Source organism: Gottschalkia purinilytica (genome assembly GCF_001190785.1).
In the GTDB taxonomy this organism is placed as follows: Bacteria; Bacillota; Clostridia; order Tissierellales; family Gottschalkiaceae; genus Gottschalkia_A; species Gottschalkia_A purinilytica.
On the sequence record NZ_LGSS01000001.1, the window covers coordinates 288358 to 346028 of the forward strand.

The 57671-nt window shown below is 28.5% G+C and carries 58 protein-coding genes and 2 riboswitches (2 of these 60 only partly in view); of the genes, 7 read left to right on the plus strand and 51 right to left on the minus strand.

Features of this window, described 5'->3' with window-relative positions; all coding sequences use genetic code 11:
- From CLPU_RS01415 to CLPU_RS01535, 24 genes are all read right to left on the minus strand, one after another.
- A protein-coding gene (locus CLPU_RS01415) for an ABC transporter ATP-binding protein (protein WP_200898445.1) crosses the window boundary here: on the minus strand, window positions 1–1059 show its 5' portion. It extends 450 nt beyond the left edge of the window; only the first 1059 of its 1509 coding nucleotides appear in the window; the start codon lies at window positions 1057–1059; its stop codon lies beyond the left edge, outside the window.
- A 103-nt stretch (window positions 1060–1162) separates the two neighbouring features.
- Complete coding sequence (locus CLPU_RS01420; protein WP_050353849.1) at window positions 1163–2230, minus strand: BMP family lipoprotein; 1068 nt, start codon at window positions 2228–2230, stop codon at window positions 1163–1165.
- 453 nt (window positions 2231–2683) lie between these two features.
- Window positions 2684–3847, minus strand: a complete 1164-nt coding sequence (gene grdD / locus CLPU_RS01425) for a glycine/sarcosine/betaine reductase complex component C subunit alpha (protein WP_050353850.1) — start codon at window positions 3845–3847, stop codon at window positions 2684–2686.
- Window positions 3848–3858: 11 nt separating this feature from the next.
- The gene (grdC, locus tag CLPU_RS01430) at window positions 3859–5397 is read right to left on the minus strand and encodes a glycine/sarcosine/betaine reductase complex component C subunit beta (RefSeq protein ID WP_050353851.1); all 1539 of its coding nucleotides are present in this window, start codon (window positions 5395–5397) and stop codon (window positions 3859–3861) included.
- A gap of 245 nt (window positions 5398–5642) precedes the next feature.
- Window positions 5643–6953 (minus strand): glycine reductase complex selenoprotein B, encoded by a 1311-nt coding sequence (gene grdB / locus CLPU_RS01440; protein WP_082154016.1) that lies wholly within the window; start codon window positions 6951–6953, stop codon window positions 5643–5645.
- A gap of 36 nt (window positions 6954–6989) precedes the next feature.
- Window positions 6990–7466, minus strand: coding sequence for a glycine/sarcosine/betaine reductase complex selenoprotein A (gene grdA, locus CLPU_RS01445; RefSeq protein WP_082154017.1), 477 nt, complete (start codon window positions 7464–7466; stop codon window positions 6990–6992).
- Between the two features lie 42 nt (window positions 7467–7508).
- Window positions 7509–8795, minus strand: a complete 1287-nt coding sequence (locus CLPU_RS01450) for a glycine/sarcosine/betaine reductase component B subunit (RefSeq protein WP_050353855.1) — start codon at window positions 8793–8795, stop codon at window positions 7509–7511.
- A 99-nt stretch (window positions 8796–8894) separates the two neighbouring features.
- Window positions 8895–9212: a thioredoxin TrxA gene (gene trxA / locus CLPU_RS01455; RefSeq protein WP_050353856.1), complete on the minus strand. Its 318-nt coding sequence runs from the start codon at window positions 9210–9212 to the stop codon at window positions 8895–8897.
- An 18-nt stretch (window positions 9213–9230) separates the two neighbouring features.
- Window positions 9231–10175 (minus strand): thioredoxin-disulfide reductase, encoded by a 945-nt coding sequence (gene trxB / locus CLPU_RS01460; protein WP_050353857.1) that lies wholly within the window; start codon window positions 10173–10175, stop codon window positions 9231–9233.
- A gap of 222 nt (window positions 10176–10397) precedes the next feature.
- Window positions 10398–10778, minus strand: a complete 381-nt coding sequence (locus CLPU_RS01465) for a GrdX family protein (RefSeq protein ID WP_097677521.1) — start codon at window positions 10776–10778, stop codon at window positions 10398–10400.
- 73 nt (window positions 10779–10851) lie between these two features.
- Window positions 10852–10926: riboswitch (glycine riboswitch) on the minus strand.
- 1 nt (window position 10927) lies between these two features.
- A riboswitch (glycine riboswitch) is annotated at window positions 10928–11028 on the minus strand.
- A 289-nt stretch (window positions 11029–11317) separates the two neighbouring features.
- Window positions 11318–12922, minus strand: a complete 1605-nt coding sequence (locus tag CLPU_RS01470) for a Na/Pi cotransporter family protein (RefSeq protein ID WP_050353858.1) — start codon at window positions 12920–12922, stop codon at window positions 11318–11320.
- A 186-nt stretch (window positions 12923–13108) separates the two neighbouring features.
- A complete protein-coding gene (trmL, locus tag CLPU_RS01475) occupies window positions 13109–13576 on the minus strand; it encodes a tRNA (uridine(34)/cytosine(34)/5-carboxymethylaminomethyluridine(34)-2'-O)-methyltransferase TrmL (RefSeq protein ID WP_200898432.1) in 468 nt (155 codons plus the stop codon).
- A gap of 84 nt (window positions 13577–13660) precedes the next feature.
- Window positions 13661–14155, minus strand: a complete 495-nt coding sequence (locus CLPU_RS01480) for a hypothetical protein (RefSeq protein WP_050353860.1) — start codon at window positions 14153–14155, stop codon at window positions 13661–13663.
- Between the two features lie 85 nt (window positions 14156–14240).
- Window positions 14241–15065 carry a Cof-type HAD-IIB family hydrolase gene (locus CLPU_RS01485; protein WP_050353861.1) on the minus strand — a complete coding sequence of 275 codons (825 nt, stop codon included), beginning with the start codon at window positions 15063–15065 and terminating at the stop codon, window positions 14241–14243.
- Window positions 15066–15081: 16 nt separating this feature from the next.
- Window positions 15082–16140, minus strand: a complete 1059-nt coding sequence (locus CLPU_RS01490; RefSeq protein WP_050353862.1) for a FecCD family ABC transporter permease — start codon at window positions 16138–16140, stop codon at window positions 15082–15084.
- A gap of 86 nt (window positions 16141–16226) precedes the next feature.
- On the minus strand, window positions 16227–17180 hold the full coding sequence (locus CLPU_RS01495; RefSeq protein ID WP_050353863.1) for an ABC transporter substrate-binding protein: 954 nt from the start codon (window positions 17178–17180) through the stop codon (window positions 16227–16229).
- Between the two features lie 82 nt (window positions 17181–17262).
- Window positions 17263–18576 (minus strand): lipase family alpha/beta hydrolase, encoded by a 1314-nt coding sequence (locus tag CLPU_RS01500; protein ID WP_050353864.1) that lies wholly within the window; start codon window positions 18574–18576, stop codon window positions 17263–17265.
- Window positions 18577–18741: 165 nt separating this feature from the next.
- Window positions 18742–20076, minus strand: a complete 1335-nt coding sequence (locus CLPU_RS01505) for a VanW family protein (RefSeq protein WP_050353865.1) — start codon at window positions 20074–20076, stop codon at window positions 18742–18744.
- A 177-nt stretch (window positions 20077–20253) separates the two neighbouring features.
- Window positions 20254–22263, minus strand: a complete 2010-nt coding sequence (locus CLPU_RS01510; protein WP_050353866.1) for a cell division protein FtsA — start codon at window positions 22261–22263, stop codon at window positions 20254–20256.
- Between the two features lie 224 nt (window positions 22264–22487).
- Window positions 22488–23138, minus strand: a complete 651-nt coding sequence (gene nth / locus CLPU_RS01515; RefSeq protein ID WP_050353867.1) for an endonuclease III — start codon at window positions 23136–23138, stop codon at window positions 22488–22490.
- A gap of 36 nt (window positions 23139–23174) precedes the next feature.
- Window positions 23175–23456: a DUF503 domain-containing protein gene (locus CLPU_RS01520; RefSeq protein WP_050353868.1), complete on the minus strand. Its 282-nt coding sequence runs from the start codon at window positions 23454–23456 to the stop codon at window positions 23175–23177.
- A 5-nt stretch (window positions 23457–23461) separates the two neighbouring features.
- Entirely contained in the window at window positions 23462–24589 is a 1128-nt protein-coding gene (queG, locus tag CLPU_RS01525; RefSeq protein WP_050353869.1) for a tRNA epoxyqueuosine(34) reductase QueG, read from the minus strand.
- A gap of 15 nt (window positions 24590–24604) precedes the next feature.
- The gene (lepB, locus tag CLPU_RS01530; RefSeq protein ID WP_050353870.1) at window positions 24605–25147 is read right to left on the minus strand and encodes a signal peptidase I; all 543 of its coding nucleotides are present in this window, start codon (window positions 25145–25147) and stop codon (window positions 24605–24607) included.
- Window positions 25148–25344: 197 nt separating this feature from the next.
- Window positions 25345–26169: a deoxyribonuclease IV gene (locus tag CLPU_RS01535; protein ID WP_200898433.1), complete on the minus strand. Its 825-nt coding sequence runs from the start codon at window positions 26167–26169 to the stop codon at window positions 25345–25347.
- Between the two features lie 148 nt (window positions 26170–26317).
- Here CLPU_RS01535 and CLPU_RS01540 point away from each other — a divergent pair, with 148 nt between their 5' ends.
- The 3 genes from CLPU_RS01540 (at window position 26318) to rodA (CLPU_RS01550) (ending at window position 30198) form a co-directional block, all read left to right on the plus strand.
- Entirely contained in the window at window positions 26318–27733 is a 1416-nt protein-coding gene (locus CLPU_RS01540) for an aminotransferase class V-fold PLP-dependent enzyme (protein WP_050353872.1), read from the plus strand.
- A gap of 130 nt (window positions 27734–27863) precedes the next feature.
- Window positions 27864–28964 (plus strand): rod shape-determining protein RodA, encoded by a 1101-nt coding sequence (gene rodA, locus CLPU_RS01545; protein WP_050353873.1) that lies wholly within the window; start codon window positions 27864–27866, stop codon window positions 28962–28964.
- Window positions 28965–29100: 136 nt separating this feature from the next.
- The gene (rodA, locus tag CLPU_RS01550) at window positions 29101–30198 is read left to right on the plus strand and encodes a rod shape-determining protein RodA (protein ID WP_050353874.1); all 1098 of its coding nucleotides are present in this window, start codon (window positions 29101–29103) and stop codon (window positions 30196–30198) included.
- Window positions 30199–30230: 32 nt separating this feature from the next.
- Here the strand turns inward: rodA (CLPU_RS01550) and CLPU_RS01555 are convergent, their stop codons facing one another.
- From CLPU_RS01555 to CLPU_RS01575, 5 genes are all read right to left on the minus strand, one after another.
- Window positions 30231–30866, minus strand: coding sequence for a GerMN domain-containing protein (locus CLPU_RS01555; protein ID WP_050353875.1), 636 nt, complete (start codon window positions 30864–30866; stop codon window positions 30231–30233).
- A gap of 261 nt (window positions 30867–31127) precedes the next feature.
- Complete coding sequence (locus tag CLPU_RS01560) at window positions 31128–31595, minus strand: NUDIX domain-containing protein (protein WP_050353876.1); 468 nt, start codon at window positions 31593–31595, stop codon at window positions 31128–31130.
- A gap of 91 nt (window positions 31596–31686) precedes the next feature.
- The gene (locus CLPU_RS01565; RefSeq protein ID WP_050353877.1) at window positions 31687–33336 is read right to left on the minus strand and encodes a nucleoside kinase; all 1650 of its coding nucleotides are present in this window, start codon (window positions 33334–33336) and stop codon (window positions 31687–31689) included.
- Between the two features lie 151 nt (window positions 33337–33487).
- Window positions 33488–33919: a CBS domain-containing protein gene (locus CLPU_RS01570; protein WP_200898434.1), complete on the minus strand. Its 432-nt coding sequence runs from the start codon at window positions 33917–33919 to the stop codon at window positions 33488–33490.
- Window positions 33920–34013: 94 nt separating this feature from the next.
- Complete coding sequence (locus CLPU_RS01575) at window positions 34014–34988, minus strand: RluA family pseudouridine synthase (RefSeq protein ID WP_050353878.1); 975 nt, start codon at window positions 34986–34988, stop codon at window positions 34014–34016.
- A gap of 269 nt (window positions 34989–35257) precedes the next feature.
- Here CLPU_RS01575 and CLPU_RS01580 point away from each other — a divergent pair, with 269 nt between their 5' ends.
- Entirely contained in the window at window positions 35258–35764 is a 507-nt protein-coding gene (locus CLPU_RS01580; protein ID WP_050353879.1) for an MltG/YceG/YrrL family protein, read from the plus strand.
- Window positions 35765–35808: 44 nt separating this feature from the next.
- On the opposite strand, the gene CLPU_RS01585 is transcribed toward CLPU_RS01580, so the two are convergent.
- The 4 genes from CLPU_RS01585 to CLPU_RS01600 form a co-directional block, all read right to left on the minus strand.
- Window positions 35809–36357: a DUF6648 family protein gene (locus tag CLPU_RS01585; protein WP_050353880.1), complete on the minus strand. Its 549-nt coding sequence runs from the start codon at window positions 36355–36357 to the stop codon at window positions 35809–35811.
- A gap of 109 nt (window positions 36358–36466) precedes the next feature.
- Window positions 36467–36982, minus strand: a complete 516-nt coding sequence (gene pssA / locus CLPU_RS01590) for a CDP-diacylglycerol--serine O-phosphatidyltransferase (protein ID WP_050353881.1) — start codon at window positions 36980–36982, stop codon at window positions 36467–36469.
- A 121-nt stretch (window positions 36983–37103) separates the two neighbouring features.
- On the minus strand, window positions 37104–37823 hold the full coding sequence (locus CLPU_RS01595) for a pseudouridine synthase (RefSeq protein WP_050353882.1): 720 nt from the start codon (window positions 37821–37823) through the stop codon (window positions 37104–37106).
- A gap of 17 nt (window positions 37824–37840) precedes the next feature.
- Complete coding sequence (locus CLPU_RS01600) at window positions 37841–39196, minus strand: RsmF rRNA methyltransferase first C-terminal domain-containing protein (RefSeq protein WP_050353883.1); 1356 nt, start codon at window positions 39194–39196, stop codon at window positions 37841–37843.
- Between the two features lie 416 nt (window positions 39197–39612).
- Between CLPU_RS01600 and CLPU_RS01605 the strand changes: the two genes are divergently transcribed.
- Entirely contained in the window at window positions 39613–39792 is a 180-nt protein-coding gene (locus tag CLPU_RS01605; RefSeq protein ID WP_050353884.1) for a DUF1540 domain-containing protein, read from the plus strand.
- A gap of 42 nt (window positions 39793–39834) precedes the next feature.
- Here CLPU_RS01605 and mnmL read toward each other — a convergent pair whose 3' ends face one another.
- The 11 genes from mnmL to hisZ form a co-directional block, all read right to left on the minus strand.
- Entirely contained in the window at window positions 39835–40785 is a 951-nt protein-coding gene (gene mnmL, locus CLPU_RS01610; RefSeq protein WP_050353885.1) for a tRNA modification radical SAM protein MnmL/YtqA, read from the minus strand.
- A 147-nt stretch (window positions 40786–40932) separates the two neighbouring features.
- Complete coding sequence (locus CLPU_RS01615) at window positions 40933–41781, minus strand: polysaccharide deacetylase family protein (protein WP_050353886.1); 849 nt, start codon at window positions 41779–41781, stop codon at window positions 40933–40935.
- 392 nt (window positions 41782–42173) lie between these two features.
- Window positions 42174–42800, minus strand: coding sequence for a bifunctional phosphoribosyl-AMP cyclohydrolase/phosphoribosyl-ATP diphosphatase HisIE (gene hisIE, locus CLPU_RS01620; protein ID WP_050353887.1), 627 nt, complete (start codon window positions 42798–42800; stop codon window positions 42174–42176).
- A gap of 4 nt (window positions 42801–42804) precedes the next feature.
- Window positions 42805–43569, minus strand: coding sequence for an imidazole glycerol phosphate synthase subunit HisF (gene hisF / locus CLPU_RS01625; RefSeq protein WP_050353888.1), 765 nt, complete (start codon window positions 43567–43569; stop codon window positions 42805–42807).
- A 3-nt stretch (window positions 43570–43572) separates the two neighbouring features.
- Complete coding sequence (hisA, locus tag CLPU_RS01630; protein WP_050353889.1) at window positions 43573–44280, minus strand: 1-(5-phosphoribosyl)-5-[(5-phosphoribosylamino)methylideneamino]imidazole-4-carboxamide isomerase; 708 nt, start codon at window positions 44278–44280, stop codon at window positions 43573–43575.
- Complete coding sequence (gene hisH / locus CLPU_RS01635; RefSeq protein ID WP_050353890.1) at window positions 44277–44879, minus strand: imidazole glycerol phosphate synthase subunit HisH; 603 nt, start codon at window positions 44877–44879, stop codon at window positions 44277–44279. Before hisH ends, hisA begins: the two co-directional genes overlap by 4 nt.
- Before the next feature lies 1 nt (window position 44880).
- A complete protein-coding gene (hisB, locus tag CLPU_RS01640; RefSeq protein ID WP_050353891.1) occupies window positions 44881–45465 on the minus strand; it encodes an imidazoleglycerol-phosphate dehydratase HisB in 585 nt (194 codons plus the stop codon).
- Window position 45466: 1 nt separating this feature from the next.
- Window positions 45467–46519 (minus strand): histidinol-phosphate transaminase, encoded by a 1053-nt coding sequence (gene hisC, locus CLPU_RS01645; protein ID WP_050353892.1) that lies wholly within the window; start codon window positions 46517–46519, stop codon window positions 45467–45469.
- Window positions 46519–47811 (minus strand): histidinol dehydrogenase, encoded by a 1293-nt coding sequence (gene hisD / locus CLPU_RS01650; protein WP_050353893.1) that lies wholly within the window; start codon window positions 47809–47811, stop codon window positions 46519–46521. Before hisD ends, hisC begins: the two co-directional genes overlap by 1 nt.
- 2 nt (window positions 47812–47813) lie before the next feature.
- The gene (hisG, locus tag CLPU_RS01655) at window positions 47814–48449 is read right to left on the minus strand and encodes an ATP phosphoribosyltransferase (RefSeq protein WP_050353894.1); all 636 of its coding nucleotides are present in this window, start codon (window positions 48447–48449) and stop codon (window positions 47814–47816) included.
- 33 nt (window positions 48450–48482) lie between these two features.
- On the minus strand, window positions 48483–49721 hold the full coding sequence (gene hisZ, locus CLPU_RS01660) for an ATP phosphoribosyltransferase regulatory subunit (RefSeq protein ID WP_050353895.1): 1239 nt from the start codon (window positions 49719–49721) through the stop codon (window positions 48483–48485).
- 364 nt (window positions 49722–50085) lie between these two features.
- Between hisZ and CLPU_RS01665 the strand changes: the two genes are divergently transcribed.
- On the plus strand, window positions 50086–50286 hold the full coding sequence (locus tag CLPU_RS01665; protein ID WP_050353896.1) for a hypothetical protein: 201 nt from the start codon (window positions 50086–50088) through the stop codon (window positions 50284–50286).
- Window positions 50287–50344: 58 nt separating this feature from the next.
- On the opposite strand, the gene CLPU_RS01670 is transcribed toward CLPU_RS01665, so the two are convergent.
- The 7 genes from CLPU_RS01670 to CLPU_RS01700 form a co-directional block, all read right to left on the minus strand.
- Window positions 50345–51079, minus strand: coding sequence for an amino acid ABC transporter ATP-binding protein (locus tag CLPU_RS01670; RefSeq protein WP_050353897.1), 735 nt, complete (start codon window positions 51077–51079; stop codon window positions 50345–50347).
- A gap of 14 nt (window positions 51080–51093) precedes the next feature.
- Window positions 51094–51762: an amino acid ABC transporter permease gene (locus CLPU_RS01675; protein ID WP_050353898.1), complete on the minus strand. Its 669-nt coding sequence runs from the start codon at window positions 51760–51762 to the stop codon at window positions 51094–51096.
- Window positions 51763–51777: 15 nt separating this feature from the next.
- Window positions 51778–52590 (minus strand): transporter substrate-binding domain-containing protein, encoded by an 813-nt coding sequence (locus CLPU_RS01680; protein WP_235436076.1) that lies wholly within the window; start codon window positions 52588–52590, stop codon window positions 51778–51780.
- Window positions 52591–52874: 284 nt separating this feature from the next.
- On the minus strand, window positions 52875–53711 hold the full coding sequence (locus CLPU_RS01685) for a Cof-type HAD-IIB family hydrolase (RefSeq protein ID WP_050353899.1): 837 nt from the start codon (window positions 53709–53711) through the stop codon (window positions 52875–52877).
- A gap of 378 nt (window positions 53712–54089) precedes the next feature.
- Window positions 54090–54452: a hypothetical protein gene (locus CLPU_RS17085; protein ID WP_131701604.1), complete on the minus strand. Its 363-nt coding sequence runs from the start codon at window positions 54450–54452 to the stop codon at window positions 54090–54092.
- Between the two features lie 274 nt (window positions 54453–54726).
- Window positions 54727–55653: a DUF2935 domain-containing protein gene (locus tag CLPU_RS01695; RefSeq protein ID WP_050353901.1), complete on the minus strand. Its 927-nt coding sequence runs from the start codon at window positions 55651–55653 to the stop codon at window positions 54727–54729.
- 429 nt (window positions 55654–56082) lie between these two features.
- The gene (locus tag CLPU_RS01700; RefSeq protein WP_050353902.1) at window positions 56083–56817 is read right to left on the minus strand and encodes an N-acetylmuramoyl-L-alanine amidase family protein; all 735 of its coding nucleotides are present in this window, start codon (window positions 56815–56817) and stop codon (window positions 56083–56085) included.
- Window positions 56818–57147: 330 nt separating this feature from the next.
- Here CLPU_RS01700 and CLPU_RS01705 point away from each other — a divergent pair, with 330 nt between their 5' ends.
- Window positions 57148–57671, plus strand: the 5' portion of a protein-coding gene (locus CLPU_RS01705) for a redoxin domain-containing protein (protein WP_050353903.1). Its footprint extends 91 nt past the window's final position; the window shows 524 of its 615 coding nt (coding positions 1–524); its start codon is at window positions 57148–57150; the stop codon falls past the right edge of the window.

The following is a 57671-nucleotide window of genomic DNA, read 5'->3' on the forward strand; positions in this document are numbered from 1 at the left end:
CAGTATCATATTTTCATATATGCTAAAATCTAAAATCAATCCTCTTTTTTGTCTATCTTCTGGTATAGTTGAAATACCACTTTCTATAATTTCCCTAGGAGTTTTATTGGTTATGTCCTTATTATTAATATATACCTTACCAGAGTCTATTTTCCTTAGTCCTGTTATTGATTCTATAAGTTCACTTTGACCATTTCCATCTACTCCAGCTATACCTAATATTTCTCCCTTTTTAACTTCTAGTGATAATTTATCTAGCGCCTTTATACCTCTGTTATCTCTAACGCTTATATCATCTATTTTTAAGACAGTATTTCCTGCCGATTTTTCTTTCTTTTCAACTGCAAATCTTATTTCTCTTCCTACCATTTTTCCAGCTAATTCTTCTTCAGTCACTTCACTTACCTTTACTGTATCTATATACTTTCCTCTTCTTATAATAGTGCAATAGTCTGCTGATTTCTTTATCTCACGTAATTTATGAGTTATTATTATAATAGATTTTCCTTGACTAGTTAAATTATTTATTATTTCTAAAAAATCTTGTATTTCTTGAGGAGTTAATACTGCTGTAGGTTCATCTAGTATAAGTATATCTGCTCCCCTATATAATGCCTTTAAAATTTCTATTTTTTGTTGCATACCTACACTTATCTCGTGTATTCTTGCATCAGGATCTATATTGAATCCATATCGTTCTGACAATTCTATAACTTTTTTTCTAGCTTCTTGAATATCAAGGTATCCAAAACCTTTAGTAATCTCCATACCTAATATTATGTTTTCAACTACCGTAAAAGGCTCTACTAGCATAAAATGTTGATGTACCATTCCTATTCCTTTTTTTATAGCAATATTGGGACTATCTATATTTATTTTTTCGCCCCTTACATATATTTCTCCAGAAGTTGGTTGATATAATCCATAAAGCACATTCATAAGAGTAGTTTTACCAGCACCATTTTCTCCAAGTAGTGCATGTACTTCTCCTTTATGAAGAGTAAGACTTATATTATCATTTGCAACAAAGTCACCAAATTTTTTAGTGATATTTTTCATTTCTATTACTTTATCTTTAAAATCTATATTATTCAATAGGACACCTCCTACATCAATATCTATAGCCCAGATTCAACAATCTGAGCTATAGATTTATGTTTTATTATTTAAGTGTGTTTAAATAATCTTTATAAGTTTTTTCATCATTTGGAACATTTATTTTTCCATCTACTATATCCTTTTTAAGCTTTTCCACTTCATCTAAAATTTCTTTTGGAACATGCTTATTAGAAGTTGGAGCTATGTCAACTGCATTATGCTCTAATCCATAAACTATAGTTTTTCCACCTTCAAATTTTCCTTCTTTTAAAGCTTTAACTAAATCATAAATTCCCACATCTACTCTTTTCATTGCCGAAGTTATTACATTATCTGGAGCCAAGTAGTTCTGATCTCTATCAACTCCTATAGCATACTTTCCTTGTTCTTTAGCTGATTCTATAACTCCATCTCCAACTCCGCCAGCAGCATGGAACACAATATCTGCTCCCTGTTGATACATAGAGTTTGCTATTGCCTTCCCTTTTGCAGGATTATCAAAGGATTCAGCATATTGTCTTAAAACTTGTACGCCTTTGTTAGTAAGTTTGTTTGCATAAGCAACGCCTGCATGATATCCATAATCAAATCCATCTATTATATTACTTTTGATTCCACCTACAAACCCTACTTTTCCTGTTTGACTCATTTTACCTGCTATGTATCCTACTAAAAATGAAGATTGCTCTGCCTTAAATACTACTCCTACTACATTTTCTGGAGTTTTATCTCCATATGAATAATCTACTATGGCATATTTTTGATCTGGATTCGATTCTGCTGCTTCTCTAAGAGCATCTCCAACTTTATACCCTATACCCCATATTAAATCATTATCTCCATCTAAGAGCGTCTCCAAGTTAGGGATATAGTCTGCATCTTGCTTTGACTCTTGATATGAAGCTTTTATTCCTAATTCTTTTTCTGCTCTTTGAAGCCCTTCCCAAGCTGATTGATTAAAAGATTGGTCATTTACGCCTCCAACATCTGTAACCATGCCAACTCTTACTTGTCCTTTATTCTTTGCTCCTTGCTTTTTATTTTCTTGTTTTTTACCACTAGTACTACACCCTACCCCTAGCGTTAACACTAGCGTCATAATGAGTAATAATGATGTTACTCTCTTAAACATGAAAATCTTCCTCCTTTTTCTCATTCATTCTTCATATACCTTTTATTTTATGAGTTTAACCACTTATACTTAATGATATTCAATAATCCTCATCACTAGACTTAAAATTTACAGTGCCTAAGATACATTGATTTTTTAGTTGTTTAATTATTTACTATTTAGTATATTATTTAATAAACATTTGATTTTATATGAATAAAAAAATAAAGAGCAACAATATTTAATAAATACTGTTGCTCTTTATTTATGAAGAATGATTTTAAAATTTTTACAGTTTTTAGCTCTTTTCTCCTATAAGCTCATATTCTTTAAAATCATATACAACTAATGTTTTTTGAATTATTATTAGCCAATTATACTAAAAATAAAAATATCATTTATCATAATATGTATAAATAAGCTTCTCAAATAAAGAAGACTTCAGAAATTTAATTTCTGAAGTCTTCTAAAAAGTTATTGTACAAATTCTGCTTTAGAAAGAACTTCCGTAGCTTGCTCTATCTTAGCTTCATTTACCATAACTATAGGTCCAGTACATCCCATTCCACTTTCAGCATATATACCGTTTTTCCATAATTCTTTAACAGCGTCTTCTAAATCCATTATATCAACACCTGATATAGAACCTGTAACTACTTCTTTTGGAGGAGCAGTTACTTCTTCTTCTTGACTTGCTGCTTTTTTATTATCTTTTTTAAGACCTTTTAATATATCCGATAGTTTAGCCTTATTAGCTTTCTTAAATTCTTCTGCTGATATATTAGCAACATTTCCTTGTGCTAGTTGTCCTGCATATTGAATAGCATTAGCTATAACTGGAGCTCCTGATGCTCTTGATACTATTAATATAGTTCTGTCATATCCTTCGCCTATTCCAGGACCATATCCATACCCTGTAGCTTCATAGCTTCCTCCAGTTGTATATGAAGAGAACATTTTCATAAGAATGTTTCCAGTTAAAGAGTCTGTTACCATTACGTCTGGTGTTCCTGTTAATAGATCGTTACCTCTCATTACACATCCACCATCTGATCTCATTGACTCAACAAAGTTTATATCATATCCGTTTGATTGTAGTTCTTTAAGTGCTCTTTCAACCGGTCTAGCTCCATCAACATTTAATATACCTACTGTTGGCTTTTCAATACCCATTGCTTTAGCAGTAACTATTCCGTATAAAGCATTTTTAACCATACCTTCAACTCTATGAGCTGATGATGTTCCAGTTGTAGTTGCTATGAACATTTCTTTTCCTTTACCAGGAGTTACAACTCTACCTACAGTTGATACTCCTATAGGGAAGTTATAATGCATAGTTACAATACTTTGAACTTCACCACTATCTAATAAACTTTCCATAACTTTATGTTGTTCTTCTTCTGTATTAGCCTCATAGACTTTTAGGTTTGTATCTGATTTTGGTCCAATTAATACAACTTCTATATTTGGATTACTTTTTTGTGCAAGCTCTGCACCTTTAATTACATTATCTACTCCGTGCTCACTTCCAAGAACTGTAATACCTACCGTAACTTTTTGACCAAATTGACCCGTTTCTATAGCGTCAGCTATATCGCTAAACACCTTTCCTATCATGCTTTTTATATTCTCTGACATTTAAATCACCTCTAATTTCCTAATAGATGTGACGCAAAATCTCTCATTGCTTCCGCAACTAATTTCTTAACTTCTTCTTGTGAAACTCCTTCGTTTCCGTCTACTTTTCCACTATTTTTTTCAACAACTATTGATACCCCGTCAAATAGGTTAGTCATACGTCCTAAGAATAAGCTACCTTTACCAACTATCATAGCTCTATTAATTTCTCCATTTAACATAGCATCTCTACAGAATCCTACATAAGGTACTCCTGATGGAATATGTCCTTGAGTTGGAGCCCACCCTGGTAATCCGTGTTTTTCACCAAATGTAGCAACATCTGCTCTTTCTAGCTCTCCTCTTTTAACTCCTAAAGCAGCTATCATTTTATAGTTAGCAGCTGGAACATCTCCTGCACCTGCTGGTTTAGTTATATCTGGATTTTGCATTTCAACTGAATATTTATCTATATCAGTTATTTTTAAGTCACCTTTATCAAGTGGTGATGTAATTAATGAAGTTATAACAGCCTGTGGTGATGAACCTGTACCAACTGTATGACGTCCTATTAAGTCTGTTCTTAGTATAGGGTTAATTCCATCGTTTTCACTTACTAATACAGCGAATCCACCTACTACGTCTTCTAATATTGGAAGTTCCTTCTTAACATGATCTTTACCATTCATACCTAATTTAGCTGAAGCTCCACCAGCTACTAATACAACATTTTTGTATACTCCTGCTTTAACTAAAGCAGCAGCTTCAATTAATGCATGAGTTGGAGCTGCACAGAATCCTCTTGTGTCTGAACCTGTTGCATTGATACAACCAGCAGTTTCTGCTATGGCTTTAGCGAAGTTACCTCCACCTCTTTGATTCATATCTCCACATGCTTCTTCTGAACATTCTATTACATATTCAACTTCTGTTGGATCTATATTATTTTTAGCAATTAAATTTAACATAGATAATACTCCAGAAGCTTTAACAACTAAGTTTTCAAACATAACATGAGCATTTAAGTTAGTATCTATTTCATGAGCTCTTTTTACACAACCTACAATTTCATTGTTGTTATATATAGCTTCTGCATGATGTTCCTCTATTAAATCTTTGATAGTATCTATTTCTTCACCATCTTTAACTTTAGCAACTAATTCTTCACTTATAAGTGGATGATTAGTTAACTTTTCTTTAACTGAAGTAGCAAATGATTTTTCTAGTTTTACTAAGTCGAAAGCATCACAAATTTGCATTAATGCTATAAACTCATCTTGTGGCATAATTTCTCCATATTTTGCAAATCTGTCTGCACCTTCAATTTTTTTATCTTGCCATGGTGCTCCCATTTTACCTAATTCTTCTGGAGTTATTCCTCCTATATAAGTTTGGTTTGGTGGGTAGCTAACTACCTCTTCAAAGCTACGAATATGCTCTGGAAGTTTTTTTAAATATTCTGATTCTGGATTAACAATTCTTTCTGATGTTTGAGTTGTACCATTATGGATTATCATATCTGGTGTATGTACTAATACATAACCAGCCCCTTTTAAAACTGGAAAAGACATAACTTTCACCTCCAAGTATTTTAAAGAATTCTTATCTAAATAAGAATTCAAATAACCAAAAAACTAAGATTTACATAATTATTACAAATAAAAGCTTCTTATAATTTATATTCGCAGCTCACAGCTATAGACTACTGAGAGCCTATTTTATTGTAAGATATCTTTTAAATGGGTGATGAAAATCACCACCCATTTAAAAGTATTAGTCTCCAGCTGCCAGCTGCGAATTGCAGCTAGCAACAAAATTAGTCTTCAAATACAGTTTGTCCGTCTACCTCTGTAGATAAAGCTTCTAATGCTTTCTCAACTAATTTTCTTCTTAATGCTTTTTCTTCTTCTTTGTCTAAACTTGGATTTCCAAGTGGGTGCGGTATAGCTATAGTAGGAACTATCCTGTTTGCACCAACTGTTAATGATATTGGTACTACTGTACACATATGAACAACAGGAATTCCTGCTCTTTCAATTTCTTTTACCATTGTTGCACCGCAACGTGTACAGGTACCTCAGGTAGATGTTAATATAACCGCATCTACTCCATCAGCCACTAATTCTTTTGCAAATTCACCTGCAAAAGCTTTAGAACTTGCAACAGCAGTACCATTACCTACTGTAGTATAGAAGTATCTGTGAAGTTCACCGATTTTTCCTTCTTTTTCAAATTCTCTTAATATATCTACTGGAATAACTCTATCTGAATCTTCATTAGCGTACACTGGGTCATATCCACCATGTGCAGTTTCATAAGTTTCAGCAGTTAAATCATCTACACCTTGTATATCATATTTACCGTATTTCGATGCACTTGATGATTCAATATGGTCTGGGTTTCCTTTTGGAACTGTACCACCTGAAGTAACAATAGCTATTTTAGCCTTTGTTATGTCTTTAACAGCTGAATTTGGTTCAACCCTATCGAAATCTGGCATCGGGAATTCAGTAACAAATTCTTCACCTTTTAGCTTTTTGATAAGCATATCAACAGCTCTTTCTGAACCTCTTTTATCAACAAAGACATTCTTTCTAATTCCTCTTGACATATATCCTTCTTCTGAAGGCATACCAAGACTTTCATTTTTAGCTAGTTTAAGAGCTAACTTTGACATACTTTTAACAGCATTTCTCATACCAGCAGCACTGTTTTTAGTTTCAACTATATATACGCTCTTCTTGAACATATCTGCACCAGGATTTTCTATATACATACCTGTTAGTGCTGGTATTCCTAATTCACTTTGTACAGCTTCTGTTATAGATCCGCAAGCAACTCCATATCTACCTGCATTAAATGCTGGTCCTGCAATGAATAAATCTGGGTTGTACTTTTTAACCATATCTATGATAGTCGCTTTAGCTTCTTCCATATTTTCATTGAAATAAGAGTCTCCACATATTATAGTAGCAACTATTTCTGCTTCGTCTCCAAAGTTTTGCTTAAATGCCATACCCGGACCTACAATACCTTCTCTTACTTCTGGCTTATGGTCAGCTTTTTCTTCTCCACCGATTCCAGCGAAGAATTGGTTTATATAATGAACAACTTTTATTTTACTCATTGATTTCCCCCCTCTCATATTTTTCGGGTTCTTTAATTAATCGTTAAATTTAGAATATTCGCTTCTGATGTTTGTCATTTCTTCGATTATTTCATCTACGTCTAATACCATTTCCATCATGCCGATTTGATCATCGTAAACATCTGCGTCAACTTCATCTTTAAATTGTGGTTCTACTACGTGATATACTCTGAGTCCTAACTGAACTCCTGTTAATGGACCTGCAAAAGTAGGGTCTCCGTTTGTAACTGTTTCAGCAGCTAATCCAGCTGATTCAGCTTCAGCAGCACCGATAAGAACTACTACGTTCTCAGCACCATGCTTTTCTGTTAAATCTTTAACCCTTTGTTGATTTTCTAAGTCCATTGATCCTGCAGCCGTTCAGACGAAACATTCAGTTGATGAGAATACTATTTCAGCACCAGTTGATTTTAAACATTCTTCAACAGCTGGTCCTGGGATTCCATCTCTGTCGCCTATGATGATTACTTTTTTTCCATCATATAATCCCATAACTACACTTCCTTTCTTTTATTTTGAAATTATTTTTTATTTTTAATATCCTCTAGCTGTTAACTTGTTAAATCCTAACTCGTTAGTAGCTCCTGTTATAGCTTGTAGCTCAACTACAATTGATCCATCTTCTTTTAAACTTCCATCGAATCCACCAGCAATTGTATTAACTGGATCTAAATATCCAATTACCTTGTCCATTGGAGGTAGCTCGATAACTTCATTAGCATTACCACCTGTAACAACTGCATTTGCTAATGGGTCAGCATCTGCTAATGATTGAGAAGCTCCATCTCTACCAGCATATTCATCTGTTACAATAACAGTCTTAATGCCTTTTTGCTCTATTTTTTTACAGTTCATTATTAAGTCTGTATCTGGGTTACCAAAACCTTCTTGTGAAATGACAACTCCATCTACTCCTAAGAACTCAGCTAATTTAGCTGCCCAGTTTGATGATCTCTCTTTATCTGCAAGGTAAACATTTTCGTTAGTTATTATTACACCAACAAAGTTTAACTCTTTACCATGCTTTTCAAATAAATCGTGAACAACTGGATTGTTTAAGTGATGATAAGTTGTGTTTTTGTCACATGCAGAAACACAGTTACCACTTATGATTGCTCCATCCATCAATTCTGTTGGATTGATTAATGTTGATAGAGTTTTTTTAGCATCTACACCATATACATAAGTGTCATGCATTAATCCTTGACTTTGAAGCATTTGAACGTAAGCTACTCTTGGAAGTTCTGGATACTTTTTAGCACCTTCTAAAATAGATAGTGTTTCATAATCTTTTACTTCATCTGGTGTTACATTTCTACCAGCTTCTCCTAAATAAGCAGCTGCTTTTAGTCCAGCAAATCTCAATGCTTTTTCATGCTCATGTTGTTTCAAACCATCTACAGGTTGACAAACTAATACAATATTGTTTGTTTTTGAAAATGGTGTATAGTCTGCTCCTGGTCCAGTCATATCAACTATACCTTCTTGGAATGCAACTACTTTACCTGTTGTAACAACTGCAGCGCCTTTTAATACGTGAGTTCTTCCTGATCCTACAGTATCAACTTTTGATAATACTCCAGGGAAGATTCCACCAGGTCCTTCAACCTTAACTCTTGGTTCAATTACATCCTTAACTGGAGTAATTCTTATGCTTTCACCTGGTCTTGCTAACTCTACGTCGACACTCTTTAAGTTTTCATCAGTGCTTATTTCAGCTATAAGCTCCTCTTTGTTAACATATAAAGTGCCATTTTCTACTTTTGTCTCACTACCAAATTGTACATCTTTAATGAAAATATTACCTAATTCTAGGCGCATAGAGTTCACCTCCTCTTAGTATTTCAGAATGAATATATATTGTAATCCCAGATAGTAAGGTTATACCTTACTATCTAGGGCAATTACCTAATTTATTTTCTAAATATATTTTTTAATCATATTTTCTATATTTTCTGGTGTAGCATCTTCCTTAACTACTTCATCTATTTTATTGCCATCTTTATATATGGCTATTACTGGTAATCCTAATATTCTTTGTTGTATAGCAAGTCTTCTAGCTTTTGTAGTATCCAATTTACAAAACTTAATTTTGTCACCATATTTGCCTTCTAATTCTTCTACAGATGGCATTAATGCTTTACATGGTTCACATCCTTGACTCCAGAAGTCAACTAAGATGTAACCTTCTGATTTTAATACTTCTTCCTCAAAACTAACTTTATCAACAGCTAACATTTAAAACGCCTCCTTAAGCTATTTTTGAAATTCATTTTCAATGTATTTCTCTGCTTGAATAGCTGCAACTGCACCATCAGCAGCTGCTGTTATTACTTGTCTTAACGGCGTAACTCTACAATCTCCTGCTGCAAACACACCTGGAACATTTGTTTTCATACTACCATCAGTCTTGATATATCCATTTTCCATATCTATAACGCCTTCAAAAATATCCGTTTGAGGATTGAATCCTACAAACACGAAAACCCCAAAAGTACCATCATCTTCATTTGCTACTATTTCAGATTGTTCTCCAGTTTTGAGATTTTCTAAAACTAAAGATTCTACAATTCCTTCACCTTTAATTTCTTTTACTTGAGTGTCCCATATAAAATCAATCTTTTCATTTTTAAATGCCTTTTCTTGTATAGACTTAGCTGCTTTTAGCTTATCACGTCTATGTATGATTGTTACTTTTCTAGCAAACTTGGTCAGAAATATAGCTTCTTCAACTGCAGAATCTCCACCACCTACTACATATACATCAAAATCTGTGAAGAAATCCCCATCACAAGTTGCACAATATGAAACACCTTTACCAGTAAATTCTTTTTCACCTGGACATCCTAATAGCTTTGGTTTAGCCCCTGTAGCAACTATAACACTTTTAGCTTGATATTCACCTTTGCTACCTTTTATAATTTTCACCTTATCAGTCAAATTCACTTCTTTTATTTCATCCACAATTCTTTCTGCACCAAACTCATCTGCTTGACTAACCATTCTTCCTATTAGTGATGGTCCTGTAGCATTTTCGACAGAACCTGGATAATTAGCTACTTCATTAGTAGTAACTATTTGTCCACCTGGCTTTTCCTTTTCTATGACAAGCGTTTTCATCTTAGCCCTTGCTGCATATAGTCCCGCTGACAATCCTGCTGGACCGGCTCCTAATATAACTACGTCATAAATATTACTCATCCACATCACTCCTTTAGTTTTATGTTTCAAATATACCCATTATTATTATGCTTTATTCTGGGTAGTATTTGTTACAATCTTTTCTATACATCTTAGTAAGACCATAGATTTTTTCTATATGAAAAGATAAATTTTTTTATCTACGAGTGAGCAACGAAAATTCCAACGTATAACGTATACAGAATACAAAGTCTAAGTTATTAGTTTTATTAATTTTCTTATTTAGATATCTCTGGATAATACATTGTCTACTAAAGATAAGTCTACTACTTGAAAATCATCTAGTATTAATTGATTCCAATCGGGTGTTTGTTTGTTCCTTATGAATTTTTTAGCTGTTAAAATACTACTTTCTATAATAATTATTGAGTCAGTATCAACACTACTATATTTCTCTTTTGTAATTAATACAGTTTTATAAGGAGTCTCATTAGGTTTTAAACTACTTGATAAAGGATGCGTAAGTAATTTATGTCCAATATGTATCTTATCCCTTATTATATTCAGTATTTCCAAGTAGCTTACTTCATAATATTCAACATTTTGATTATTTGCATATTTTTCAAATACTAATGGATTATTTGTTATTAATATTATATTCACCTATTTCACCCCTTGATTGTTAAAAAAACAACTATTATCTGCAAACAAAAAACAGAATAGAGACTATTGCCTCCACTCTGTCTATGTAACCTGAGAGATTCTTCTTTTTCAAGAATTGCTCCTTCGGTGCTATAAGCTTTTCAGAGTACTGTCCAAATACGGTCCTTTTGCCTGAGAGTTTCATCAAAAGCGGCAAACTTAATGACTTACCCCTTCGGCGCCAATTATTGGTCTCTCCCGCATTTTTCAACCAGTAAGCTTTATTATGTTAAAATTTTTTAATTGTTAAATTAGAGTCAATCACTCTTCACACTCATTATAATATAAAAACCATCTATACACAATACCATTTTCATAAATTTTATTGATACTTCTTGTATTAATTAATAATATTTTATGACTTTTAGTCTATTTTTGTTAGCTTAAAAGGTTTATTAATAATATATATCTTTTTATTAATATTTCCTAACATCAGTTTTTTTATCAAAGTTTAATGTTCTTTCAAATAAAAAAAGTAAGGAAAATAAATTCCTTACTTTTTATTCTAAAGCGTCTAATATATACATTGCTATATTTGAACAATGATCTCCAACTCTCTCTAGATTACTTATTATGTCTAAGTAAATTATACCTGAACTTGGTTGGCATCCTTGATGGTTAAGTCTTTCAATATGACTTGCTCTATATTTCTTTTCCATTACATCTATTTCATCTTCATCTCTAATCACTTTTCTAGCTATATCTGGATCTGCTGTTTTAAACGCTAATAATGCATTTTTATATAATTCTTGTATCTTATCAAACATTAAACGAAGTTCTTCTATAGCATCATCGCTAAACCAAAGATTGTTATCTATTCTATACTGTGTAAGTTCTGCTATATTATCAGCATGATCTCCTATACGTTCAATATCATTTATCGCATGAAACAAAGTCGTTACAGTAACATTTTCTTTATCAGTAAGAGGTATACCTGAAAGCTCTACTAAGTGATTTGTTATTCCTCTTTCTAATTCATTTATTCTCTTTTCTTCATCAAATACCTTGTGTGTTAATTTTTCATTTTTTGTATAAAAAGAATCTAGTGCAGTAGCTAAGTTATTTTGTACCATCTTTCCCATTCTTAATACTTCTTTTGATGCTTGACCTACTGCCACTGACGGAGTCTCCATAATTCTAGTATCTATATATTTTAAAACCTGATCTTCTGTTTCTATATCACCTTTAATTAAGCTTTCAGCTGCTTTAACTAGTAATCCTGCAAATGGAAGTTGTACTATTACATTTGCTAAGTTAAAGAATGTATGAGCATTAGCTATTTGTCTCTCAACATTTCCTGGAGACAATCTTAGCACTAATTCTCTAGTTGGATATTGTAATACTAGCATGAATAAAAGTGTACCTATTACGTTAAATAAAAAATGCATAAATGCTGCTCTCTTTGCTGTTCTGTTAGCTCCTATACTTGATAAAAGTGCAGTTGTAGTTGTTCCAATGTTATCTCCAAATAATATCGGCAATGCCATTCCTATATCTATAAGTCCTTGACTTGATAATGCTAATAAAAGTCCTATTGAAGCACTACTGCTTTGAAGTATAGTTGTTAATCCAAATCCAACTAATAAACCTACTACAGGATTGTTAAGACTAGATAGTAAATTTATAAAAGTTTCTGATTTACTAAGAGGCTTCAAAGATCCTGACATCATATCCATACCAATAAATAAAATACCAAAGCCTATTAATATCTCTGCATATTCTTTGTGCTTTTTATTAGAAGAAAATAACCATATTGCAACCCCTATACCAACTATAAGTGGAGCTGCATCCGAAAGATTAAAAGCTATTAACTGTGCTGTTACTGTAGTACCTACGTTAGCACCCATTATTACACCAACAGCCTGTTTTAATGTCATAAGACCTGCGTTTACAAATCCTACTACCATAACTGTAGTAGCACTACTACTTTGAATAACCATAGTTACAACAGCGCCTACTAAAACTCCCATTATCCTATTACTAGTAAGAATCTCAATAAGCCTTTTTAGTTTTTCACCTGCTGCTTTTTGTAAGCCTGTCCCCATCAAGTTCATTCCATATAAGAACAAACCTAATCCACCTATTACTCCAAAAGCTATTTGCATATTAAACCTCCTATACTTTTTTGTCCTCTATAATTTTTATGTCTATACTATAAATAGATTTAATATTTTAACAAACCCAATTTTAATACCATGTTAAATAATAATACATATTTAAATCCTTTTTGTTAAATCCATGTTAAATTTGTTAAATTAAAATACAAAAAGTAAAATTTTGTTTACAATATCCTAAACTAAATTTGGAAAGTTAATTTGCCTTAATGCTTCATATAGTATGATAGCTACAGAGTTAGATAGATTAAGAGACCTTGCTTTTTCTATGTCAACCATAGGAATCCTCATAGTCTGATTCTCATACTTTTCTAAAATATTTTTTGGTAAACCAGCTGTTTCTTTCCCAAATACCAAGAAACAATCATCCTCAAATTTGAAATCAGAGTAATTCATCTTTCCTTTAGTTGTGGCAAAATAGAACTTACTATTATCATATTTTTCTAATAACTCGTATATATTTTCATATGTATGTATATCAACTAAATCCCAATAGTCTAATCCTGCTCTTTTTACATATTTATCATCAAGGGAAAATCCTAGTGGCTTTATAAGGTGTAGTGATGCTCCTGTAGCTGCACAACTTCTTGCGATGTTTCCTGTATTTTGTGGAATTTCTGGTTCAAATAGTACAATATTTATCATAATAATATGCCCCCTTATTTATTAAATCTTCAATATAGATTTTATACATATATCATTATATTAACAATACTATTTATTTTAATTTTACTCATGAAATTGAATAGGACCAAATGCTATTATGAATTCTTGTTCAAATAAACTAAATGGAATATAAACAATTTTTCCGTCGTCCAACATATATCTATAATTATCTCCATAAATAACTCCTATAGAAGTCATCTTTGGATAAGTTTCTTCATGCTTTAATTTCAAACATGAATTCCCTATAATTAATTTAGTCATTTCTAGTATTATATTAATACAGGATTCATCAATTATTACAATAGGTACACCTAATATTTTAGATGCAATTGTTAATCCTAGTTCTTTTGGCATACTTATAGTAAATTGAAAAGATACGTCATCTATTATAACTCCTGAAATAACTGTAATATGATTATTAAAAAATATATAATCCTGTACTTCTACTTTTTTATCTAATAAATCTATATTTAATAACTGTTTTATAATATCTTTACTATTTTCTCTAAATGCTTTTACTATATCTGTATATACTATGCTAATTCCTCCTTTACACAAATAAAAATAGACTCTAAGATGTCCTTAGAATCTATTATTATATATAAACTATTTATTTATACTATACATGTTTAAATATAATTATTTAGCCAATAATTAATTTCTCTATAGCTTTTGCTACCCCATCGTTATCATTAGTATCTGTTACCATATCAGCTATAGATTTTATGTATTCTTCTCCGTTTCCCATAGCAACAGCCATTCCAGCATATTTTAACATAGAAGCATCGTTATAGCTATCTCCTATTGCTATTACTTCTTTACAATCTATCTTAAGTCTTTTACATAGCTTTTTTAGTGCATTTCCTTTAGATACTCCTAGATTCATAACCTCTATATTATTATGCCATGAGCTAACTACTTCAATATTTTCGTTTCCTGCTAATTCTTCTCTTATCTTCTCCTTTTTTTCTTCATTATCTTCTATTAATACTATTTTGTAAAAGTTAATATCAGGTTTATTTAGTATCTCTGAATAATTTTTTACTACTTCTATATTAATCCTATCATCAGAACATTGTTTTTTATTCCATTCTAAGTACATTAGAGCTGTCTTTGTCATTTCTTTTGCATAATAAGTATTGTTTCCAAAAAAGTGATAATACGTATTATATTTATTTGCTAACTCTATAGCAAATTTTAAATCTTCTTTACTTAAAAAATCTTCAAATAAGATATCCTTTCCATCATGGCTAGATATATATGCTCCATTACAAGATATTATAGGAGTTTGAATCCCAAGCAACTTAGCATAGTATCTACTTGCTGTAAATACTCTTCCAGTAGTAATTATAACTTTTACATTCATTTTACTTGCTAACTTTATTGCTTCTCTATTTTTCAGTGAAATTTCATTATTACTGTCTAACATTGTCCCATCCATATCAATAGCAATTAGTTTATACTTCATTTTCATCACCTCTATGTTATTTATACATTCTTTTATTTTTTCGAAGAAGGTATATAAAGAACGGTCCTCCAAGTATAGCTGTAACTATACCTACTGGTATTTCTGTAGGAGATATTATTGTTCTAGCAACAGTATCCGCAAATGATAAAAAAATTCCCCCAGCCAGTATAGAGCACGGTAATAGGTACTTGTAATTAGCTCCTATTATAAGCCTAATTATATGTGGAACTATTAATCCTACAAATCCAATAGTACCGCTTATAGACACCGATATTGCTGTTATAAGTGATGATACTATTAAAAGTATTAGCTTTGTTCTCTCCACATCTATTCCAAGCCCTTGAGCTGACTCTTCTCCCATTAACATAATGTTTAAATCTCTATAATAAAATAACAATATTAAAAAGCTTATAAGTGCAATTGGTAGAAACGGTATCAATCGATCCCATCCTTTTCCTGCAAAACTACCTAAAGTCCAATATATTATCTTATCCATATCCTTAGTTGATATAATCATCATAAAAGATAGCATTGATGTAAGTAGTTGACCTATTGCTACCCCAGAAAGAAGCAACGTAGTTATAGGAATCTTATTCTTTACTCTAGATATCCAATATACTAAAAAAATCGTTGATAATGCTCCTATAAATGCCCCAATTGAAATAAGTGATATATTAGAGCTATATCCTGTTACTCCTAAAACTATAAATATTCCAGCTCCAAAAGCAGCTCCTGATGAGATTCCAATTATATAAGGATCTGCCATAGGATTCTTAAATAATCCTTGTAGCACTGCTCCTACTCCTGCTAGTGAAGATCCTACCAGCATTGATATTAATACTCTAGGTATTCTAATGTTTAGTATTATGACTTCAGAGGATTTTGGTATATCGCTAGTATCTATAGATTTATTTATTAAAGGAATTTTCGATAAAATTATTCTAATAGTATCAATAACCCTTATATTAGCTGATCCTATTGTTGAAAATACAGCTATACTTAAACAAATTAATATAATTAATATAAATAAAACAAAGATAGGCTTATTATTATCTTTTATTTTATATTTAATCATTATTATCCCTACTTATCTAAATTATTATATATACTAAATTAAGGGTTCAAAGTATTTGAACCCTTAACTTTCTACTACGTTAGATTTTATTTAAAAAGTTCTGGATGTAGGCTTTCAGCAACTAATTTTAATCCTTCTGTAATTCTTGGTCCTGCTCTTGAAACAAGATTATCATCAAGAACGTATACTTTATTATTTTTTATTGCACTTATACTTTTTAACTGAGCTACAGATTTTAAATCATTCTCACTTCTTCCATGATTAGTTAATATATATACATCTGGATTCTTTTCTATAAGTTTTTCTACACTATACTGTGGATATTCTCCCTTAGCATCTCTACCAATATTCTCTCCACCAGCTAAAGTTATAAATTCATCTACAAATGATCCTATCCCTGCTGTTGTAAGAGGTTCATGCCATACTTCATAAAATACTTTAGGCTTATTTTTTATATTTTTAACTTTGTTAACTACTTCATCTTTCTGCTTGTTTATATTATTAATTATTTTTTTAGCTTGACTCTTAGTATTTGTTGCTATACCAACTCTTTCTAAAGTCTTATTAACATCCTGTATAGACTTTGGGTCTAGAGTTAATACAGCTATTCCTGCTTCTTTAAGCTTTTTATATGTATCTTCTCCAACTATTCCTGTTTGAATAACTAAATCTGGATTGAGCTCTATAATTTTTTCAATATTTGGATCTTGAAATCCACCTATTTTTTGCTTTGACTTTGCTTCTTCAGGATAATCACAGTAATCTGTTACACCAACTATCTTATCATCTAATCCTAATGAAAACAAAATTTCTGTATGATTAGGTGCTATTGATACTATTCTTTGTGGTTCTTTATCTATACTAACCTTATTTCCAAAGTCATCCTTAATTTTAACAGGATAGTTTCCTTTACTAGCTTCTGTTTTACCTGCATTCTCTTCTTGATTATTAGTGTTATTATTAGAACAAGCTATTAATAATGATGATACCATTAAAAGTATTAGAAATAAAATTGATATTCTTTTAAAATTGTTTTTCATGTTTTTCTCCTTTCGTGTATTAAATAAGTATTTTTTATAAATTAGTTTATACCTAAATAACCTAATTAATAATCATTATAAACTATTCCAGCGACAAACTCATTTTTGACTTAATATTTATATTTTCTTTTGATATAGTACCCTTATCTTTATCACCTTTAAACAGTATTATATTTCCTTCTCCATTTTTAATTGAATTAAAACTTATATTTGCCTTATCATCTTTTATTCTTATCATTATCCAATATACATTTTCATCTATTCTTCTAATTACTACTTTTTCAGATTTAAAGTTTTCATGTTCTGTAGCTATTATATAATCGTCACTATGTTTTATTTCTACTTTCGATATATTTATTAAAATCATACTATATATAGTATTATAACTCATATACTCCAAAATATCTGTAGTTTCAGGAATAGAAGTATTTAATATATCAGATAATGGATATTTACAATCATATAGTATATCTGTATGAGAACTGTTTATGTATATCTTTTTTCCATAAAAATTCGCACTATCACATGTTACAGTTCCATCTCCTAGGGTGGTTTTTATTGCATAAATAGGCTTTCCATCTTTCCACTTTTCTCTATTCTGTTTTGGTTCTCTTATACATATATGAGTATCAGTCTCTACCCCAGTTCCTATAATTATATAATTTTTAATCCCTTTATTTTTAAATGTTCCTTTTCCTTTATTTAAACTATTTAAAAATTCATTTTTTTCTGCCATTTCATATATATCCACATATTTTTTATTTTTCTCCTTGTCTTCAATAAATAGATAATCTCCGTATTCATATGTAGGTAACAACTCCTTAACTGAAGGAACCATTTTTCTAATTAGTTTTATATCACTTTTCTCTCTATTTTTTAATTTAAATATAAATAGAAAGCCTAGTTTTAATAATTTATAAAAAATATTTCTTTCTACATCTTCATATGGTAAATGTCCTCCACTCCAGAAATAATATGCATTTACAGATCCATAATTAGGTGTAGCTATCATTATAAACTTATTTATATCTTTTTTATAATTATCACTTTGAATATAATATCTAGTTACTATACCCCCCATACTGTGACTTATAATATTAACCTTATTTTTTCTTGTTACTTTTTTAGCTTTTTCTATCATTGGTATAAGATAGTTTTCTGCAGAATATGCATTAGATTCTCTCCAATTATAATAAGCAATAAATAAATTCTCTTCTTCCTTATATCCCATCCTTTCTAACATATTAATCATAGGTCTATAAACAAATTCAGATAATCCGAAATCATATCCTCCTGTGCCTGGTAATATACTTTCCCCTAAAGAACCCATTATGCCAGGAATAAATACTATAGGCGTATCATCCTTTTTTAATAACAACCTCTTAATAAATCCCATGTACATATTCACTCCTAAAAAGACTTTTTATAATTCATATGCTAATAATTACTATAAAATTTCATAAAAAAACTTAACTAAAACTAGAATTTAATTATATTATTAAGCCTTCATTATAAATTCTAATTAGTTAAGTCTACTATTTTAAAACTCTTTTATTTTTTATTATTTTGATCCTTTTCTTATTATCTGTTTTTTTGGCTTGTAGTAATCTTTGTGTAAAAGACCTTTCTCTACTACAGCTCCATTTTCATATGTTACTTTATAAGTATTTACTCTATATCCAACTCTTCCTTTTTGTGATACAACACTTTGACCTGGTTTTAGGGATTTATCTATTATTGTTTCAACTGTTGGTTTAACCCTTTCTACTATTTCACTTTCCATTTTTATAACTCTATTTGGATTCTTCTCTTTACCAAATAGTTTTATTAAAAGCTGATTACCCATTACATCTGCCTTTATATATATTGGCCAATCGAATGTATTTTTAAATTTTAGATCTAAATAATCATAAGCTACAGTAGCATCCTGACCATGCGGAACATATCCTACTGGTAAAGCATGATGGGTTCTTGCAACTATCTGTGTATTTGATAGTACTGCCGCATTATAAAGAGTACTAGATACTTGGCATACTCCTCCACCTTCTCCTGGAACAAACTCACCATTAACTATTATCGTTGCGTCCTTATACCCTGCACTTTTACTCCTAGGGCCTGTGGTTTTATTAAAAGAAAATACTTCTCCAGGCATTATAGTTTTTCCATCTATCTTACTAGATACAAGTCTTATGTTATGAACTCTATTTGCATCATTTGTTCCAAATGTAGTTGAAAATGATCCTATTTCCGTTTTTATTTGGCTTAAAGTTTCTTTAGTTACTGTAGGCTTAACTTCATTAACAGGTATTTTAATAAAATCTTCATTTTCTATTTTGTCTATAATTTCACTTTTAAGTTTCTTTTCATCAACTTCTAATCCTGATTCTTCAGGCGTTATTGTAAACTGACCATTGGAATATTGAATTTTGGCTTCTTTTTTATCTTTATTTACATCTTTTTTTATTGATGATATCAGATCATTTATTTTATTTTCATCTTTTACAATATCCATAGATATGTTTTTACCATTAAAGCTAACACTTATAATATCCCTTAGTCTCTTTACTATATTTCCTTTTCTTCCTATATCAAAAGCTTCTTTAACTCCTTTAGAATAATCATATGTTATACCCAAGTCCTTATATTTTACATCTTTTTTATAACTGTCATGTTGTAACAACACTTGTTTACTTTTTACGGCTTTATCTAGCTGTTCTTTTAAACGAGTCTCTGCATCTATAGTATTTAAAGTGCCTACAGATACTCCATTTACAGTAACACCATTGTATATTGTTTTTTTACTTAAAATACTATAAGAAAAAATTCCAATAGTAATTATAAGTAAGATAAAAAATATTAGTATAATTTTTTTAATTGTACTACTGTTAATCTCCATTTTCTCCTCCAAATTTATTAAGATTTTATTATAATATGTTATTAAACCATATATTGATATAAATATACTTTATGAATTTATCAATATATAAGTTATATATAATAAATATATAAATTTTGCACCTCAATAAATGTAGGAGATCTCTTCATCTATAAAATAATTTTTTAAATAAGTCCTTTACTTCTCCCAGTATATTTCAATATTGTCCCCTTCATTTAAAGGTTGTAGGTATTCAGCTCTTAATCCATTTAATCTAAGTACCAAACTTCCTTTTGGTTTAGATAAGTCAAAATTTATATATTTGAATATATCTATAAAATTCAATCTATTTTTTTTATAAGATATAGTTATCTTTTCTCCATTAACATTTAATGATATAGTTTTTTCTTTTGATTTATTGTTTCTTTCTTTTTCTCGTTGATTTGAACCTTTATCTATTTTTTCATAAAATATCTTATCATCTTTATTCAATATGTAACTCGAGTTTATTTTAATGTTATCTTTATAGCAAATATATTTATTTATATCTAAGTTTAATTTATTAAATAAATCTTCTAAAGTTATTATTTGTTCTACTTTAACTTGATCATTGTCTCTTATTAAATAATTTCCGTCAACTAATCTATTATTAACTATTACTTTTTCAATAAAATTATATTCTTTTTCATTAACATATAGTTTTTTATCCATATCTACAACGTCTCTTATTCTTATTTTAGGCTTACTTCCTTTTATAGCATCTTCTATTTTCACTATATCTCTGTTTTTTAGTTCATACTCTAAATCTTTTATTTCTCCATTAACATATATTTTAGCAGGATCTCCTATTTCACCTATGGATACTTTTCTTTCATCGTTAAAATAGTATATCAGTTCTTCACCTCTTTTTGCTATAAGTTTTCTCGGATTGTAACCAATTAGTAACAATGCATCCATAACTCTATAACTATTTGTATTAAACATTTTTAATTTTTCATTATTTACTGTAACCTCTATGAAGTTATCATAATTGTCACCCATAGATATTGTAGCTATTCCAATAGGAGTTATTGCATTTGATCCTTTTATATTATCTGTTATACCTTCTACATTTTCTATTATACTTGTATCCCTTACTACGACTCTTTCTTTTTGAAGCTCTAGGAACTCAGCTATATAATCATCCAACCTAGGAATTTGACTACCTCCACCTATAAGAAATATAGCGCTAGGAGACTTTTCATTAAGTTCTAATATTTTCTCCGATATTTCTTTTGCAAGCAATCTTATTGTATCATCAATTTTATTTAATATCTCTTCTGTAGTCATTTCATATTTTATACCCACTATATCTTCAAATTCATGAATATCTTTTATATTTAATTCGATTTTTAGCTTTTCTGCCACATCATAGTCTAGCAAGAATACCTTTGAAATTTTTTCTGTTATTTCATCACCTGCTATTGAAGCCATTGCATACGCACATATGCTTCCATCTCTAGTTATAGCAATATCTGAAGTTCCAGCACCTATATCTACTAAAGCTAAATTTAATAATCTTAAATTCTTTTTTATAGCCACATTTATGGCTGCCATAGGCTCTAAAGTCATGTTCTTAACCTCTAATCCAACTCTATCCATAACTGTATGTAAGCTATTTACAACAGTGTATGGCAAAAAAGTTGCTAATACATCTATAGTTATATTACTTCCTCTATGGCCTTCTAAGTTTTCTATAAGAACATCATCTAAATAATAATTTACTACTGTATATCCTACGCAATAATACCTTACTCTTTGATCCTGCTTTTCCAAATCTTTATCTAGCTTTTCTTGTGTATCTTGTATAGCTTCCATCTCTGCACTTCTTATAGTTCTTATATCAATCTCTCTAGTTATATCTACATCTATAGTTGTAGAAGTTCTACAAGTTTCTAACGATCTACCTGCAGCTGCTATACATACCTTATTGAGAGTAGTACCTACTTTGCTTTCCAAGCTTTCTTTTACTCTTCTTACAACATTCGTAACACTATTTATATCATGTATTTGTCCATCATACATGGCTCTTTTTTCATGCTCAATTATATCACTAGCTATTATTCTAAAATTCTCATTCTCTTTTACTCCAACAATACCTATTATCGTTCTAGTTCCTATATCCAAAGAAAATATTAATTCATTATTAACATTTGAATTCTCAATCATACCTGTATCACCTTTCAAAATATAGTAATACAGATTATATTCTTCAAGAATGTGAAAATTTCCTCTTTATATGACAAAATTCAATATATAATAGTTCAATATATATAGTTCTTATATATAATTATATGTTCATATATCTTAGAATTTACTATAAACAAAAAATCCTACTAGCATATATTACTTCTCAGTAGGATTGTTAACTTTATATTTTATTAGTAATTTAATTAACTACCTGTTGCTTTTTTATAATAACGACAGTAATCTGTTAATGGACATAGATGACATTGAGGATTTCTTGCTTTACATATTCTTCTACCATGAAATATTAGCAAATGATGGGCTCTAGACCACTCTTCTTCATCTATATTTTTCATCAAATCTTTCTCTGTATCGTCTACATTATCACTATCTGCAAGTCCAATTCTATTTGATACCCTAAAAACATGTGTATCCACTGCTATAGCATTTTTACCAAAAGCATTGCTAATAACAACATTAGCAGTTTTTCTTCCTACCCCTGGTAACTTTACAAGCTCTTCTCTTGTATCTGGTACAGTAGAGTTATAATTATTAACTAGCATATCACAAGCTCTAAGTATATTTTTACTTTTATTTCTATAAAATCCTGTACTTTTTATTAGATCACTAAGTTCTTCTTCACTTAACGTTAAAAAAGCTTCTGGAGTATTATATTTCTTAAAAAGTTCTTTTGTAACAATATTTACTCTTTTATCTGTACATTGAGCAGACAATACAGTTGCTATTAAGAGTTCAAAAGGCGTACTGAAATTAAGCTCACAAGTAGCATCTGGATAAGTCTCTTCTAGTATTTCCAATACTTTATTTATTTCTTTCTTTTCAAGTACTTTCTTCACTTCATCACCTTTTCTATATAATGTTTTTTAATTAATCTATAATATTTCTATTTCATGATATATAACTTCTACCCTTCCATCTCCTTCTATAAACTTTAAAACAGTTGAAATTATTTGATTAGCATGTGTAGTGTCATTAGTAACACAAGAAAATCCTATAACAGAATTTTTCCAAGTATCATTAAGATCTATCTCAGCTATAGAAATATTAAACCTTGACCTGACTTTACCTATTATGCTCTTTATAACTTGTCTTTTATCCTTTAAAGAGTTAGCCTCATATATCCTAAGTTCTAATGTGCATGCCCCTATAATCATGTTATTCACCTCTTATGAGAAGATAAAGTACTGAAATATTTTATTAAGTTATTTATTTCATCAATAACAGTTTCATTTTTTTCTTTTAGAATGTGTTTTTTTAATATTTTGGTTCCCTCATCTAAATCAATTTTTAATAATGCCCAAGCTGCATACTCTCTTATCATACTACTATCATCTTTCAATCCCTGTTCTATAAGTCCAATTGAATCTTTATCTCCAATATTTCCAAGTGCTATTATTGCATTTCTTTTCAATACATTTTTACCTCTCCAACTTCCTGCCATATGTCCATATTTCTCTTTAAATTCCTTATTAGATAATTGAAATAGTTCTTTTATTTCTATATATCCATTAGTAGACATAGGTATAAAATCTTTATTCTTACCTTTTGTTATTCCTTTATTTTTAGGACACACAAGTTGACAAGTATCACACCCATATATCTTTGTACCCATTTTATCTCTTAATTCATAAGGTATTTTATCTTTTGTTTGTGTTAAATAAGATATGCACCTTCTTGCATTTATTTCATAGTTATCACCTATAGCGTTTGTTGGACAAGCTTTTAAGCAAAGTGTACAATCATCACACTTTGCTTTTATTCTCTCATCACACTCTATATCTAAATCTGTTAATATATACCCAATAAATATAAAAGAACCATATATATCATTTACTATACAACAGTTCTTTCCATACCAACCTATACCTGACTTACTAGCAAGCTCTCTATCTATAAGAGGTCCTGTATCTACTCCTATAAAATATTTAAAGTCAGTAACCTTTTTTATTTCATTAACTAACATGTTCATTTTATGCTTAAGTACATTATGATAGTCTTCACCCAAAGAAGACTTTGATAATCGTCCACTTAAGTATGGTCTTTTTTTCGTTTCATAATCTACATTATAGGAAATACCTATTACTATTATTGTCTTGACTTCATTTAAAGTATTCAATGGATTTAATCTTAAATCTATATCTTTTTCTTCAAACTCTGTTTCATATTTCTTTTCTCTTCTATTTAATAAAAATTTATCTAAATGCGAAAATTTTTCTCCATTGGTGAAACCAACTATATCTATATTTAAATCCTTAGATTTATTCTTAATATACTCTTTCAAGTTCATTTATGTCATTCCTTATTATTCATAGTTTACTGCAAATGTTTTTACTCCTTCGAAGGGCCATATTTTTGATATAGCTTTTCCTTTTATATTATCTAATGAAACAAATCCAAAAGTTCTACTATCATTACTGTTATTTCTATTGTCACCTAATACAAACACATGTCCCTTTGGTACTGTTCCATTAAGTATATTATAATCTCTTTCAAAATATTTTTCACGTTCAATATAGTTTTCTAAAAGTAATTTTCCATTTATATATATATCATTTTCTTTTATCTCAAATTTGTCACCTTCAACAGCAATAACTCTTTTTATAAATAATTCATTTCTATCTATAGGAGGTCTAAATATAATTATTTCACCTCTTTTAGGTTTAGTAAATTTATAATGAATTTTATTTACTAATACCTTATCCTTTTCTTTTATTGTACTTAACATAGAGCTACCATGTATAATAGTTAAACCCACTATATAATTTTCTATAATTATTCCTATTAGTAATGATATTACTGATAGCTTGACTATGTATAAGAATTTAGACATTAGTTTTTTATACAAATAACCACTTCCTATCTTTAACTTAGAATATGAAAAGTAGATATAACTACTTTTCTATAAATATTGTCATTATTAACAGCATTTATACTATTTTATTCACTAAGTCGTAGAAAATGATTATTTGTATATACTATTTTTTATATGTTCACTAAATATAATGAGGCTGTCTCCTCTACTTATGAGACAGCCCCATTATACTATACATACTCTTTTAATAACTTAATTTCTTCTTTATATCCTTCTAACTCATTAGGTGTTTCTAGTAAGAATGGTATGTCTTTTAATTGGGGATGTTTTATTATATTTACTATAGCCTCTAAACCTAAGGTGCCTTTTCCTATCTTTTCGTGTCTATCTTTATGAGAATCAAACTCGGTCATACTATCATTTAAATGAATAGCTTTAAGTTTATCTATTCCAATTGTTTTATGAAATTTTTCCAAAACATCATCTAATTCATTTACTATATCGTAACCTGCTGAATATATATGACAAGTATCAATACAAACTCCCATTAATTCTGAATATTTTACTTTATCTATAATTGCTTTTAACTCTTCAAAAGTACTCCCTACTTCTGTTCCTTTTCCAGACATAGCTTCTAATAAAATCATAGTACTTTCATTCCCTGTTATGACTTCATTTAGTCCTGTAGCTATTCTTTCTATACCATATTCAATTCCTTTTCCTGTATGGCTTCCTGGATGAAAATTATATAGTGAGCATGGTATAGTCTCTAATCTCTTTAAATCATCTTGAAATGCTCTTTTGGCAAAGTCCCAAGTGTCTTCTTTATGAGATGCCATATTTAGTGTATATGGAGCATGAGCTAGTAAAGGTCCAAACTCATTATCTTTCATTATTTTTTTTAAACCTTCGATATCTTTTATACTCAATTCTTTTGCTTTTCCGCCTCTAGGATTCCTAGTAAAAAATTGAAAAGTATTAGCACCTATTTCTAATGCTACATTACCTGCTGCTTTAAATCCTTTAGATATTGATAAATGGCTTCCTATGTACATAATTCACACCTCTTTTTATTATATAATTATAAACTGTATTCAAAATCATATAGTAACTTATGGTTAAGTTTTGTGTCAATATCTTCCTCCATACATACTATAAAATATATACCTATGATCGGACCATAATGGTTAGGAGGTTGATTGCGTGTTTTTTAAAAATAAATACTCTATAGACAACATAAGAAAATATATAGTTGGTTTTGATAAAAAAGTTATCTTAAGAAATGGTAAAAAAACAGTTTATATAAATTTTGATAATGCCGCTAGTACACCAGTATTATTACCCGTATTAGATAAAGTAAATCATTTTTTAGAGTGGTATTCTAGTATACATAGAGGAACTGGATATAAATCTAGAATCTCTACTGATATTTATGAAGAATGTAGAGATATAGTTTCTAGTTTTGTAAATTGTGATAAAAATAAAAATGCTATTATTTTTGTAAAAAATACGACAGAAGGAATAAATAAGCTATCATATAGGCTAAATCTTTCTTATAATGATATAGTCCTAACTTCTTTCATGGAACATCATTCTAATGATCTTCCTTGGAGAAACAAAGCAAAATTACTACGTATAAAGTTATTAGATAATGGTCAATTAGATTTAGATGATTTAGAATATAAATTGAGATTATATCAGGGTAAAGTAAAGCTAGTAGCAATAACAGGCTGTTCTAATGTAACAGGATATATAAATGATATACACTTTATTTCTAGTATAGCACATTCATACGGTGCTAAAATTCTAGTAGATGCAGCTCAACTAGTTCCACATAGAAAAGTTAATATGAAAGGTTATAAAGATGATGACTATATTGATTTTTTAGTTTTTTCAGGTCATAAAATGTATGCTCCATTTGGAACCGGAGTTTTAATAGGTCCTAAATCTGTATTCGAAAATGGAGATCCTGAATACTCCGGGGGTGGATGTGTATTAAGTGTATCTGAAGATCATGTATACTGGGATAGTCCTCCAGAAAAAGAAGAGGCTGGTACTCCCAACGTTGTAGGCGCAGTATCTCTTGCAAGTTCAATTAAAATTTTAGAAGAAATAGGATTCAAAAATATAGTTAATCATGAAAAAGAATTAACAAAGCATATATTTAGTAAATTACAGACATTTAAAAGCCTAAATTTATATAATGTAAAAAAAGAAATCTCTCTTAATAATATAGTTGGTGTTGTTCCTTTTAACGATAAAAATATATCTCATTTATTACTAGCAAGTCTGTTATCGTATGAAGGTGGAATAGGAGTAAGAAATGGATGTTTCTGTGCTCATCCTTATGTGCATAAGCTACTAAAATTAACTCCTCAAGAAATAATTAAACTTCAGCAAGATATATTATTTGGTAGGCTTGAACACATACCTGGCTTAGTAAGAGTTAGTTTTGGTATGTATAATACAAAATCAGAGGTAAATAAATTTATAAAAACATTAGGATATATTATAGAAAATAAAGATGACATATTGAAGGAGTATATTTACAATAAAAAGACTAATGAATATATACCTAAAATATTACCCGAAGGAATGTTTAATGAATTTTACCTGTAATATAGTCTCAATTTCTGCCTAATTTCTACAATATTTTTACAATATTTCTACAATTTTTTTTATTGAGTTTATAACGTATAAATAATATGTTATAATCTTGATAGTTACTTTAAGAAGAGAGGGTTTGAATATGTTCAGCAACAAAAGAAGCTTTTTAAAAAGATTTGACTTTACATTATTTATAACAATAATACTATTAAGTCTATATGGAATTTTGGTTATAGCTAGTGCTACTGCTTCTCAAAATAGCATGGCATTTATTAAAACTCAGGCAATATCTACAGTGATAGGTATAGCTATTATATTTGTTTTATTAAATATAAATTATGATACTTTCGGCAAGCTATACCTATTCATATATGTAGTTTGTAATCTGCTACTAATACTAGTTTTGGCAATAGGTGTTGAAAGAAACGGTGCAAAAAGCTGGATTGCATTTGGCGGTTTCGGTTTCCAACCAGCTGAGTTCGTAAAAATAGGAATTATAATATGTGTAGCTAAGTACATTGAAAAAAACAAAAGTAAAATAAATGAATTATTTACACTTGCAAAAGTTTTAGCTTTCTCTTTCGTTCCAGTTGTATTAATACTAGTGCAACCAGACTTTGGTACTGCCATGGTTTTTGTTTTCTTTATATGTATAATGCTATTTGTAGCTGGTTTAGATCTAAAGTACATATTATATGCAGCTATAGCAGGAATATGTAGTTTACCACTTGTTTGGTTCTCATTAAAAGGTTATCAAAGAGATAGAATATTTAACTTTTTAAATCCTTCTATGGATGTTCAAGGTTCAGGATACCAAGTTATGCAATCAAAGATTGCTGTTGGTTCAGGTAAAGTATTTGGAATGGGTCTATATAACGGTAATCAAACCCAGTTTGGATTCTTACCAGAAAAACATACTGACTTCATATTTGCTGTTTTGGGAGAAGAATTAGGACTTATTGGTGGTATAGTTTTAATTGTACTATTTTTTATAATGATGTATAGACTTATAATAATAGCAAAAGAATCAAGAGATTTATTTGGCTCTCTTATAGTAACAGGAATAGCTGCTATGATGTTTGTTCATATACTTGAAAACATAGGTATGACTATGGGAATTTTACCTGTAACAGGTATACCTCTTCCTTTTATTAGTTATGGAGGTACGTTCCAGCTTTCCAATATGATCTGTATGGGACTGGTTTTAAATATAAGTGTAAAACGAGATAGACTTAGCTTTTAGCTAATTTCCGAAAAAGATGCTTTTGAAAGCATCTTTTTTTATATAAAATTTGTTAAGAAAATTTGTCTTATTTCATTTGTAATATATACCTATTATGGTATAATTTTATAAAGCTTTTCTTAAAAGGAGATAAGACATGTTCTACAACAAAAGTTTCTTAAAGAAATTTGACTTTACCTTATTTATCACAACAATACTATTAAGTTCATATGGAATTCTAGTTATAGCTAGTGCCACTGCTTCTAATGATAGTTTCGCATTTATAAAGACTCAAGTAATATCTACAATATTAGGTATAATTGTCATATTCATTTTATTAAATATAGACTATGAAATATTCGGAAAGCTATATTTGTATATATATGTAATTTCCAATGTCCTGCTTATTCTGGTCTTATTTATAGGAGTTGAAAGAAAAGGTGCACAAAGTTGGATAGCATTCGGAGGATTTCAATTTCAACCAGCTGAATTCGTAAAAATAGGGATTATAATATGTGTAGCTAAATATATTGATATTAATAAAAATAAAATTAATGAATTATTCACACTTGGAAAAATACTTATATTTTCTTTTATTCCAGCAATTATTATATTTAAACAGCCAGACCTTGGTACTGCTTTGGTATTTATATTTTTTATATTTGTAATGTTATTTGTAGCTGGTTTAGATGTAAAATACATATTATATGCAGCCATAGCAGGAATATGTAGTTTACCACTTGTTTGGTTCTCATTAAAAGGTTATCAAAGAAATAGAATATTTACCTTTTTAGATCCCTCTATGGATGTTCAAGGATCTAGCTATCAAGTTTTACAATCAAAGATTGCTATTGGTTCAGGTAAAGTGTTTGGAATGGGCCTATATAATGGTAGCCAAACACAATTTGGATTCTTACCAGAAAAACATAATGATTTTATATTTGCTGTTATAGGAGAAGAGTTAGGACTTATTGGTGGTATGGTTTTGATGATACTATTTTTTATAATGATGTATAGACTTATAATGATAGCAAAAGAATCTAGAGATTTATTTGGTTCTCTCATAGTAACAGGAGTAGCTGCCATGATGTTTGTTCATATACTTGAAAATATAGGTATGACTATGGGAATCTTGCCTGTAACAGGCATACCACTTCCTTTTATTAGTTATGGAGGTACATTCCAGCTATCTAATATGATTTGTATAGGGTTAGTTTTAAATATAGGTGTAAGACGAGATGGACTTAACTTTTAAAAAGGATGCTTTTAAAAGCATCCTTTTGTTTTTTATTTAGGCATTTGTTCCAATATTTCATCTCTAGTTAATGGTTGATCTATTAATATATGTCCCATAAGTGTCTCTTGTTTTTTACCATCAACTAAGAACTGTACTTTTTTAATATGATCCAATTGTGTTAGTGATAGAACTACTGAGTTTATTATTGAAGACTCTTCAAGAGAACCACCATGCAAGTTTTCACTTGATAAATCTACCATAGCAGTATCCCCTTTAACTTTTACACTTGATACTTTGATATCATCTCTAATAGCTTGCATATAGTCCTTTTCTTTTGGCTTTTCCTGTAGTTTTTGCACTATAGCTTCTTCTATAGTTTGATTACCTTTTGGCTTTACAACTACTTTATCTTCAACTAACTTACTAGCATCTTGATTAGGTATATAAACTTTAACTTCTTCTTTACTTTCTTTGCTTTCTTTGCTTTCATCCTTATTACTATCTTCAGTAATTTCTTTTTCCTTTTCCTCTTCATCTTCTTTAACATTTTGATCTTTTTTATCAATATTTTTTTCTATTTTATTTTTTCCTTTGTTATCTACCTTACTTTTTTCATCCTTTTTACAAGCTGATACTGTTACAACTAAAGATAAACTTAATAATATAGCTACGATTTTTTTGATCATAACATAATCCTCCTTTATGTAAAAATTAAAGTCCTTAATATATAGATTAAATGTTATTGCTATTATTTTCAACTTTTTTTATAAAATTATAATAATTATTAAGTTCAATTAACATAATATTTCTAATATAATTTTAAGGAATAATTGATTGGAACAAGATAGTTATATTGGTTACAATACCCAAGTTTTGTTCCCAAAATCAGCTATTTTTAAAAAGTATCTATAACATTATATAAAGGTAGCAGTAATATTTCTGCTACCTTAACCTCTTATTTTATTCCTTTTTATATACTTTATAACTGTTTTATAAACGTTATTTTTACAAGATATATTTTCAGGAAGAGTATCAAATATTTTTACTAAATCTGTTTCACTCCATACAGGCTTAGGTTCAAATCTTTCTACGTCTGCACTAAATATAGCTATTTTATCTTTTCCACCTTTTCGTTTTAAAGTGTAATAACCTAATGCCTTTATGTTAGTTATCACAGCTCCTGCTTCTTCAAATGCTTCCCTTATTGCGCATTCTTCTAAAGTCTCACCTGATTGTATTTTTCCAAAGGGAAATTCCCAAACTTTTCTTTTAGGGTTAAAAGCCATAACTAAACCATTATTATAAAATAAAAAGACTATACTTCCATTACAATCTCCAATATTTTCGATAGAACCTTTAGACAAATTAATATCTATATTATCTCTAGCACTATTAGTACTAAATATACGGTTCATCTTATCACCTACTAAATATGCTTTTCTTTAATGTTTCTAAAATATATTATGCAGTAAAGTAACAAGTGTACCAAAATTATACTAAATTATTTTAATAACAGCTTCCTCCTATAAACTCTTTAATAATAGATGTACAAGGTATACTATCTTCATTCTCTATAGTTTTAAAGTAACTTAAAAACTTTAATAATCTTTTACTTTCTCTATAATATACACTTTTCTTGGTAATTTTCTTTAATAATGGCTCTGCGTATTTTTTTAATATAGAGAGTTCATAAACTAAAGATGAGTTAAACATTGCATCTGCTTCCTCTTGAAAAGGAAATATACCTCTTTCTTCGCCTCTTCTTACAGAATCCCATAACTCTAAAGTTCTTTCAGCATCATTTCCTCTATATTTATAGTCTCTCACTATTCTTCTTATAAGTCTTGTATCTGTAGTATGTATTCTATTATGACTATCTATATTTAGCTGTGTAAGTGAACTTATATATATTTTAAACTTATTTTTCTTTGGTATAGAAGCTGTTAATATTTCATTAAGTCCATGTATCCCTTCTATTATTAATAATGTGTTTTTATCTAGTTTTATTTTATTTCCACAGTACTCTCTTTTTCCAGTTATAAAATTAAACTTAGGTATTTCTATCTCTTCTCCCTCTAATATTTTAACTAAATCTTTGTTAAATAAGTCTAAATCTATTGCATCAATAGATTCAAAATCATATTCCCCATTCTCGTCTATTGGAGTATTTTCTCTATCTACGAAATAATCATCTAGTGATATAGATATACTATCTTTACAGTTTACCTTTAACTGAGTATCTAATCGACGTGCAAAAGTAGTTTTTCCAGAAGAAGTAGGTCCTGCAATTAATATCAATTTAATATCCTCATTTTTACATATTTCATCTGAAATATGTGCTATTTTCTTTTCATGTAGTGCTTCAGATATTCTTATAATACTTCCTATTTCTCCTTTATAAACTTTATCATTAAGGGCACCTACATATCCTATATCTAATATATTAGCCCACTTTTCAGTTTCTCTAAATATGTTTGCTAGTTTATTCTGTGGTTTAAATTCAGGTATATCATAATCATGTTCTTTGATAGGATGCTGCAGTATTATTCCATTTCCATATGGTATTAAGTCAAATTTTTCTATTATTCCAGTATAAGGAGCAAGATATCCATAGAAGTTATTAATGAAGTTATCTAAATTATAAATATGCATTTTATCTTTTCCAGATTGTTTTAAAAGTCTAATTTTATCGTACATTCCTTGATCTTCGAATATATTTATAGCTGTATCTATGTTTATTAATTCTCTTATTATTTGCATATCTTTTTCTATTATCTCTTTCATATATGATTTTATATTTCTTATATCATCTTCAGTAATACTAGTACCTTTATGTAATTCAGTATATATACCCTTACTTAAGGAATGTTCTATTGTTACTTCACAATTTTCAAATAAATCTTTACACGCCTTTATATATATGTAAGTTAAAGTCCTAGTATAAATTCTTAATCCATCATTATCTTGTATATCTATAAACTCAATATTACAGCTTTCTTCTAATGGATAATCCAAATGCTTTATTTCATTATTTATTACTGCACCTAAATATTTTTTATAATCTTCTTTATACATAAGTTTAAGTATATCTTTTAATAAAGTTTTTTTAGGTATAATTATGCTTTCGTTATCAACTATAACCTTTATCTCTTCCATCACACCATCACCCCAATTAATATAAGTCATTCACAATCTAATATATATTTTTTCCTTTTTATATATTACCTTTTTCTTCATCTTTTAGCAAATCCCAATAAAAAATAAGTTCCTTTTCAAAGGAACTTATTCTCAAAATTATATTTAATTTTTAGTAAGGTGTAAAAGGACTATTTTCTGAAATAGATGATAACGCACTTCCTGCTTCATCAACATGCTTATCTCTAATAGCTAAGTCTCCTAAAGCTACTATACCTACTATCTTACCATTTTCAACAACTGGAAGTCTTCTTATTTGATTTTGAGACATGATTTTTGCTGCTTCGTTTACATCTGTTTCTGGACTTACAGATATAATATTTAAAGACATTATATCTCCTACTGGTGTATTTAAGCTAACACCTTGAGATATCCCTCTAATCACTATATCTCTATCTGTAATGATTCCAACTGGAACGTCTTTTTGATCACATACAGGTATAGATCCAACATCTAAGCTTCTCATTTCATTTGATACTTCTTGTATATTAGCGTTTGTACTAACTGTTTTTACATGAGAACTCATTATATCTCTAACTTTCACTATTATTACCTCCTAAATATATTTTTGTACATATTTAGGTTATGTAATTTTAAAAATTTTATAAAACTTTTTATTGCACTTAAACCTATATTTTTCAAGCATTGAATAATTCTTTTTCTATAAAGATTAAGTCTCTATCCATGTTGGCTGTAAACTCTTGTTCATTCAAATATTCTAATTCTTTTTCAAGTCCATTAAATACTATTTTATAAGCATGTAAAAATTGATCTTTTAATTTATACTTCTCTTTAAGCTCTCTATTAAGCTTAACATTTCCATATTTAGTATCTCCTATAATAGGATGTCCTATAGATGATAAATGTGCCCTTATTTGATGAGTTCTTCCTGTTATTAAATCTATTTCCAATAGAGTATATTCACCATTAGTTTTCAATACTTTTATATCAGTATTTATTTCCTTTGAATCTTTTTCACTTTTTTTAGTAACTACTACTTTATTATCTTTTTCATTTTTCTTTAAATACCCTTTTAATTTTAAGTTTTTAGTCATATTTCCTTTTACAATACATTTATAATACTTTTTTATATTGCCTTCTTTTATAGATTTATTTATGAGCTGTAAAGATGTGAAGTTTTTAGCTCCTATTATTAGTCCACTTGTATTTCTATCTAGTCTATTGCATATTGATGGTGTAAAAGTTTTTTCTAATCTAGGAACATATTCTCCTTTAGCATATAAATATCCTACTAATTGATCTACTATATTAGATTCTTTATAGTCTTTCTCTGTTGAATGAGATAACATTCCTTTAGGTTTATTTATTAGAATTATATTGTCATCTTCATAAATTATATCTAATCTAATATTTTTTATTATTTCCTTCTCATTTTTTTTAAACTTATCTATGGTTTCTTCAGAAAGATATAAGTTTATCTTATCCCCTTCTACAACTATGTCTTCTGGATTAGCTTTTTTTCCATTAAGCTTTATTCGTTTCTTTCTTAACATTTTATATATAAAGCTTTTATTAGCATTTGAGAGATATTTTTTTAGGAATCTATCAATCCTTTGATTATGTTCATTTTTATCGATTACTATTTCCTTCAACTTATATCACAACCTTTTAATAAATTATGTCTTATCTTTCCTACTATATTATATTTTATATCTATATTTTTTTCTTTAAAGACAATATATAACATAAATTATTAGTATCATATAATTTAATATGTATTTAATTAAAGATATTTAAACATCAAAACTGTTATTTGTCAATAAATCTTCTATGTCTCTTTATATGTCCTATGTATATGTTGAAATATTTTAGTCATATGTGTTATTATTTATTTATTAGCGATAACATGGAGGTAATTTTGATGGACAAGTTTATTGAAAAAGTAAAAGACTTTCTATATGATGCTACTGATTATGTACTAATACTCTTAATAGTGGTTGTCGTAGCAGGCGTTATAGGATGGAAACTAGATATTTTGTTTGCTAAGGGTTCAGATGATGAAAATATAGCTAGCAATACATCTAAGGTTGAAAAGGAAATAAGTAAAGAATCTAAATCTAAAAACAAGAATAAAGATAAGAATAAGAACTCTGATAAAAAAGCTTCTAATAAAAATGACAAACAAGATAATAAAAAAACAGATAAAGAAGTGAAAAAAGAGGTTATTCCTGTTACTATACCTCAAGGATCTCTTCCTCCAGCTATAGCAAACATCTTGGTAGAGCAAGGTGTTATAAGTGATAAATATGAGTTCTTGAAAAAGTCTCAAGAAATGCAACTTGATACAAAACTTAGATCAGGATATTATGAAATTGAAAAGGGAAGTTCTCTTGAAACTATCATAAAGGTAATAGCAAAACAACAATAAAAGCGACTTAAATAGTCGCTTTTATTGTTTGCATTATATTATTTCTAGTATTTCTCATTTATATATTCGTCTATAAGAGACTTTTTCTTTCTTTCTATAAATACCCTCTCTTCACGTAAAACCCTAAGAAGCCATCTACTTTTAGAATGAAAAATTGCATATTCATAATCTTTTAAAACTATTTCATACAATTTATCATTTAAATATCTTGATTCTGCTTTTATAAAGTATGCTTCCATGTTTTTAAATTCTAAAAATTTTAACAATTGTAACGTTGCCTGGTCTTTTTTGCTATAATAAGAATTAGCCTTATGTATATAGTCCTTTCTTTGGTCTATATAGTCTGGATTGTCTCTTAATTCACCTGCCATCATATTATAGTATTTAGCTAAAACATTAAAATACTGATAGTTATACATACCTTTTTCATAACTATCTATTCTTGAAAAAGGCTTTAGATTTATCCTTTGAACAAAATCAAAATTCCCTCTAAGAAATTCCCTCTTTGTTATATCCCCATTTTTATATTGTATAATTAGAGAATCTCTATGTTTAAAAAACGTATCAAAAATACTTGCTGTCTTAAAACCCATCAATATAAACACCCTATCTAAATCTTATATTTATCTATTAATTTAATTATAACACAATAAAAACAGAAGCTACCTAAAAAATTAGCTAGCCTCTATTTTTATCTTCGGTTTATCTCTTTTTAAGTCTTATTTTTGTACTAATCATTGCATAAGACAAGAATAACAATAATATAGCTAAAGCATATATATTAAATTTATATTTAATAGAGTATAGAGAAATAATAGATACTAACCCTCCTGCTAAGGTAATAGGTATCCCGACATATACTCCCTCAAATGTGGTAGTATTATACCTAGCTAATCTATATGCTCCTGATACTGCATATAGTATTGTTATAAGAGTCCCTATTGATCCTAAACTTACTAATTTTATATTCCATATAAGAATAGATGGTGCTATTCCGAAAGATATTAAATCACATAACGAATCTAATTCTTTTCCAAGACTACTTGTAGCATTAAACTTTCTAGCTAACATACCATCAAATCTATCTAGTAAAGTAGCCAATATTATTAATAGGGAAGATAAGTAATATTCATTATGAAACATATTAATAATTGCTAAAACTCCTAATGAAAGATTCAATAAAGTGAATAAATTAGGTAACTTACTTTTAATTTCCATGTTGTTACTCCTCATATATAATATTATAGTATTATTTCATTACATGTTATTATTATATAGTATGATTATGTCTATATCAAATTTTTTGTTAAGATATTAAGTATAATATCTCTACAATAGATTATTTTTCCAGCAAATTTATTTCATTTTCTGTCAACTCTCTATAGTCTCCTAATTTCAATGATTCATCTAATTTAAGAGCTCCCATAGAAATTCTTTTTAAATATATAACTTTTTTATCTACTGCTTGAAACATTCTTTTAACTTGATGAAATTTCCCTTCAACTATTGTCAAATTTATTTTAGATATTGTATCAGATTCTAATATTTCAAGTTCAGCAGGTAACGTCTTATATTCTTCTTCTATATAAACCCCTTCTTTAAACTTTATAATATCTTTTTCATCAACTATTCCCTCAATTTCTGCATAATAAGTTTTCTTTACATGCTTCTTAGGGGATAATATCCTATGTGCTAGTTGTCCGTCATTTGAAAGTATTAATAATCCTTCAGTATCTTTATCTAATCTGCCTACTGGAAATGGATTAAATACTTTATACTTATCTTCTATAAGATCTACCACTGTCTCACTAATAGGATCATCAGTAGAAGATACAACTCCATTAGGTTTATTCATCATAATATATATATACTTTCTATAAAAAACTTCTTCATCATCAACTTCAATTTTACTAATTAAGGGGTCTAATTTAAAAGAACTATCTTTTATTATTTTTCCATCTACTTTTATAATTCCCTGTTTTGCTAAACTTTTTATATCCTTTCTACTTCCGTACCCTAAGTTAGCTAATATCTTATCAAGTCTATCAACTTTTCCCATTTTTCCCTCCTAAAAGTCTATCTCATTCTCCAGTCAAAATTATATTGATTCTTTAAATTTCCTTCAACTTGTTTTCCCCATCCTACAGGATAGTTATCTATACATACCAATTTCCATCCTTTTTCACCTTCGGTAATTAAAGTTTCACCTTTTAAGTATTTTATAGCTTCTATACTTTCACTAGAAAAATTAATTGTACTTTTACATTCTTTTTTACTTAAAGACATCGCTAATCCTTGACTAGGTTCAAATCTTCCTTTTAAAATATCTCCTATATACAAACCTTGCTTGACTACTCTTAACCCTGACATATCTGGCAATCCTGAAGGGATTAGGAATAATTTATTTTCGATTTTATGCAAATTATCCCTATATTCAATATTAAGATAGTTTTTTTGAAATTCCAAGTATCTTTCAATGTCTATATTATTACAATTAAATGAAATGTTTTCAACTTCATTTCCATCTTTTTTTCTAAGAGAAGCAATAAAATGTCCCTCTCCTTTTATTTTATGTGGCCATATTCTCTTAGTATTTCTAATATCTTTATTTCCATTAACCCAATCTGGATTTCCGTAATCTAATCCATCCATATTTTTTATTTCTTCAATTTCAAACTCTGGATACTTTCTTATAAACCAATCAATAGTTCCTTCATCTTCTTCCGGAGAAAATGTACATGTTGAATAAACTATTCTGCCTCCTGGTTTAAGCATCTTAGGAATAGAATCTAATATCTCTCTTTGCATACTACAACACTTTTCCACAGAAGAGTCACTCCAACTTTTTATAGTCTTTGGATCTCTTCTAAACATACCTTCTCCAGAACAAGGTGCATCTACTAATATTTTATCAAAATATGATAAAAATTTATTAGAAATATTTTCAGGACTTTCATTAGTAATCACACAGTTTTTCATACCACAAAGTTCCACATTTTTAACTAGCGCTTTAGCTCTTTTAGGACTTATATCATTAGCAATAATTAATCCTTGTCCTTTAAGCTTACTTGCTATCTGTGTAGTTTTTCCTCCAGGTGCAGCACTTATATCAAGAACTCTATCACCTGGCTTTGGATCTAAAACTTCTACTGGAGTCATAGCACTAGGCTCCTGTATATAATATAGACCACAGTGATAATGAGGATGCTTTCCTGGTCTTGATTCATCTCCTTGTATATAAAAACCCTCCTTTATCCAGGATATAGGTTCTAATTTGAATGGAGTAATTTTCAAATATTCTTCAACTGATATCTTTAAAGTATTTATTCTTATGCCTTTATAATGATTTTCTTTATAACTTTCTAAAAAATTGTTAAATTCATCTTTAAGTAATTTTTCCATCTTATTTTTAAAGTTTTCTGGTAGTTTCATTGGTTCACCTGCCTAATAATATTAGTATTCTCTTTTATAAGTTATAAAATTCAAATAAGAAAAGCACTCAAACGAGTGCTTTTCCTTATTTTTCAATTTTCAAAAAATACCCTAGTATATAATAATAGTTTTATCCGAAGTTTTCAATAAAAAACATTTAATATAAGGTTTAAAAATACAGATTATGAAAAACATATTTACCTTAAATTACTGTTTTTTATAATATATAAACTTTTATCTTTTGTTATTAATATTGACTATAACATTAATTTGTATTATAGACATATAAAAATTCTAAAATCCAAAGATAATTATTATAGCTATCCATATTTTCACAAAATGTTAGTACATATTTTTTTATAATATAGAAATAATAATTATTGATACCTTAGATAAAATAATAAGGAGGGTTTTAAATGTCAAAGGCAGAAAGAACAGGTCAACCTTTAGGCGGTGTGAAATGTATAGTTAATACTTGTTATTTTCATGGAGGTAATGAAGATTACTGTACTGCTTCATCAATAGAAGTTCAACCAAGAAATGCTTCTAATTCAGATGAAACAGACTGTGCTACTTTCAGACCATCAACAAAATAGTATGTTAAAAGGCAGATATTTATCTGCCTTTTTTATATTATTTTATAAATTTTTTAGTGCTTTACCATTTAAATAATTAAACTTCTTTCCTTGATAGCTATTTTTATGTTTCATTTGTTCTAACATTTCATCTTTTATTTTCCACCAACTTGTATTCCAGTTTACAAAAAGAGTATTTTCTTCTGGTGCTCGACCTATTATTCTTTGTATAACTATATCTGGATTTAAATATTCTAAAAAAGTTATAACTCTTTCTATATATTCTTCTTTCGATACAAGTTTGATTTCTTTATTCTTATACATTCTTCCAAGCTCTGTATTTTCTACTATATATAAAGAATGTAGTTTTATTTGATCCACCGACAATGCTGATACTATCTTAGCATTTTCTATAATATCATCAATATCATCCCATGGAAAATTTAAAATTAAATGAGCACAAACATCAAAATCATATTTTTTTATTCTTATCATACTATCTATAAACTCTGCTAAAGTATGACCTCTATTTATTTTGTTCAAAGTGTGATAATTAACTGACTGAAGTCCTAATTCTATACTTATATTTACCCCGTATTCTTTAGATATATTGTCTAGAAACTCTAAATAATCATCTCTTATACAATCTGGTCTAGTTGATATCGAGATTTCTACTATATCTTCTATTATAGCTTCTTTTATATATTTTTTAAAAGTTTCAAGCTCCATATAAGTGTTGGTAAAGTTCTGAAAGAAAGCTATAAATTTTTTAGCCTTATATTTCTTCTTTATAAGCTCCATATTTTTAACTAGCTGATCCTCTATAGAAATAGTATTTGATAGGTTCTCAAAACTACCGCCTTCCTCCCCACAGAATATACATCCTCCTGTTCCTACACATCCATCTCTGTTTGGACAAGTGGTAGGAAGGCTAACTGGCAATTTATATACTTTTTCCCCATACTTCTCTCTTAAATAATCAGAATAAACTCTATAAAAATCACTTTCTTTCATGAAATCTCCTCACTTCAATAAAATGTTCATTACTTACATCATTATCACTTTCAATACATAGATACATCTGTATTTTATACATTTAATCACTTAAAATATATAAGTTATTAAGATGCAATATAAATTTATGCAATATTTTATTAATCTTTAAATTATGCTCTTTAAAAACTTCAATATTTTGAAAAACTTAATTTCTATTAGAAGTCTCGTAGTAGAGCATCTTCCATCAATATTTATTCTGTTAATTGAATAAGGTGAACCCTGTTTATCCAGTACTCCTAATTTAGTACTAAATGTTAACTTATAACCTGCTGCTTTAGCCATTTTCTCTATATTTTCGTTATACTTACCATAAGGATAAGCTAAACCAACAACCTCTTTTTTAGTGTTATTTTCTATTAATTTTTTTGATGATTTAAAGTCTTCTATAATTCTTTTTCTATAGTCTTCATCATTCTCATTAGGGTTCTTATGAAATATAGCATACTCTCTATCTATTAAATGATGAAGATCAAATGTATGACTTTGTATATCTATCAATCCAGATTTATTCATTTCTCTGATTTTATCCCAAGTTAAATATTCACCATTACCTTTTTCTTTTAAAGTATGGCCTATAACAAACATGCTTCCTTTCATATTTAACTTTTTAAATATTGGATAAGCATAATCATAGTTATTCATCTTACCATCATCAAGAGTAATCAAGATAGGATTTGATGGCAAACTTCTTTTATTATAAAAGTAGTCATATAATTCTGTAACAGTTACAGTATTATATCCTCTTTCTTTTAATATTCTCATATGTTTTTCAAATAATTCTGGTTTCATACTATAGTTAATTTTAGCCTTATCAGGATTAGGTAATACATTATGATACATTAAAACAGGGATATATTGCCCTTCTTTGTTTTTTTCTCTATATTTAAATGAAAAAATACCAAATATAATGACAAATACTATTGTTGTTATAGCAATCTTAGCTTTTTCAGTCATATATACACCCCCTATTTCTAACTAAGCCTTAATGTGAATTTTACCATTTAAATTAAAGAGTTAAAAGTTCCTAAATAAAATTGTAACATATTTGATCTTATTTGTTACAATTAAAAAATTAAAGATAACTCTTTTATGAATCATTTATTGTTTTATCAACGTTTCTATGTGCAAAATATTGATATATTTTTTATTTTATATTTAGTTTTTAATATAATCTATTATTTTTTATTAAACATAATATAATTATTAAATATTTTTTATATGTTATATCTTAAAACTTTAGATATCATTCTCAATTATCATTACAGTTTAAATAAATATCTTATAAAATATAAAATAAAAAGTGATTTAATTAAATCACTTTTTATTTTATATTTTATTATTCATTTTTACTTGTTATGTCTTTCATACAGCTCTTTCTTTATATCATCTATAGATATTCCCATTTCTACTAAAAGTACTAGTACATGATAAACTAAGTCTGATACTTCATATATAACTTCTTCTTTACTATTATTTTTAGCTCCAATTATAACTTCTGCGTTCTCTTCTCCTACCTTTTTCAGTATTTTATCCATACCTTTTTCAAATAAATAATTTGTATATGATCCATCTACAGGATTTGATTTTCTACTTTCTATAGTATTATAAAGTTCATATACATACTTATCAATATTTGTATTTTTATTATCATTGTTTACTAATTTATTATAAAAACAAGAATATTCTCCAGTATGACATGCAACTCCGTTTTGTTTTACTTTAATAAGTAGTGTATCTCCATCACAATCATAATCTATAGATACTAATTCTTGTGTATGTCCTGATGTCTCTCCTTTATTCCATAACTTTTGTCTACTTCTACTATAAAACCATGTTTGATTTGTCTCTATAGTTTTTTCCAAAGATTCTTTGTTCATATATGCAAGCATCAATACCTCGTTTGTTTTAACATCTTGCACTATAGCTGGTACTAATCCTTTTTCATCAAATTTTATATTATTTAAGGCTTCCATAGTTTCACTCCTTTCTAACTGAGATTCCTTTTTCATCTAAATATTTTTTTAATTCTGGTATAAGTATCTCTTTAAAGTGAAATACAGAAGCAGCTAAAGCAGCATCAGAATTCCCTTCATCTAAAACTTCATAAAAATGTTCTTTCTTACCTGCTCCGCCTGAAGCTATGATAGGTACATTTACTTCTTTAGCTATTGCCTTCATAAGTTCTACATCATACCCATCTTTAACACCATCAGTATTTATGCTATTTATAACTAATTCTCCTGCTCCAAGTTCTACTCCTTTTTTAGCCCATTCAATTGCATCTAATCCTGTATCTATTCTTCCACCATTTATAAATACATTCCATTTATCTTTGCCATCTATCTTTTTAGCATCAATAGATAGTACAACACACTGAGAACCGAATTTAAGAGCAGCTTCTTTTATAAGTTCTGGTCTTTTAACAGCAGATGTATTTACAGAAATTTTATCTGCTCCAGCTCTTAATATAGCTGTAAAATCATCTATAGTATTAACTCCACCACCAACTGTAAAAGGTATAAATACTTCTTTGGCAGTTCTCTCTACTATATCTAACATAATACTTCTTCCTTCATGTGAAGCTGTTATGTCATAAAAAACTAATTCATCAGCACCTTGTTCATTATAGAACTTAGCTAATGCTACAGGGTCATCTACTTCTTTTATATCTTTAAACTTTGTTCCTTTAACAACTTTCCCATCACGAACATCTAAACAAGGAATTATCCTTTTAGTTAACAATTTCTATACCCCCAATGCCTCTTTTAATTCTATATCTCCAGTATAAAGAGCCTTACCTATTATACACCCATAAAGTCCCATGTCTTTTAATCTTCTAACATCACTAATACTACTTACTCCACCTGAAGCTATAATATCTATACTAGTGCTCTCTCCTAATACTCTATATATATCAAAATTTGGTCCTGCCATCATTCCATCTTTAGATATATCAGTATAAACTATAGTTTTTACTCCTATTTCTTCTAATTCTTTTACTAAGTCTAACGATCTAACTTCACTTACATTAACCCAACCATCAACTGCTACTAATCCATCTTTGGCATCAATAGAAACTACTATTTTCTCTTTATACTCATCAACTAAAGACTTTAATAATTCTTTATTATTTATAGCTACCGTTCCTAAAATAACTCTACTAACACCTGCATCTAATAATATTTCTACTGTCTCTTTACTTCTTATTCCTCCCCCAATTTGTATTGGTATATTTATAGATTTTGTTATTTCTCTTATCTTTTCTAAGTTCTTAGGAGTTCCATCTTTTGCTCCGTCTAAATCTACTAAATGTAAATACTTTCCGCCTTTATCTTCCCACTTTTTAGCTACTTCTGGTGGATTTTCACCAAATACAGTAACTTCATCAAATTTTCCTTGCTTAAGCCTTACACATTTTCCATCTTTCATATCTATTGCAGGAAAAATTATCATTTTATCATCTCCCCAAATGCCTTTAATAACTTAAGTCCTACATCTCCACTTTTCTCTGGATGAAATTGCATACCATAAATATTGTCTTTAGCTACTATTCCTGGAACTTTTACCCCATAGTCTGTATAAGCTACTAGCTCATCACCGTTAGGTTTTACATAATATGAATGTACAAAATATACATAATCATTTTCATTCACATACTTTAAGATTTCATTATTTTGATTTATTTTTAATCTATTCCATCCCATATGAGGTATCTTTACATTTTCATCAAATCTTACTACTTCCCCTTTTAAAAATCCAAGACCTTCCCATACTCCGTCTTCAAAGCTTTTTTCATATAAAAGTTGCATTCCTAAGCATATTCCAAGAAGTGGTTTTCCTTTATTAACATTTTCACTTATACATTCTATTACTTCTGTTTCTTTTAAATTCTTCATGGCATCATTAAATGCTCCTACTCCCGGGAGTATTATTGCTTTGGAGTTATTTATATCGTTAATGTTATTAGTTATATTTGATTCAAATCCTAATCTAAGTAATGCTTTGTGAACGCTGTTTAAATTCCCTACTCCATAATCAATAATGGATATCATTTTAAATCACTCCCTTTGTAGACATAACTCCTTGAATTCTTTCATCTATTTTTGTAGCTGTATCAAGTGCTCTTCCAAATCCTTTAAAAATAGCTTCTATCATGTGATGAGTATTTCCACTACTTAACATCTTTACATGAAGATTAATTCCACAGTTATTTACAAATCCTCTGAAAAATTCTTCTACTAACTCTGTGTCAAAATCTCCTACCGTTTCTCTAGGATACTGTGCATCTAATGCCAAGTAAGGCCTGCCTCCTAAGTCTAAAACTACTAAAGATAAACACTCATCCATTGGAGTAAAAGTGTTAGCATATCTAACTATACCTACTTTATCTCCCAATGCTTCTTTAAAAGCTATTCCCATGGTTATTCCTATATCTTCTACAGTGTGATGTCCATCTATATATAGATCTCCTTCACACTCTACTTCCAGATCAAATAACCCATGTCTTGAAAATAGTATTAACATGTGATCAAAGAATCCTATACCTGTCTTTATATTACTTTTTCCTTTTCCATCTATATTCAATGAAACCTTTATATTTGTTTCTGATGTTTTTCTCGTTTTTTCTGATATTCTCAATTTATATCACTTCCTTTAAAGCATTAATAAATGTTGAATTTTCATCCTCTGTTCCTATAGATACTCTAAGACACCCGTCTAACTTTCCTCCACTGAAATATCTAACCATAATTCCCTTTTCCAATAGTCTATAAAATACATTTTTATTGTCTTTAACTCTAAATATAATAGAGTTAGCATAGGATCTATAAGCTTTGAGTCCATCTATTTCTTCCATTTCATTTAGAAGTTTTTCTCTTTCATATTTTATTTTTTCTACACTAGCCATTACTTCTTTTCTATTTTTCATTAGTTCTATAGCTATAACTTGAGAAATTGAATTTATATTATAAGGGGGTTTTACGGCATTTATTTTTTCTACTATTTGGTCTCCAGCTATTAGATATCCTGTCCTTATACCTGCTGCTCCAAATGCCTTTGAAAATGTTCTTAAAACTATTAATCTTTCATAGTTGTATATTTCTTTTACTACACTTTCCCCTCCAAACTCAATATAAGCTTCGTCTACTACAACTATACCTCTAGTTTCATTTATAACTTTAATAATGTCATCTTTTTTTATAATATTTCCAGTAGGATTATTTGGATTGCAAAGAAAAATAATCTTTGCATTTTTATCATTCCCTTGCTTTATAATCTCTTCTATATTTACATCAAAATTTTCGTCAGTAGAAATACCTACATAGTTAGCTCCAGATATTTTAGTTACAAGATCATACATAGCAAAAGTAGGATAGTGAGATATAACTATATCTTCTTTTTCAACAAAAGTGTCTATAATAACACTTATCATTTCGTCTGATCCATTTCCTATAACTATATTTTTATAATCCACTTCAATATATTTTGATATTTCTTTTCTAAGTTCTACGCTATTTGTATCTGGATATCTGTTTATTTTCAATGTAGATATTTCATTAAGTATATTTTTTAAAATATTCTCAGATAATTCATAAGGATTTTCATTAGCATCCATTTTGTATTTATGTTCATAATCATGTGGTATATAAGGTTTTATATCTTTCACACTTTCTTTTATAAGTGAATTTATCATTATTTGAACCTCACTTTTATTGAGTTAGCATGAGCCGTTAATCCTTCTGATTCAGCAATTTTTATAATTTTATTTTTATTTGTTTCAAGGGCTTTTCTATCATAGTATATTAAGCTTGATTTTTTAACAAAATCATCAACTCCAAGTGGCGAATAAAATTTAGCAGTGCTACTTGTAGGCAGTGTATGGTTTGGTCCTGCAAAATAATCTCCTAATGGCTCTGGCGAATATTCTCCTAAGAATATAGCTCCTGCATTTTTAATTTGACTTATCATTTCAAAAGGATTTTGAACCATTACCTCTAAATGTTCAGGTGCTATTTCATTCGATAAATTAACTGCTTCATCTAAATCTTTCGCTATTATTATAGCTCCAAAATCTTTAAGTGATTTTTCTATAATATCTTTTCTTGACAACTTTTCAGTTTGCTTTTCTAGCTCCACCTTAACCTTATTAGCTAGGTTCTCACACGTTGTAACAAGAATAGATGATGCAAGTGTGTCATGTTCAGCTTGAGACAGCATATCAGCCGCAACATATTCTGGATTTGCAGTTTCGTCTGCTATAACTAATATCTCACTTGGTCCTGCGATCATATCTATATCAACGTATCCGTATACTATTCTCTTTGCTATAGCTACATATATATTTCCTGGGCCAACTATCTTATACACTTTAGGTATGGATTCAGTTCCAAATGCTAACGCTGCTATTGCTTGTGCTCCTCCTACTTTAAATATCTTATCTACACCAGCTATTTTTGCTGCTGCTAAAATGTGCTTATTTATTTTTCCATCTTTAGAAGGTGGAGTGACCATTATTATTTCTTTTACTCCTGCAACTTTAGCTGGAACAGCATTCATTAGAACAGTTGATGGATATGGAGCTGTACCTCCTGGTACATATATTCCTACTTTCTCTACAGGGTTATATATTTGACCTAACATTACTCCTTTTTTATCATTTTGTATCCATGAATTATTAAGTTGTTTCGAATGATAATCCCATATATTATCTCTAGCTTCTCTTAAAGCTTCTATAAGTTCAGGATCACATGAGCTAAAAGCTTCTTCTATTTCTTCTTCCGTTACTATCATACTTTTAAGTTCTATACCATCAAATTTTTTAGTATATTCTAAAACTGCCTTATCCTTATTATCTCTAATATCTTTTATAATCTCTTCTACAAGTCTATTTACTTCTCCAAATTCTAATTGGCTTCTATTTAATAATGAATCTATTTCTTTTTGAACATCTTCATTTTGATTTAGTGTATTTATTATCTTTATCATGTCTAAATCTCCTCTCCTATAACTTGTTTTAAACCATCTATTATTTTCTTAATACGTTCATTCTTTAACTTAAAACTAACTTTATTAGCAATAAGTCTTGCACTTACAGGGTACATATCTTCTAATATGACTAATCCATTATCTTTTAATGTTCTCCCAGTTTCTACAATATCAACTATTACATCCGATAGACCTATTAAAGGTGCTAATTCTACCGATCCATTAAGCTTTATTACATCTATTTGTCTTCCTGTTGATGCAAAATATTTTTTCGCAACATTTGGATACTTTGTAGCTACTATTATAGGCTTTGATGTATTCATCTTATAGTCCTTTAAAGATGCTACTGCAAACTTACACTTTCCAAAATTTAAATCCGCTATTTCATAAAAATTTCTTTCTTCTTCCATAATAGTGTCTTTTCCAACTATACCCAAATCTACTGCACCTCTTTCAACATATATAGGTACGTCTACAGCCTTCACCAGAACATATCTAACTTTATTTTCTTCACTAGTTAATATTAACTTTCTTGATTCTTCTTCAAATTCTTTACATTCTAATCCTAATTTTTTTAATAATTCATAACCTTTATCCCCTAATCTACCTTTTGCTATAGCTATATTTAAATAATCCACAATACTCTCCTGCCTTTGCTCTCTTTATTTTACTTAAAAGATCTTAATAAAGTCATTAAGTTCTAAAACACTTCCATCATTGTTATCCATGTCTATAATCTTCACGTTGTTTTTATCATACACTAGAAGCTGTTTTGCATCCTTATTTTGTTCAAAGCTTAAGTCAATGTTATTGTCATATTTCACTAACTCTACTACTAAATCCTTATCTCTCATAATATTAGCTAATTCAAAAGCCCCTTTTCTATTCCTTGTATCATAGAAAATTTTATAGTCTATATATGTTCCATCGTCTTTTAATCCATTTTGTCTTATAATCCCACTTATAAGCTCATCTATATTAATCCCAAATCCAGTTGCCGGTATATGTTCACCATAATATTCTGTTAAAGAATCATATCTTCCTCCACTTAGAATAATCTCTCCATAATTATTCATATATCCTTTAAAAATAACACCCGTATAATAATCAAGATGATTGATCAATCCCAAATCTATTGATATATATTTGCTATATCCATAGTCTTTTAGTATTTCTGATACGTTTTCAAGATCTTCTAGTGATTTTAGCATTCTATCATTTAAACAAAGTTTTTTAGCCGATTCTATAACTTCACAGCATTCTCCATACAAGTTTGGTATTTCAGTTATTACTGTCTTAACCTTTTCATCTAAATTTAGTTGTGCAACTAATCTTTCTATTTCTACGAAATTTTTATTTTCTATAAGCTCTTTTAGCTTTTCCTCTGTTTCTTCTTTTAGATTAGCTTCTTCCAATAGTCCTTTATAATAATCTGCATGACCTATCTCTATATGAAACTTAATATCGTTTTTTAATAAGCTCTTTATAGCTACTGCAATAACTTCTGAATCAGATTCAGGCTCGTCATTACCAAAATACTCTATTCCAGTTTGAGTGAATTCTCTTCTTTTTTCATCATTTGTTCTAAATACTTGAGTTGTATAAAATACTTTAAAATCTTTTTTTGAATTTTTATAGTTATTTGCAACTATCCTTGATATTGGTATTGTCACATCTGGTCTAAGAACTAATATATCTCCAGATTTATCTATCAATTTAAACATTTCATCCTTTAATACTGTACTTTTTATATTTGAAAATACATCATAATACTCAATAGTTGGAGTAAATACTTCTCTATAAGCAAAATTTTTAAAAATGTCATTTATTTTTTTTATTATGTTTTGCTTTATTTCATAGTCAATAAAAATTTCATCTTTAACTCCTTGTGGAGTTTGAAAGCTAACCATAAAATTCACCTCTTTAATTTATCTCTTTAATTCATTAAAGCGATAATGTGTTATATTATAATCTACTACTTTTTAATATATATGTCAATAAAAAATGTCCTTAATTTTAAGTTAATTATTATTTTTTGTTAAAATAAGGTAGATATTTCATATGATTCTTTCCTTGAAAATAACAAATATTATTTATAGCTTATAGATCTCTATTTATGTTAGTTATAAAATTAAGTTACGATTTTAATAACAAATTTTTAGGTAATTTATGATCTATATACCATTAAATAAGTATTATTGATTTATTAACATATACTTAAAAATTTTTTTTAGTTAATAATAATATTGAATCCAATATGTTAGGAGGATTTTTATGGATATGAGAGAAGGTTTAGTTCCTACTGTTTTAGGAACAGTTGTTACAACTTCAGGTCTAGTATTAAGAAAGTTCATACCTTCTAATATAGCATGGGGAATCGTAGGATTTGGATTAGCTCATGTTGTATTAGGTACTATTGACCTTTTTGAACATGACGATGAATATAGTATAATAGAGCTTTATGAAGAAGAGTAATTATAAAGTTTAAAGTCATGGATATATAAAAAAGGAGTGTATCATACACTCCTTTTTACTACTTTATAATTTGTTCTAAAAACTTTATAGTTCTAGGATTCTTAGGGCTATTAAATATATCATCTGGCTTACCTTCTTCAACAATAACACCTTTGTCCATGAATATTATTTTATCTGCTGCTTCTTTTGCAAATCTCATTTCGTGAGTAACTATTATCATTGTCATATTTTTTTGTGCTAGGGATTTTATAACATCCAGTACTTCTCCAACACGCTCAGGATCAAGAGCTGAAGTAGGTTCATCGAAAAGTATTATCTCAGGATTTACTGCTAATGCCCTTCCTATACCTACTCTTTGTTGTTGTCCTCCTGAAAGTTTTGAAGGATAAACATCTCTTTTATCACTAAGTCCTATCTGTTTTAATATTCTAACAGCAATCTTTTCAGCTTCATCTCTTTTCATTTTTTTTACTACTAACAGTGGTTCCATTATATTCTCGATGGCTGTTTTATTCTTAAATAAATTATAGTTCTGAAATACCATAGCTGTAGATTTTCTAAGTTTGTATATATTCTTTTTTATAGCAGTTTTAACATCAACTTTTATATCTCCAATTTCTATCTCACCTTTATCTGGAACTTCCAAATAATTTATACATCTTAAAAGTGTTGACTTTCCTGTGCCAGATGGTCCAATAACTGCTACAACTTCTCCTTTTTTAAGCTGTAAACTTATATCTTTTAAAACTTCTATTCCATTAAAACTTTTACATAAGTTTGTTACTTTTATCATGTCAACACACCTTATTAATATGCTTTATTCATTTTAATTTCAAGCTTTTTCTGTAAGAAACTAAAAAAAGATATAATGATCCAATATACTATAATAACATCTGTAAAAGCCTCTAAAAACTTATAGCTAGAAGCTCCTTCCATTTGTGCTGTAGCCATTAATTCTGTAACTCCAAGAGTAAATGCTAAAGAAGATCCCTTTATAATATCAATAAAATTATTTGATAAGGGAGGAACAGCTACTCTAACTGCCTGAGGTAATACAACTCTTCTCATAGCTTGAAAATACGTCATTCCTACTGATAAACATGCTTCTATTTGACCTTTATCTACAGATAAAATGGCTCCTCTTAATGTTTCAGACATATATGCAGAAGCATTTAAGCTAAGTCCTATAGTTGCAGCAGTAAATGCATTGATAGATTTCAAGCTAGGAATTAATTGTACTATACCAAAATATAAAAAAAACAATTGAGCTACTAATGGTGTTCCTCTAAAAAATGATACATAGACTTTAGCTATGAGATACAATATTTTAACTTTTGTCTGCATAATTAAAGCTATTATTATAGCTATTGCTAATGCTAAAAGCAAAGATAATATGGACATAGCTAATGTAGTTTTTAAGTATTTAAGCATAAGTGGAAAAAGATTTAATGCAAATTTCACATCAAAATTTAGCATTTAATCACCGCCATACTATTTTTTCTTAGTAGTATCTAAGTCAAACCATTTCTCTGATATTTTACTTAATGTTCCGTCTTCATGCATAGACTTAAGAGCTTTATTTACTTCTTTAATCACTTCTTTATTTTTTTCATTTTTAATAAAAGGATATTGATTTACTTCATAAACTCCAGTTTCAGTTTCAGCTAGTTTTAAATTAAGATTTCCTTGTTCTATAGTAGTTTTAGCTTTAACTAATCCAAGCCATGCTGCATCCAATCTTCCTATTTCCACATCCTTTTCCATAGGAGTTCCATCATAAGCTACTATTTCTAAGTTCAAATTATTTTTTTCATTAAGCATTCTTAGTGTTTTTTCTCCATTTCCTCCTAGTACACATCCTATTTTTTTACCTTTGAAATCTTCCAACTTATTCATTGTACTATCTTTTTTTACTACAAACTCATATTCACTATAAGCATATGTATCGCTAAAATCATATTTTTTTCTTCTATCTTCTGTAGTAGATATTTGATGAGCTACAGTATCTATTTGTTGTGAATCAAGCATTCCAAAAAGTCCACTGAATTTCGATACCTTGAATTCTATATCACTTGCCGATCTCTTACCAATTTCATTCCATACATCAATTTCAAATCCTTGAAGCTTGTTATCTTTTTTAAAACACCAAGGATAGTACTCTCCTGCAGTACCTACTTTTATGACTTTTTTGTTTTTTGTTTCATTAGTAGTTGGTTCAGATGCCTTACTACATCCACCTAATATAAAAGTTGATATTAGCATTATTGCTAATAATAGTATTGATAGTTTTTTTCTTATATACACTTTTCTTCCCCTTTCTGTATTTTATTTAGCTATATAGAACTATTAATTTTGATTTTTAATTAAGTTAGTGTAAGCTAGAATTGTTCTTTTGTTTAAAAAACAAAGTGCTTTATTGTCAATTATAGTATAATAATGCAATATATACTAATTAGTTTTTTCTATATCCTTACGACTTACTATATATTTCTTTTTTATACTTTAGAATATATACAAATATTTCAAAATACTTTTTAAATTAGTACATAATTTTAGAGGTTATAAAAATAACCTCTAAAATCGTGTTTTTAAATATTAAATATTTTCTCTAATATATATCCTAATCCACCTTCATTATTATCCTTATCCGTTATGATATCTGCAACTGACTTCACTTCATCCGATCCATTTCTCATTCCTATTCCAAGTCCTGCATTTTTTATCATTTCTATATCATTATTATCATCACCTATAGCAATTATTTCGTCTTTCTTTATTCCCTTTTTATTAGCATAATCATATAATGATATCCATTTTGATCCTTTAGAATTTATTATTTCTAATATAGGTCCGACATTTAGAAGATTTTGCATAAGATATGCATTGTATTTATCTTTATATTTTAAATTAAGTTCTTCTTGAAATTTACCTAAAGTATCTAGTTCACCTGTATATACAATAGCCAGAGCTTTAGGATTCTTGTAGTCTAAAAGACTATCTATCCTCTTAAATCTATCGAACATATCATGTAGATATCTTGAATATCTATTATCATATTGTTCCAATTCTCCTATTACATCATATCCTTCTGAATAATGATCTACATGAGTTATAGCATGAAGATTTCTATTTCTACCTTCTTTTATAACATTATAAAAATCTATCTCATCAAAATACCTTGTTACTACTAATTCATCATCTAGCATGTTTCTTACTATAGTACCGTTATTGGACATAATAGTTAAGTTCATATCTAATTGACTTATGAACTCTTTAGCTGAAAAATATCTACGCCCTGTAGCTACCACTATTTCTACTCCACTATTAGATAATCTTCTTAATACTTCCTTATTCTTATCAGGTATTTCCTTACTATCGCTTAAAAGTGTTCCATCCAAGTCTATAGCTACAATCTTATATTTCATTTAACCACCTCAAGTTTATTATTTGCTTTCAACTCTATGTATTTATAAGTTCTATCAATATATTATAATATATTTTTAAGTATTCGATTCTTTAGACAAACTTATGATGTTTCTTTAATATAGGATTAATAACTTTTTCTACCATTTTCTTATTCATTCATAATCCGTCACAAATGTGATTTTTCTTTCTTATAGTTGAACTATTAAGTTCATATATTTTTCATTCCTAACTATAGATTTCATAAAGATTTACCTCTTTATATTTTACTACACCTATATACCCTATTATAAAAATTTTAAATAACATATAAATTATGTTAATTTTTTTATAAAATTGAAAAATAAATTCTTTACAAATATAAACTGAAAATTTATATTTTATATAAAGGGGGAATATATATTGTATATCTTTAAAGGACAAATAGATAGGGGAAGAAAGATTTTTAACATAGGTATATTTTTATTAGTAATTTGTTTTCTTGGAAGCATTATTGATCTTGGACTCACTAAAGGTATTAATATTCGTTTTATATCTTCAGCAATACTTAATATTATAATAATATTAAGTATTTTCAAATATTTTAAAGGAAGTATAATAGCTTTTAAAATTATATATTTTTTTGTATCCGGACTTGCTGTATTTTTATTTCCAGCTATAGCAATACTTTTAAGTTCTTTATTGTTAAAAATATTGAATATAGTATTAGATATTACTAATATTCTAGGTGGAGCTCTCTTCATAATTATTCCACTCATAATTATGTTTATAGGTTTTTTTATTTTTTCTAAGGCAGAAATATACGATAGTATATTAGCTTATAGTAACTATTATAAGAACAAAAATAGGTAATCACTATACTTTTAATAGAATATCCTTTTTCAGTAAACAAAGTAAACTTCATAGTATTCTTTTACTTTGTTTACTGCATTTATCACAATAAATAAAAAAGACCAGATTAGTTCTGGCCTAGATGTTTTTCAATTTGTAATTTATAGAGTACCTTAACTCTAAATATTAATCTCTCTTTTTAAATATTTTTAGTAATCTTAAGTAATGATTAGCTTCTTTTAAAGTATGATCTCCAAGTAATGGAAGTATTATAGACTTAATCTTGCAATCTATTATACCTTCTGTTCCCTGTGCTTTAAAGTCTCTAATTTCTCTTGTTGCTTTTAGACTTTCATTTGTAAGTCTTATCAGATTAGATTCTCTATCAATAGCTTCTTTTCCCTCTTTTATTAATTCATCAAACTCATTTGCGAAATTGTTTGCAAGACTCATTAATTCTTCTTCAGTCGGATCAAGGAATCCTCTAATAAATTTGGCATGTTCTGCCATAATCCTGTTCCAGAAAGTTTCCTGCTCTACCATTTCTTTTTCTAAATCAATTTCCTCTCTTCTTTGGAGCCTTTGAAGCATTTTTAAGTAAAATCTTGCTTCCCTTCGTATATGATCAATAAGTAAAGGATAATTAGTAGTAAACATTTTGCAACTTAATACATCATCTAAAATTCTTGATTTGAAATTGGCCAAAGCTCTAGTTAAACCGATAGCTTTCTGATTAAGAGTGAATACGCTCTCTTCTAACATAGGAGTGACTCTTATATTAGTATCTCCAACTAATTCTAATTCTGCCTGTGTAATATTAGTATTGATTTGTATTCCAGTATAAAATTCAGTAGCTCTTTCTGCATCTAATGTAAATTGAGTTACAAGCTCACCAGACTTAATAGTTCTTGGACTAATTATTCCATTAGAAAAAAATAATGTTTCTATCAATAATTCTGCAAAACCTCGTTCAAATTCTATAGCCATTTGTGCCAGGTTGCTATCTCTTGGGGTGAATGCAACAGCTAAAAATAGTGAGTGTTCTTTCATAATTCTAGCAAAGAATAAATTTAGTTCTATAGACATCCTAATAAATTTTTTTCTAGATATCATGATTTAAGATCTCCTTATTATATAGATTTTTACTATCTATAATACTCATTTTATGAAAAAATGTACCTATTAGATAAAAATATTAGGGTTAGTTCATACTTATTTATAACTATTATAATTTTATTATGAAATACTAGCATTGTATTCTTATAAGATTTCCCAATACTAGTATAAACGTGGTCCTGGTATCAGTAACACTTCCATAAAAAACATTTGCATGTACAAGGCAAAATAAATTTGCATTGCTACTTTTTTATAATTTATTTCTATCTTCTAATTTTTCATATTTATTAGAAGGCATTATCTCCAAATAGTTTTGCCACCAAGTTATAATATTGGTGGCAAATGAATGCAAATATAAAATAAACATTAGATTAAAATTTCATCTTACACATATTTCTATAATATAATAAAAATAATTTATTATTTTTATTTCTTACTATTAATCCAATCAGTTAATCTATCTAAAAGAGATAACATTTCTCCTCTTGTTATAGTATCATCATATCTTTTTTCCTCTATTTTTATTCCCTTGGAAATTAAGTTATTAAAATGTCTTTCAGCCCAATGGACTCCATTTATAGGTTTCGGTAATTCATTTCCTTCTGGTGGAACATAATTAGTGCCTAAATACTTACACACACCTTTAATAACAGCTTCAGCATATCTTTCCCAGTTTTCTAAAATCTTCTTTGTATCAGATGAATTGGTGAGAAATCCATATTCTAATATTAAGGTAGTAACACTTCCTGTTTCTCTTTGCATATAATAATAGTCTTTTTTTGCATCTTTCGTTGAGCTTTTAGAAAATACTCTTCTTTTTTTAGCTCCTACATTTACTAATTCATTCATTATCAGATTAGCTAACTTACCATCATTATATATTGAGTGGATTATTTCTGCACCTTCTGCTCTGGTACTTTCAGCAGAATTTATATGATTTGAGATACATATATTTGCTCCTGATTCTTTTACTTTCCTAATTCTTTCGTTTGGTTCTAAGGTAAAGTCTCTATCTCTAGTTAATACTACATCTATTCCTAATTGTTTAAATCTATTATATTGGTATTTAGATATTTGTAACACCATATCTTTTTCTTGAAAATACTTATTAGTAGCTCCAGGATCTTTTCCTCCATGACCAGGATCTATTACAATTTTCATATCCATCCTCCTAAAAGGTTACTAATAAATAGTCTTAGAATATATAATTTAAACTTCATAAATATCCTTATAAATCTTAATACATATTCATATTTTTTATCTTAATTTATATTAGTACTAAGTTGTATAGTAACAAATCTGCAATTTAATATCTATCTGCAAGTAAAGACTACTTACAGTTATTTATTATGATTTTAACTCTAAAATAGTTCCATCAATCAATACGTTTACATAAAATATTTTACGTTAAAAATTAGAAATATCAAATTATAAACTTTAAGATACTTTTTGAATAATATATTAGTAATTAACAGATAAAAGGGTGATTGTATGTATGGTTATAGGACATATAATAGAAATTATAGACAATTTGAGCCAAAGGTAATACGAGAATATTATGATGATATTCCTTTAAATAGTAATTCACTTGCACTATTAAATGCAATAAAAAGACATATCTGTGTCTATCTCACTATAGGAGATCCTGCTCCTAACTTTACTTTAGAGGGTATCGTAGATGGAAAAATAAAGAATATGTCACTTGACGACTATGATAATAAGTGGAAGGTTATTTTCTTTTATAACTATAATTTTGAACATATATTTTATACCGAATTATTTAATCTAGTAAAAAAATATAATAGATTTTTAGATATTAATACTATTATTTTACCTATAAGTACTGATAGTATTTATTGTCATAAAAATTTCTTAATGAATTCCGAAATAGGTAAGCAAATCAAATTCCCTTTATTGTCAGATAAAACACATCTAATATCTAAAGCTTATGGAGTATATAATGAAAAAGAAAGTTCAGCCTATGGAGGAACTTTTATAGTTTGTCCTAATGGTAT

What these genes read in the sequence shown, in the direction of transcription:
- CLPU_RS01490 (WP_050353862.1), bottom strand. Translation starts at nt 16,140, where the DNA reads ATGATTAAATATAAAATAAAAGATAATAATAAGCCTATCTTTGTTTTA.
- CLPU_RS01685 (WP_050353899.1), bottom strand. Translation starts at nt 53,711, where the DNA reads ATGAAATATAAGATTGTAGCTATAGACTTGGATGGAACACTTTTAAGC.
- CLPU_RS01505 (WP_050353865.1), bottom strand. Translation starts at nt 20,076, where the DNA reads ATGGAGATTAACAGTAGTACAATTAAAAAAATTATACTAATATTTTTT.
- hisA (WP_050353889.1), bottom strand. Translation starts at nt 44,280, where the DNA reads ATGATAATTTTTCCTGCAATAGATATGAAAGATGGAAAATGTGTAAGG.
- CLPU_RS01695 (WP_050353901.1), bottom strand. Translation starts at nt 55,653, where the DNA reads ATGATATCTAGAAAAAAATTTATTAGGATGTCTATAGAACTAAATTTA.
- CLPU_RS01585 (WP_050353880.1), bottom strand. Translation starts at nt 36,357, where the DNA reads ATGGGTTTTAAGACAGCAAGTATTTTTGATACGTTTTTTAAACATAGA.
- CLPU_RS01600 (WP_050353883.1), bottom strand. Translation starts at nt 39,196, where the DNA reads ATGAAACTACCAGAAAACTTTAAAAATAAGATGGAAAAATTACTTAAA.
- grdD (WP_050353850.1), bottom strand. Translation starts at nt 3,847, where the DNA reads ATGTCAGAGAATATAAAAAGCATGATAGGAAAGGTGTTTAGCGATATA.
- hisH (WP_050353890.1), bottom strand. Translation starts at nt 44,879, where the DNA reads ATGATATCCATTATTGATTATGGAGTAGGGAATTTAAACAGCGTTCAC.
- CLPU_RS01675 (WP_050353898.1), bottom strand. Translation starts at nt 51,762, where the DNA reads ATGCTAAATTTTGATGTGAAATTTGCATTAAATCTTTTTCCACTTATG.
- trxA (WP_050353856.1), bottom strand. Translation starts at nt 9,212, where the DNA reads ATGTTAGCTGTTGATAAAGTTAGTTTTGAGGAAGAAGTATTAAAATCA.
- CLPU_RS01470 (WP_050353858.1), bottom strand. Translation starts at nt 12,922, where the DNA reads ATGCAAATAGCTTTTGGAGTAATAGGTGGATTAGGTTTGTTCTTATAT.
- CLPU_RS01560 (WP_050353876.1), bottom strand. Translation starts at nt 31,595, where the DNA reads ATGAACCGTATATTTAGTACTAATAGTGCTAGAGATAATATAGATATT.
- CLPU_RS01495 (WP_050353863.1), bottom strand. Translation starts at nt 17,180, where the DNA reads ATGAAAAACAATTTTAAAAGAATATCAATTTTATTTCTAATACTTTTA.
- grdC (WP_050353851.1), bottom strand. Translation starts at nt 5,397, where the DNA reads ATGTCTTTTCCAGTTTTAAAAGGGGCTGGTTATGTATTAGTACATACA.
- hisZ (WP_050353895.1), bottom strand. Translation starts at nt 49,721, where the DNA reads ATGGTTAGCTTTCAAACTCCACAAGGAGTTAAAGATGAAATTTTTATT.
- CLPU_RS01565 (WP_050353877.1), bottom strand. Translation starts at nt 33,336, where the DNA reads ATGGAAGAGATAAAGGTTATAGTTGATAACGAAAGCATAATTATACCT.
- CLPU_RS01500 (WP_050353864.1), bottom strand. Translation starts at nt 18,576, where the DNA reads ATGGGATTTATTAAGAGGTTGTTATTAAAAAAGGATGATACGCCTATA.
- CLPU_RS01595 (WP_050353882.1), bottom strand. Translation starts at nt 37,823, where the DNA reads ATGGGAAAAGTTGATAGACTTGATAAGATATTAGCTAACTTAGGGTAC.
- hisIE (WP_050353887.1), bottom strand. Translation starts at nt 42,800, where the DNA reads ATGGAAGCCTTAAATAATATAAAATTTGATGAAAAAGGATTAGTACCA.
- mnmL (WP_050353885.1), bottom strand. Translation starts at nt 40,785, where the DNA reads ATGAAAGAAAGTGATTTTTATAGAGTTTATTCTGATTATTTAAGAGAG.
- CLPU_RS01420 (WP_050353849.1), bottom strand. Translation starts at nt 2,230, where the DNA reads ATGTTTAAGAGAGTAACATCATTATTACTCATTATGACGCTAGTGTTA.
- CLPU_RS01485 (WP_050353861.1), bottom strand. Translation starts at nt 15,065, where the DNA reads ATGAAGTATAAACTAATTGCTATTGATATGGATGGGACAATGTTAGAC.
- CLPU_RS01670 (WP_050353897.1), bottom strand. Translation starts at nt 51,079, where the DNA reads ATGATAAAAGTAACAAACTTATGTAAAAGTTTTAATGGAATAGAAGTT.
- CLPU_RS01555 (WP_050353875.1), bottom strand. Translation starts at nt 30,866, where the DNA reads ATGATCAAAAAAATCGTAGCTATATTATTAAGTTTATCTTTAGTTGTA.
- CLPU_RS01665 (WP_050353896.1), top strand. Translation starts at nt 50,086, where the DNA reads ATGGATATGAGAGAAGGTTTAGTTCCTACTGTTTTAGGAACAGTTGTT.
- CLPU_RS01700 (WP_050353902.1), bottom strand. Translation starts at nt 56,817, where the DNA reads ATGAAAATTGTAATAGATCCTGGTCATGGAGGAAAAGATCCTGGAGCT.
- CLPU_RS01580 (WP_050353879.1), top strand. Translation starts at nt 35,258, where the DNA reads ATGGACAAGTTTATTGAAAAAGTAAAAGACTTTCTATATGATGCTACT.
- CLPU_RS01605 (WP_050353884.1), top strand. Translation starts at nt 39,613, where the DNA reads ATGTCAAAGGCAGAAAGAACAGGTCAACCTTTAGGCGGTGTGAAATGT.
- CLPU_RS17085 (WP_131701604.1), bottom strand. Translation starts at nt 54,452, where the DNA reads ATGAAGAGAGCTCCACCTAGAATATTAGTAATATCTAATACTATATTC.
- CLPU_RS01520 (WP_050353868.1), bottom strand. Translation starts at nt 23,456, where the DNA reads ATGATTATAGGGGCATGCACATTAGAACTTAGGATATATGAGGCTAAC.
- CLPU_RS01535 (WP_200898433.1), bottom strand. Translation starts at nt 26,169, where the DNA reads ATGTACATAGGAAGCCATTTATCAATATCTAAAGGATTTAAAGCAGCA.
- rodA (WP_050353874.1), top strand. Translation starts at nt 29,101, where the DNA reads ATGTTCTACAACAAAAGTTTCTTAAAGAAATTTGACTTTACCTTATTT.
- CLPU_RS01450 (WP_050353855.1), bottom strand. Translation starts at nt 8,795, where the DNA reads ATGCGCCTAGAATTAGGTAATATTTTCATTAAAGATGTACAATTTGGT.
- CLPU_RS01510 (WP_050353866.1), bottom strand. Translation starts at nt 22,263, where the DNA reads ATGATTGAGAATTCAAATGTTAATAATGAATTAATATTTTCTTTGGAT.
- CLPU_RS01615 (WP_050353886.1), bottom strand. Translation starts at nt 41,781, where the DNA reads ATGACTGAAAAAGCTAAGATTGCTATAACAACAATAGTATTTGTCATT.
- hisC (WP_050353892.1), bottom strand. Translation starts at nt 46,519, where the DNA reads ATGATAAATTCACTTATAAAAGAAAGTGTGAAAGATATAAAACCTTAT.
- hisD (WP_050353893.1), bottom strand. Translation starts at nt 47,811, where the DNA reads ATGATAAAGATAATAAATACACTAAATCAAAATGAAGATGTTCAAAAA.
- trxB (WP_050353857.1), bottom strand. Translation starts at nt 10,175, where the DNA reads ATGAGTAATATTTATGACGTAGTTATATTAGGAGCCGGTCCAGCAGGA.
- rodA (WP_050353873.1), top strand. Translation starts at nt 27,864, where the DNA reads ATGTTCAGCAACAAAAGAAGCTTTTTAAAAAGATTTGACTTTACATTA.
- queG (WP_050353869.1), bottom strand. Translation starts at nt 24,589, where the DNA reads ATGAACTTGAAAGAGTATATTAAGAATAAATCTAAGGATTTAAATATA.
- pssA (WP_050353881.1), bottom strand. Translation starts at nt 36,982, where the DNA reads ATGGAAATTAAAAGTAAGTTACCTAATTTATTCACTTTATTGAATCTT.
- trmL (WP_200898432.1), bottom strand. Translation starts at nt 13,576, where the DNA reads ATGATAAATATTGTACTATTTGAACCAGAAATTCCACAAAATACAGGA.